The sequence below is a fragment of the Synechococcus sp. H55.7 genome, assembly GCF_047462395.1.
Taxonomy (GTDB): domain Bacteria; phylum Cyanobacteriota; class Cyanobacteriia; order Thermostichales; family Thermostichaceae; genus Thermostichus.
In genome coordinates, this window is sequence record NZ_JANSJD010000019.1 from 1 (window position 1) to 57671 (window position 57671).

Here is a 57671-nt window from a genome sequence, read left to right on the forward strand (position 1 = left end):
TGCCTGATAAGCTGCTACAACTCTTTGCCTTAGATCCAAAGAATGGGTTGGCATTCCCTTCTCTCCTTCCTCTTGAAACCTGTACCCTATTTTAAATTAACAGGCTGTAGCTGCTCCAACAGCAGCCCCTATTGGTCCTCCAATAGCACCACCAGCGATAGCTCCAAGTCCTACAGCAGCTAATTTAGCAAGAAGCTCTCCCTACTCTTTGTTATTCTCACTCATCATTCCCACTCCCTAAGCAAGACAAAGATTGAACAAAACTTTCAATTGCATTCTTCCTATTCTCCAGATCTTCGGCTATAGCTACTGCTTGGTTAAAGTTCTCTTCAATCCGCCTTCTTTGCTCATCTAGCTCACCCATAGAAAGGTCAAGTGCTTTTCTAACCAATTTTTGAGTAGCCTCTCTTAGTTCTTCCATGTAACCTATGATCCATTCTTTCAGAACTTGCCACAATTTTCGCTTACCAGCATCTGCTCCGCTTGACCACTCCTCAGCCATCTTATCGAAGCTGGGTACAATTAGCTGTTGATAGAACTCCGTCCCAACTTTAGCTATCTTGTACTCCTTGCCTCCAAAGCAAGATCTAGGCTCCTCGACTATTGTAGTTTTGTCCTTCTTTGTAGTCTCTATCTTTGCTCTTTTATTAAAGAGAAAGACATCTTGCGTAAGGCGCAAGGGCTCGCTTCTCAGCTTAACGCCAGTTTGAATCAATTCCTGGATCCCTAGCTTATCTTCCTCAGAGACTGTGAGGATTTCTTCAACGGCTCCAATAAGGTTTGCAATAAGCTGAGAGATCAATGAGTTCGCAAATCTCTCAAAAGTTTGAGCCTTCGCCTGTAACAGAAACTCGGCCCTATGTTCGAGAGCGTCCCTAACCGATTGGTAGAGAGCTAAAACAGCGCGCTCAGCTCTTTCTATCTTCTCATGAGGCTTTTTGGTTTTCTCCTCAACAGGTACTCTCAGAATCAGGCTGTCTCCCTGACACTCACAATCCCTCAACGTTCTGAGTGTCATGTCGCAAGATCTAGCAACGAGGTTGGCAATGTGAGCAGGGATCACTTCTTTCAGAGAATCTTCTAGCGGATAAACACCAATTTCTTGCTTGAGTGCATCTCGAACTGGAGCAATGATTTTATTAATCAAATCTTTAACTTGCTCGTCCACAAAGTCAATAAAATCGGGAAACCCCTGCCAGCCCTTCTTTCTGGCTTCCTCCTCAAGCTTTGATAGGGACTCAGGAGTGCCACTAGCACTGGCAACTTGGTTGAGTAAGTCTGTAATGTCATCGATAAACGATTGGGCAACTTGATTGATTGCTTCCTTGCATTGCTCTTGTTTCTCTTGAATATATTTTCTTTGCCTATCTACTTCCTCTAGCGTCTGAATTTGTCTTGTATTGATTATGACATCTAGGGCACTGCTAATCTCTCTAGCTGAGTTGATCACTTGTAGCACTGCCGGGAGAATAACAACTCTTGCAGTGTCTGCTTGAATCCTTTCTCGCAATGCTCTCCATAGCAAGTTGCCGCCGCTCCACTCTCGGATGTAGCCAAGCAAGAGCCTAGTGTCATTGTCAGATATTGCCTGCCCTTCCTCGACTTTGTTTTCAAGGTCTGCTATCCAAGACTTCAGCTCCCTATCACCTCTTGTAGAAGCCTTGATGAGATTAGCACAGTCTTCAAAAAGAGCGCTGAGCATCCATTGTTTAGTACTGGGATCCACATCCGATCCTTCGGAAGAGTTGGCTCCCCAGGCACATTGGGCATAGAAGAGCGCCTTAGCAGAGAGCGGAATGATAAAAGGCAGCTCTGGAAGATCCAGAATCTCCTTAATTTCCTCTCTCAGCTCCTCGACCTTTTGCTCTAGAGGGTTGTCGGTTTGATTTCGCATGTCAACCCTATTGAGCAAGAAAATCATCAAGCTGGTTTGACCTCGGAGAAACTCCACAACATCTTTTAGCTCTCTCAAGAGGGCTTCTCGTCTTTGCCAATCTGTCTGAGAGTAATCCAGTGCAACAAGGCTAAAACACTTGCTGACATGCTCTTGGATGATCCTGAGGCTTGTTCTATCTTGGATTGAGTTCAGGCCAGGCAAGTCATAAATCTCAACCTGTAAGCCCTCAGGCAGGTTTAATAGAGATGACTACCTCGGTTTTATCTTCCTTCTTCCTCTTCTTTCGCCGCTCTTGGTGGTAAGCCTCCATTGTCAGCTTGAGCCTGCTGTAGATCTCTTCGTCCCTCAGGTCTTCCCACGTGCCGCATTCCCAGGTGGCTCCTTCTGTATTGTGGATAACTAACTTGCTCCGCTCGCCGTGCCTAATCCGCAGGATCCCGGCGCTCATCTCCTGCGCCTCGATAGGCGCGATTTTCCGACCAATGAGAGCGTTGACAATGGTGGACTTACCTGAAGAGGTGGTGCCAATGGTGGCAATCCGGAAGGAGGGCTTCCGTAGGCGGGCAACGGCCTCTTCGTAGACAACCCGAAAGTCCTCCAGCTTCTCCAGCAGCACGGAGTTGCTGACTACCTCGTGGTATTCGTTAACGATCCCAGCGGTGAGGTTGCCGAGGTCAAATAGTGAGTCTCTCGCGGTCTGCAAAGCTACCGAGGGATCCATAGAATCAAGCCGGTGATGCGCTCCATCAGATAGGGTTGAAGATGACATGCCAACAGTTCTCAAGCCGCTTCGCTGGCATTATATCCATCTTGCTGATACCGTCGTTCGTTTCCTTCGCATTGTTTTCAGCGTTCTTCTTGCCAGCAATGCTCATTCAGTAGCATAAAAAACAGTTCTAAAAGGCACAGAGCTGCCGGCACTTCTGGGATCAGCGAGAGCTGGTTTGGCAGATGGAGTCGCAAGCCTATCTCCTCCCGGCTAGAGCCAGCAAGCAGTTGAGAGGATTGCCAGATTGCTTAAGATGAGACTGCTGAGTCCGAACTCCTTCTCCCTGTAAATGATGGATGGATCCTTGCAATCTTTCTTCGCCTCTGCCACCCAGGTGGGGCTGGGGGTGGCGGGTCTGCTGGCTCTGCTTACCCTGCTGGCCTGGATCCGCAACTGGCCTTGGAAGTTTTCGCTGGTGGGCTACACGGCCTTCACCCTGGTTTTGACGGCGGGCTGTTTTGCCCTCAGTTTAGGGCCGATCTTTCGCTCCCGCATTCCCGGCGCTGCCCCCTACACCACGGTCTATGACCAAGGGGCAGAGCGGGCGGTCATCGCCGTCAGCCCGGACATTACCCCAGAGCACCTGATCCTCACGCTGAAGCAGGCGGCCAGCGATTTGGCGTCCTCCGGTCGCTTCTCCACCGGCTCGCCGGTATTTACCCTGCAGGCCCGCACCGTCATCCACCCTGAACCGGGGGTCTCCGAGCCCTTACTTTTGGGCACGCTGCAACAGCCGCTGGGAAAACGCCTGCGCACCCCGGAAGAACAGCAGCAGCAGCAGATCCGGCTGGAGGAAGAAGCCTTTGCCCGGCTGCGCAAGTTGGTCCAGGTTCAGGCTGCGGCTTCTTCCGCTGAGGGTGGGTTGGAAGAGTCCCCCTCGGCCCACTCTTGAACTCTGAGCCAGCAACGCAGATCCCGTCCTACCTGTTCAGGGATCTCCCACGGGAAGAGGTGGGCCACATCGGGATAGACAATGCAGGTGCACTGGGGTAGAAGGCGGGCGGTGGCCAAGCTGCTAGCGGCGGTGATGTGGCGATCCCGCTCGCCGGCCAGGAGCAACACAGGTAGGCGCAGGTGCTGCAGCTCCCCCTCACGGTTGTAGCCCTGTTGCAGGGCGGTGCGCAAAGCGCGGCGGGCTTGGTGAGAGGTGTGCAGATAGGCAGGCAAAGCTGCCTGGGCCAGATAGCGATAGGCGGTTGGGGTGTGTTGCTGGATGAGGTAGCGGTAGAGAGAGCGGCGGCCAAAGGTGTCGATGTTCCAACTCCAGCCGGGCCAAAGCCAGTTGAGCAGCGAAGCAATGCCGGTGTTAAGCTGATCCCAAACGGTGATGGGGGGATGGTTGCTACGAGGACAGGCGGCGCTGGCTACCAAAACCAAGCCCTTGACCCGCTGCGGCAGGCGCAAGGCCAACTCCAGGGCCAGGATCCCACCCAACGACCAGCCCAACACCAGACACTCCTGCCAGCCCAGGCAATCCAGCAGCTCCTGCAAGTCCTCTAGGTGAGTTGCCATCTCAAAGGGATCCCGTAGCTGCGAACGCCCATAGCCGCGCAGATTCGGCGCCACACAGGGGTGCATCCCCGCCACCGCCTCAGCAAAAACTTCCATGCAGTCAGCATTGCCCGGATGGCCGTGGAGCAGCAGGATGGGCAGGGAAGGGATCCCTTTGCCCCAGGCACGGTAGTAGAGCTGCAGGCCCATAGCTTAGGCGCTAGCCGCCTTTTTGGGCACGGACTGCAGCTTCACCCCGTTGGGAAGGCAAATTAAGTTTTGATCCAGCACCTGCACAAACCCTTTCGAGCGCAGGGATCCCAGCAGGCGAGTGACCGTTACGCGCGTAGCCCCAATGGCGTCCCCAATCTGGGCGTGGGTCAGAGTCCAGGGAAGGTACATCCCCTGCTCACAGGGCTGCCCGTACTCTTCAATCAACAGCGTTAGGAACCCCTTGAGGCGGTCAATGGCACGCCGTTGGCCCAAGTTGCCTAGCCAGAGCAGCTTGCGTTGCAGTTGCTGGCGGAAGCTTTCTTGAATTTTCTGGTGCAAGTAGGGCCACTGCTCCAGATCCTGCCAGTAAAACCACATTACCGTGGTGCGATCGACATGGGTGCAAGCTTTTAGCTCAAAGCGCTCCGGGTTGCTCAGCTCAAAGGGCACGCCGGGTGTGATAAACCCGACAAAAACCTCCCGCCGCTCCGGCGTTTGGCTAACTAGGCGCACCACGCCTTCTTGGGGGATGTAGACCAGGCCCGGACGGGTGGGGATGCGCACATCCTTGGGAAAAGTGCGACAGCGGTAGTGCTCCTCGGCCCACTGGCAGAGCTCCCGCCATTCCTGAGCCTCCGCTGCCGATGTGATGGAAACTAGGGACATGGGATAGGCTTCCTGTCAATTGAGTAACTAGGTGAACTTTGCCGCCTCTTCCGCTCCATCGAGCCATCAAAAGAGTTTGTAAAGAAAAGGCCAGACCCTAACGGAAGGATAAACCAAGAGGAAGGGAGCTTCGGTAGTAGCTTTACCTTAGCTTCATAATGACACTCAAGATTTATGGAGCAACACCGTGGTTATACGGATGTTGTTTATAAGGCTACGTCTAATGGTAACATACAGAAGCCGCACTCTTCGTTTTTTCCTGGCTCCTGGCCGGCTGTGGGCCCAGCAGCAGATAGCATAGTAGGGGCAGCCGGGTTGCTTGGACGCGGTGAGGAGTGGCACCGATGAACATTCTCGTTAGCAACGATGACGGCATCCAGGCGGCAGGGGTGCGGTGTTTAGCGGCAGCGCTGGCTCAGATGGGCGGACACCAGGTGACAGTAGTCTGTCCGGATCGGGAGCGCTCGGCCACCGGCCACGCCTTGACGTTGCACAAACCGCTGCGGGTGGATCCGGTGCGGGAGGGGTTTCCGCCAGAGGTGCAAGCCTGGGCCTGTTCGGGCACACCTTCCGACTGTGTCAAGCTGGGTCTGGACGGGCTATTGGATTATCCTCCCGATTGGGTGATTTCCGGCATCAATCAGGGAGCCAATCTGGGCACCGATGTGCTCTACTCCGGCACCGTCTCAGCGGCCATGGAAGGGCTATTGGAAGGGATCCCCAGCCTGGCGGTGAGCCTGGCCAGCTTTACCCACCAGGATTTTCAGCCGGCGGCCCAGGTGGTGCTGACGCTGCTGGAGAAGCTGAGCCTGAAGCCCCTAGAGAAGCCGCTGCTGTTGAACATCAATGTCCCACCGGTGGCGCTGACGGAGATACGCGGCATGGTCTTGGCCCGCCTGGCCTGGCGCAAGTACACCGATATCTACGAAAAGCGGCTGGATCCGCGCGGCAAGGCCTACTACTGGCTGGCGGGGGAAGTGGTGGAAGAGGGAGTGGATCCCTGTTCCGACGTGCAGGCGGTTGCCCAAGGGTATGTGTCGATTACGCCCCTGCAGCCGGATCTGACGGCCTACACCGCCTTCGACAGCTTGCAGCGGTGGGGAATCTCGGCCTTTGGCTCCTGAGTTGCAAGCTGGTGAGCCGCATACAGCTTCTTCCAGCGTTGTCTACTTCTCTACTGTAATAGTCGTTTCAAACAAGATTAAGACACTTTGCTGCCAGCCCCTCACCCCCAACCCCTCTCCCTGAGGGAGAGGGGAGTTAGAGCGGCGCGTTCGCGACAGCGTTGCGTAGCAATAATGACATAGAGAAACGTTTCATTGCTGTTTGAAAGGACTATCTCTTGCGTAGGTAGGATCCCGCTTGGCTACAGAACTCCCATGCAAGGGTTGCGATAGTCAGCGGGAGTGTCAAAGCTGAGCTGCGTGTTTTGCCTATGCAGGAGTGCTCATGGAAGGCTGGAGTGTTTGTCAACCATCTCGGCTAGAACAGCAGCGTGCAGAAGCTGGTCAACAGCAACGTCACCGCCGTCAAGAGCAGGCTGAAGCTCCACAGCCACAAGGCAGCAGCCAGCAAAATCCCGATGACCCAGATGAGCAGGGCATTCCAGTAGGGTCGGTTGGGGGCTTTGGAGACGTTGATTTTTTGGAAGAAGGGCAGCAGGATAAACGCCACATCCAACAGCAGCCGCGGCAGCCGCAAGTCCTGGGGCAGGGGCAGATCCCGCACCGCCAGATAGAGCAGCCCCCAGCTCAACAGAAGGGGGATCAACAACAGGTAATTGGATTCGGCCAGCAGCGGTCGCTCCACCACCAGCGGAAACAGAGGGCTGATCCCCCAGCCCAGATAGAGGTAAAAGTCGAACTTCAACAGCGGCTGCAACAGAGGGGGCAGGCTGAGGCGCTGCAGGTGTTGTTGAATCCTATTCCCCTGAGCTCTGACTCTCTGGCCCCCAGATCCACCTTTTCCGGCTGAGGCCGCCCGCCAGCCGCAGTGGTCGCAGTAGGGGGACTTATATCGATAGGCCGGGATCGGCTTGCCACAGGCGGGGCAACGCTGGATCGGACGCGGTTGAGAACTCATGACCATCCGCACTCCTTCTGCTCTAGCATGCCCCAATTGTCGTCAGTTGACTCCCAGGGCAAACGACAAGGTGATACACGCTGCTCCCAAAGCAGCACCGGCAATAACCTGAACAGGCGTGTGGCCCAGCAACTCCTTCAGGTAAGGTTCTTGGAAACGATCGGCGCCCTTCTCTTCAAACCATTCTTCCAGGAGACGGTTCAGCACCCGCGCCTGCTTGCCGGCGGCCTGGCGGATCCCAGCAGCATCGTACATCACCACCAAAGCAAAAACCACCGTCGCCGCAAACAGCAGGCTGTCCCAGCCTTCCTGGATCCCCACCCCCACCGACAAAGCCGTCACCAGCGCCGCGTGGGAGCTGGGCATCCCCCCCGTCTCCACCAAGACCCGCAGGTCGAGCTTGCCCGACCGCACATAGGCCAGGATCAGCTTCATGGCCTGGGCCAAACCACTGGCCAGCAGAGCAACCCAGAGGACGTGGTTGGCCATCAACTGTTGCAGCATAGAGCTCTCCGGCACCAGAACGCGACCAGGGTCTTTAACAGGGGGACAGGGATCCCATCTGAATCTTGTCCTTTTGTCCTGTCCTAATGCTGACGGCGAGTGATGAAATCTGCCAGGGCCAACAGTGGCTCGGCCCGGGATCCGTAGGGGCGCAACGCCTCCTTGGCCGATTGGATCAGCTCCTCGGCTTTTTGCCGGGAAGCCTCTAGGCCCAACAAGCTGGGGTAGGTGGCTTTGGCGGCAGCTTGATCCTTGCCTGCCGTTTTGCCCAGTTGCTCGCTGGTGGCAGTGATATCCAAAATGTCGTCCACGATCTGAAAAGCCAAGCCAATGTCGCGGGCGTAGTGGCCCAGGCGGGCCAGCAGCTCTTCATCAGCCCCTGCCAGGATCCCGCCTGAGACCACCGAGGCTTCCAGCAGAGCGCCCGTCTTGTGGCTGTGGATGTACTCCAAAGTTTCCAGGGAAATGGCTTTGCCCTCCGACTCCAAATCCACCACCTGGCCCCCCACCAAGCCGGTTGCCGCCGCTGCGTGGCCAATGCGGGCAATGACTTGCAGCACCAACTGTGGCGGTACCCCCTGAGTTTGGCTGGCAATATGCTCAAAGGCAAAAGCCAGCAGCGCATCTCCCGCCAAGATGGCAATGTCTTCGCCGAACATCTTATGGTTGGTGGGTTTGCCGCGGCGAAAATCGTCGTTGTCCATGGCCGGCAGGTCGTCATGGATCAGCGACATGGTGTGGATCATCTCTAGGGCGCAGGCAGTGGGCAGGGCCTGCTCCACGGAGCCGCCGGCCAACTCACAGGCCGCCAGACAGAGGATCGGCCTCAGGCGTTTTCCCCCCGCCAGCAGGCTGTAGCGCATCGCCTCGTAAATGCGCTCCGGATAGGCGGGAACCAGAGCTGCAGAAAGCGCCTCTTCCACCTGTTGCTGACGCCGGCTCAGATAGACTTTCAGGTCAAAGGTTTGGGCAACCAAGCGGGGTTTCCTCTCAACTCGGCAATGGGGGGATCCCTGTCGAGTAGTTCTACAACAGGCTTGCAAGCCGACATTATCTCATGTCCACTCCAGGTCGGGATCCCTGCTTGAGCCGCTAAAACTCTATCTTGATACCCTGCACGCGGCGGCATAGGGGATCCGCAAGCTTGCGCTAGCCGTCCCCCCAATGTCAGGATGCATTAAGGATCTTCAGCCGGCTTGGTCTTCTTATGTCCCACTCATCTGCTCAGCTTGGCGATGGCGACCGTCTGCTGCGGGCGGCCCGTGGGGAGGTGCTGGATCGTCCTCCGGTTTGGATGATGCGCCAGGCGGGGCGCTACATGGCAGTCTACCGTGAGCTGCAGAGCAAATACACCTTCAAGCAGCGCTGCGAGATCCCGGAGCTGGCGATTGAGATCTCGTTGCAGCCGTTTCGCGCCTTTGCCCCCGACGGCGTCATTATGTTCAGCGACATCCTCACCCCCCTTGAGGGCATGGGGATCCCCTTTGAGCTGGTGGAGCAGCAGGGGCCGATCATCGACCCGCCAATCCGCTCCCAGGCCCAAATCGACCAAATCCGTCTCTTAGAGCCGGAAGAAAGCCTGCCCTTTATCAAGACCATACTCAGCACCTTGCGCCGCGAGGTGGAAGGGAAGGCAACGCTGCTGGGCTTTGTCGGCTCCCCTTGGACCTTGGCCTGCTACGCCGTAGAGGGCCGCAGCTCCAAAGACTATGCCCATATCAAGAGCCTGGCCTTCACTCAGCCGCAGATGTTGCATCAGTTGCTGAGCAAGCTGGCGGATAGCATTGCCCGCTACGTGATCTACCAGATCGAGTGCGGTGCCCAGGTGGTGCAGTTGTTCGACACCTGGGCCGGCCAGCTCAGCCCCGGCGATTACGAAGCTTGGGCCTTGCCCTACCAAAAGCAAATTGTGGATCAGGTGAAAGCTCGGTATCCGCAGGTGCCGCTCATTCTCTACATCAACGGCAGCGCCGCTTTGTTGGAGCGGGTGGGCAAAGCTGGCATCGATGTCTTCAGCCTCGATTGGATGAGCGACATGGCCGAGGCCAGGGCCCGCCTGGGATCCCTGGCGGTGCAGGGCAATCTCGACCCGATGGTGTTGCTGGGATCCCCGGAATTCATCCGGCAGCGCACCCTGGAGGTGATTCAAAAGGCGGGACCCCGCGGCCACATCATGAACCTGGGCCACGGCGTGCACCACACCACTCCGGAGGCCAATGTCCATCACTTTTTCGAGACGGTGCGCCAATCGGCAGAGCTGCTCAAAGCTCTCTAGCCGTATAGAAAAACCCCTTGACTCTAGGAGTAGGGTTTGCCTTACGAGCCAGGGATCCCCGGTGTACATCAGCGTCATCATCCCCACCTACAACCGCCGTCCCATCTTGCAGAAATGTCTGCAGGCTTTGGCCCAGCAGCAGCCTGGCCCCTACGACGGCTACGAGGTGGTGGTGGTGGACGACGGCTCCACCGACGGCACGGTGGAATGGCTGCAGAGCCAGCCGCCAGATTTGCCGCCGATAAAGCTTTTGTGCCAAGAACACCGCGGCCCTGCTGCCGCCCGCAACCTGGGGTTTCGCCATGCCCAGGGATCCATCATTGTTTTTATCGACAGCGACCTGGTGGTGGTGGATCATTTCTTGGCCGCTCATGCCCAGATGCTGCGGCGACACGGCGTCAAGGGGGATCCCAGTTCGCTCCAGGAAGCCAAGGTCTTCACTTATGGGCGGGTGATCAACACCTGCAATTTCCAGGATCCCTGCTCCGAGCCCTTCAAGCCCACCGATTTTTCGGCAGCCTTCTTTGCCACCGGCAATGTGGCCATCGCCCGCCATTGGCTGGAGCGGGCTTGTGAAACCCCTGCCGGCCCCTTTGACGAGCGGTTTCACCTCTACGGCTGGGAAGACCTGGAGCTGGGGGTGCGGCTGAAGCACCTGGGCCTGCGCCTGGTCAAGTGCCCCCAGGCCACCGGCTACCACTGGCATCCGCCCTTCGAGCTAGCGCAAATCCCAGCCCTCATCGAGCGGGAGCGGCAGCGGGGCCGCATGGGCATCCTCTTTTACCAAAAGCACCCCACTTGGGCCGTGCGCCTGATGATCCAACTGACGCCTCTGCATCAATGCCTATGGGGCCTGCTGTCGCTGGGGGGCTGGCTGAACGAGAAGCGGCTAGAGCCGCTGCTGCGCTGGTTGATCCGGCAAGGCCGCTCGCAGTTGGCCTTGGAGCTGTGTCGGGTTTGCTTCCTCAACTGGTACAACGTCCAGGCGGTTTACGAGAGCTACAGAGCAATGAAAGCCCGAAATAGCGGGATCCACCTGTCCTGAGCGCTCACCAGCGTCGGATAGGTCAGCCGGCCATAGTCCTTGCCGGGGATCAACGGCCTTCCGGGATCCGGGTCAGCAAGGCCAAGGGGCTCCCAAACGGCGCCGGCCCCCTTGACGATGGCCCACACCGCCGCCACATCCCAGATCTTGGGTGAGCGTTCTACCGCTCCCAAAAGGCTGCCGCTGGCCACCGCCAGCAGGTTGTAGGTAGCGCCCCCCAACATCCGCGCTTTGCAGGGAAATTGCGGGCTAATCCAGTGGCTGCTGCGGGAGCAAAAATTAAACAGTTGGTTGGGGCCGGGTGGGGCGGTGCTGGGGTGGATGGGCTGAGGAAGAACGGGATCCCGGTCGTGGCGGATGAGAAAAGCTCCTGCCGGCGCATCGCCCGCAAACTGAGGCCAGTAGCCGTAAAAAGTCTGGCGGATGGGCGGCAGATGCACACAGCCAAACACGGGCACGCCCCAGTGCAACAGCGCCAGCGAGCTGCCCCAGATGGGGATCCCGCGGGCAAAATTGGTGGTGCCATCCAAGGGATCCACCACCCAGCACCACTCTTCCTCCGGGAAAATGTGGTTGGACTCCTCGCTCAGGTAGCCGTGAGCCGGATAGGCCGCGGCAATTGCCTTTTGAAAGGTGTCATCTGCCCATTTGTCAGAAGCGGTTACCAAGCTGCCGTCCGCTTTTTCCGTAGAGGAGGCCTGGCCAAAGTCTGCCAAGAGCTGCGATCCGACCCTTGCCGTGGCCTGCAGGGCAAACTCGGTAACCTCCAGCCAGAAGGGGGAGGGAGAGGCGGTTTCACAAAGAGCACCCATGCCCCAATCCTAGCGGGATCCCCAGCTTTTGGGGCGAAAAAGGTTGGCAATGGCAGCGGATCCCTCACAAACAGGTCTTGCGCCCTCAAGCTGACTAGAATCATTTAGGTAAGTCCTCTCCTCGGCTGGCCGTCCTCCTCCATGAACCAGCGCCTCATTGGACAACTGATCGGCAACCGCTACCGACTGACCCACCACATCAGCGAGGGTGGCTACGGCAATGTGTTCGAGGCGGTGGATACCCAGTTGAATGACGAGCCGGTGGCCGTCAAGTTGTTGCGCCCGCCGCCGCCAGACATGGAGCCGGAGTATTACCAGCAACTGCAGCAGCGCTTCCTGGACGAGGCCAGGGTCAGCGCTCTGTTGGGCGAGCACCCCAACATTGTGCAGGTGCGCTCCTATGGCCTCTACCAAAACCAGCCCTACCTGGTGATGGAGTACCTGAATGCCCAACCCTACACCGGCCAGGGGTTGGACTATGTGTTGGCACGGGAAGGCCCCTTGCGCCCAGAGCGGGTGGTGAACTTGGCATTGCAAATTTGCTCGGCCCTGCACCACGCCCACAACTTTCACATGGATCTGGGCAAACACTCGATTCGAGGAGTCATCCACCGCGATATCAAGCCCAGCAACATCTTTGTGCAAAAAGGGCCCGACGGCAAGGAACGGGTCAAGATCCTCGACTTCGGCATTTCCAAGCTCATGGGGGAGACCTCCCGTGGCCTGACGCAAACCGGGTATTTTTTGGGCACGATGGTCTATGCTTCCCCGGAGCAGATGCGGGGAGAGAAGCTGGATGCCCGCTCCGACATCTATTCGCTGGGGGTGGTGCTGTACGAGCTGTTAACCGGTGCCCTGCCCTTCGAGCCAGAGACCGACACCCTGCAGGGCTGGTACCACGTCCACAACTTCCAACAGCCCCGCCCCTTTCAAGACCATCCGCTGCCCCACCCCATCCCTGAGGCCCTGGCAAGGGTGGTGCTGCGCTGCTTGGAGAAAGACCCTGCCCTTCGCCCGGCCACCATGGAGGAGCTGGCCCAGCAGCTCCGAGCCGTCTATGGGGATCAGATCCCGCCTCCCGCCTCCTCGGCTCCTCCTCAACAGGTTTCTCTTCAGCGGATCCCTGCGGGGTTTGGCCAGCAGGCGGCTGCGTCGGAAGCTGAGGCGGAAAAGCTCCAGCGGGCGGTGCATTTGATCGAGGCAGGCGAATACAAAATGGCCGTCCACCTGCTCAACGAGCTGATCCAGAGCGCCCCCAACGAAGCCCGCTACTATCTGTACCGCGGCCTGGCCCACCAGCGGCAGGGCCATTGGGGCCTTGCCCAGATGGACTATCAAGGAGTGCTGCGGCTGGAGCCGGGCAACCCCTCGGCAGAACAGGGCCTGCGCGAGGTTGAACAGCAGGTCGGCCAGGAACAGGTTAGCCCCCACCCGAAGCCCACCCTCCCCACCTCAGGCAAGCCCCGCCAGAGCAAAGGATTGGCCCTGGTCTGGCTCCTGGCCAATTGGGCGGCGGCTGGGATTGGCTATCTGGGGCTGGGGGCGGCAGCTCCCCTCCTAGCTGCTTTGGGTTCGCTCCAAGGAGCGGTGGCTGGGGCCAGCCTTGGCTTGGGAATGGGGCTACTCCAGTGGGCGGTATTGCGACGGCAGGTTTCTTGGCGGTGGGTGGCGGCTACGCTACTGGCCACGGCTTTGGGCTGGGTGGCAGCAGATACCCTGGCCCCTCAGGTGGGGGTGGCAACCTTCGCTTTCGATCCCAGGGATCCCTGGCCACAGAACGCCTTGCAGGCGATGGCCAGCCCGCTGCGTGGCTTGCTGGTGGGGCTTGGCGTCGGTGGATTGCAAGGGATCCTCCTGTCCCGGCACGGGAAAGTCGCCTGGGCCTGGGTCTTGGCGGCAGGGGTAGAAGGGGGAGGGGCAGCCCTGTTGATGGCTTGGCTGCTGGCCGGCACCACCTTGAACCGTTGGCTGCTGCTGAGCGTGGGGCTACTGGCCAACACCCGCCCCCTCAGCGCAAGGGTGCTGTTGAACTTGCGCCGCGTCCCGCCTGTGCAAAACTAACAACAAGCCTCTTAGGGGATCCCGTCCCGAAAGACAACCCCAGTTGGATGGTCATTTGCATGGCTCCCTCACCCCCAGCCCCTCTCCCAGAGGGAGTCAGCCCTCACCCCCAGCCCCTCTCCCAGAGGGAGAGGGGAGTTAGGGATAGGACAGCCTTGCCTGGCAATAACGACGTAGAGAAACGTTTCATTGCCATTTGAAATGGCTCTACAAACTTAACTGCAACCTTCAAGCAGCAAAAAGATCCCCTTTCGAGGATCTTCTTGAGAATACTGTTGCGCCGTTTTACCGTGGTTTTCGACCTGGAAAATCCAGTGTAGGATATCGGGGATGATTGTCGATAGTTTCCAAATCAAGTTTGGCCTACTGCTCTCACATCCACTTCCCATCCTAATTGTCGAAGGGTATCGATCGCAAAAACATAACGGCAGTCACCAACGCCGCAGAATTCTTCGTCGATCATACCGCATTTTTGGGGTGTGCCTGTCAAGTGCTCAGCAAGGGCTTAAGATGAAAGGCAGCTTGACTTTTTGCCGGCCATGCTCAATTCCTGGTTAGACAACATCTACGGCGCCTGGTTTCTGCCGGAGCGCACGTTTCGGGCGTTACGGGAACGGCCTGTTCTCTGGCAAGCCTTTGGGGTGGTGGGGCTGCTTAACATCCTGGAGGTCATTCGCCGCTCCGGAGCAAGCCTGCCGAGCATGGTACTGGCGGTACTGATGGGATCCCTGGGCTGGGTGGGTTTGGCGGCTTTGTTGCAGTTGCTGGCCTTTTGCTTGGGGCGGGCCGCCCCTTCCTTTGCGGCGCTGCTGTGCTTGACGGGGTTTGCCGGTTTGCCGTGGCTGCTACTGGGGCCTGCCCAATCCTTGGGCGGCGTGGCGGGATCCCTGCTGGGCTTTGCAGCACTGCTGTGGTTTGTGGTTTGGCAGGTGCGGGCGGCGGCGGTGGCGCTGGATCTGGAGTGGTGGCGCCTGGTGGGCCTGATCCCCTTGGCTTTCCTAGGAGGGATCCTGGCCCTGAGCTGGCTGACCAGCGGCATTGTGGCCTTGGCTTCTCTGGGCTAGAGGGCCATCAAAGCTTAGCAAGCAGAATGAAGCAGCCCACCAGCCTAGCGGGGCACTCGCTGCAGATGCGGCTTTTCCTCCGGCAAAATCGCGCCTTCTACCGGGCAAACCTGCAAGCAAATGCCACAGTCGATGCAGGCGGCAAAGTCGATCCAGAAGTAGTCGGTGCCTTTGGCATTTTTGCTGTCGCCAGGGTGAATGCAGGCGACGGGGCAGGCCTCCACACAGTCGGCAATGCCTTCGCAAACGTCGGTGACGATGGTATGGGGCATGGATCCCTCCCACTGAATTTGAATCCATCCAATCTCAATGCGGCCAGTTGGCTCAAGATTGCCGGCGGGCCGCAGATGGCTTTGTCATTTTAGGCGAAAACGGGGGTCGGAGCTGAAGCTAGCTCTCTCTTAGGTCTCGCTCTTGAAATTGCCACCAACGGCTGAGGGGCCAATAGAGGGCAGGTGCCCACAGGCTACTTAAAATGGCAGATGTGAGGGCATTGCGTTGATGGTTCCACCAGATGCTCTCCAGAGAACGCGGGCCATCGCCGCCGGTGCTGCTGAGAGACTGCAATCCATCCAGCCAAGTTTGCATTCCTGCTGGATCCAGATTCTCGGATCCCTGCGAGGCCACGAGCCACATCCATTGCAGCGCCATCAGGGTTTCGGCGATCACCACCATACCGAAGACGATCAAGGCCACCGAAATGAAGTCTTCCTGCATGTAGCGTTGTTTTTGCAACTTGGCGGTGAGGATCCCGACTACGGCCAGCCCCAGCGCATGGGTAGGACAAGGGCTGGTCAGCGCATCTTGCAGAAAACCCAGCGTGATCCCGGCAACAGCCCCCTGCCAAGCCTTGCGCCGCACGCTCCAGCACACCACCCAGATCAAGGGCCAATCGGGGGTTAGGCCCGCCAGCTCCAAGCCCGGCCCTCGCCACCAAGGGGCCACCGCTGCCAGCACCCCTGAGAGGGCAGTCACCACCCAATTGAGGCAAGACCCAAGCTTAAGAAGCAGAAGGTTGCGCATAGCGGTAGATCAAGGCCCATTGCAAGAGGCCCAGCGGCGCCGACAGTTCGACAGTGGCTTGAGGAGCAGGGCTGGCGTCCAAGTTGACCGCTCGAACCGTTCCTACCACAACCCCGGCTGGATAAAAGCTGCTGAGGCCCGAGGTCACCACCACATCCCCCACCTCGACTTTGGGAGCCTTGTCGAAAAAGTCCAAAACAGCGCTTTGGGTGCCCGTACCTCGCAAGATGCCCATGTATCGGCTGCGACTCAACATCACACCGACACGGCTGGTGGGATCGCTGATCAGGAGCACCCGGCTGGTATTGGGAGTAACCGACTCGACTCGCCCGATCAACCCGCCCGGCGCCATGACCACATCTCCCACCCTGACTCCGTGCCGGCTGCCACGGTTGAGGGTGAGCTGTTGCCACCAGTGATCGGCGCTGCGGCCCACCACGGCTGCCGGGATCCCCGCTTGGGGCATTTGCTCGGTAAATTGCAGCAGCCGCTTCAGCTCGCGATTTTGGTACTGCAACTCGGCTACCAGGGCTTGCAGCTCACGGGTGGCAGCCTGGCTGAGCACCGCGGCGGGATCCACAGGCGGACGGGCCGGGGCAGTGATCCAAGTGTACAACTCCACCAACAGGGATCCTTGGGTTTGGCGCAGTCCTAATGCAGCCCCCATCGCTAGAGCAGACAGGAGCAGCCCCAAACCATGGCGCCTCCACCATTGGCGTAGCCGATTCAAGCGATTCCTCTCTGACCCACTCGACTCACACCTCAAATCAGGGATGGGAAAAACTCCTCTAGCCCTTGAAGCTGCCGCTCAACACTCGACCCAAGGTTTTAAAATCCTCCAAAACCCGCCCAGTACCCAGCACCACACAACTGAGGGGATCGGGGGCGATGTGAACTAGGATGCCGGTTTCATGGCTGATCAGAGCATCCAGGCCCTTGAGCAACGCTCCCCCTCCGGCCAACATGATGCCGCGGTCGATGATGTCGGCGGCCAACTCCGGCGGCGTGCGCTCCAGGGTGCGCTTAATGGCTTCCACGATCACCGAGAGGGGCTCGGCCATGCTCTCGCGAATCTCGGTGCTTTTCACCGTGACGGTCCGGGGCAGGCCGGAGAGCAGGTGTAACCCGCGCACTTCCATGCTCAGCTCCTCTTGAATCGGGTAAGCAGAGCCGATCTGAATCTTGATCTCTTCAGCGGTGCGCTCCCCAATGGTGAGGTTGTGAACTTTTTTCATGTACTGGATGATGGCTTCGCTCAGCTCATCTCCCGCCACTCGCACCGACTCGCTCAGCACGATCCCCTGTAAACTCAGGACAGCCACCTCGGTGGTGCCGCCGCCGATGTCGATGATCATGTTCCCGGTGGGCTCTTGCACCGGCAGGCCGGCCCCGATCGCTGCTGCCACCGGCTCGTCCACCAAATACACCTCCCGCGAGCCGGCTTGCAGGGCCGCTTCCATTACCGCCCGTCGCTCCACACCGGTTACGCCGCTGGGGATCCCGATCACAATGCGCGGAGCAATCAGGTAGCGGCCCTCGTGCACGCGATGGATGAAGTGTTTGAGCATCATCTCCGCCGTGTCAAAGTCGGCGATCACCCCATCTCGCAGAGGGCGCACCGCCACAATGTTGCCCGGAGTACGGCCCAACATTTTTTTGGCATCTTCCCCCACGGCCAGGGGTTGCTTGGTGTTTTGGTCGATGGCGACCACAGAGGGCTCTTGTAGGACAATGCCTCGCCCAGCCACGTAGACCAGCGTGTTGGCAGTGCCCAAATCAATGCCCATGTCACGGGAAAATCGGCTGAATAGCCCCACGGTCAGTTGCTCCAGTCTTTATTGGGAAGAACCAGCAAGCTCTGGTACCTACTATAGTTCAGTTCCGTAGGAGAATCTCCCTGACACCCACTCTTCTAAGGGGCGGGGGGCCGCGCTTCCTGCCGTTTAAGCTATAAAGTGCTTCACACCGCCGACGCGAACGAGAACGTATGACCGAAGCCCTGCCATGGCTGCTGGCTTGTTTCCGGAAATGGCTGCCTTTTCCTGAGAAGTGGCTGCCGCCGGAGAGCTATTGGGTAGGGGGATCCCTGCGGGATGCTTACCTGGCTTGGCTGCGGGGCAGGGCCGAGGATGCGGAAGCGCCGGCGGATTTGGATCTGATGTGCGCTGCGGATCCCGTGGGGTGGGCGGCGGGGGTGGCGCGGCGGCTGCGGGCGGGCTTTGTGGTGTTGGATGCCGAGCGGCAGATTGCCCGTATGGTGTTGGCAAAGTTAACTGTGGATGTGGGGCTGCAGGCAGGTCCCACCCCAGAGGCGGATCTGGAGCAGCGGGATTTCACCTGTAATGCCCTGGCCTTGGATCTGCAAAGGGAGCAACTGCTGGATCCCACCGGCGGACGAGCCGATATTCGCCAGGGCCGGATGCGCATGGTACACCCCGACAACCTGAGCGCCGACCCGGTGCGGCTGCTGCGGGCCTACCGCCAGGCGGCCCAACTGGGGTTTGCGCTGGATCCGGCCACCGAGGAGGCGATCCGAGAGCGGGCCCCCCTTTTGGCCCAGGTAGCGGCAGAACGGGTGCGAGCAGAGGTGGTGGCCCTGCTGGCAACAGGGATGGCGGGGCTGGCCCACCTGCAGGCGGCGGTGGCGGCGGGGTTGCTGCAGGCTTGGCTGCCCCGCTTGCAAGCGGAGAGTCCGGGCTTCCTTCAAGCTCAAGCGGTGTGGTGGTGGGCCGAGACCTGGCAACGGCAGTATCCCCGCACCCTGGCAGAGCTGGCCCAACCTTTGACGGAAGGTGCCCCGCACCGCTCACGCGAAGGGAGCAGCAGGCTGCTGGCGGCGGTGCTGGCGGCCTTGCTGTGGGATCCGGCGGGAACCCCGGCAGCAGTGGTGGAAACCGAACTGGAACGGCTGCGCTTCAGCCGCGCAGAAATGCGGGCCATCCAAAAGCTGCACCACCTCTTGCCTCAGCTCCAGTCTCTTCTGGCCGACTCCCCCACCCCTGCGCAACAGTGGCGGCTCTATCACCAGGCGGGATCCCTGTTCGGCGGCCTGGCGCTGTTGGCAGCAGCCACGGGCGGCGACCCCCAAAAGCTGGAGTCTTGGCTTCAGCGCTACGAAGATCCCCAGGATCCCTTGGCCCATCTGGTGCCCCTGCTGGATGGCCAGGATCTGGTGGACAGCTTGGGGGCCAAACCCGGCCCCTGGGTAGGTCAGTTGTTGCAAGCCCTGCAAGAGGCGCAGGCTTGGGGGCAGATCCAAACCCGTGCCGAGGCACTCTCCTTTGCCCGCCAGTGGCGTGGGAGAGGCTCTCAAAACACCCCAGAACACTAGCCGAAGCGATAGCCGAAACCGCGCACCGTTACCAAATACTCGGGGTTGCTGGGATCCAGCTCCAACTTTTCCCGCAGCCAGCGGATGTGCACATCCACGGTTTTGCTGTCGCCCATAAAGTCGGATCCCCAGATGCGCTCCAGAAGCTGCTCCCGCGTCCAGACGCGGCGGGGGTTGGACATAAACAGCTCCAACAGACGAAACTCCTTGGGGGAGAAACTGACCTCAACACCCCGCACCAACACGCGACACTCCTGAGTAAACATGCACACATCCCCGTAGCGGAGCACCGTGGCATCGCTGGGGTGGGACTGCTGCTGCCGGCGCAACACCGAGCGACAGCGGGCGATCAGCTCCCGCATGCCGAAGGGCTTGGTCAGGTAGTCGTCGGCGCCAAGCTCCAGGCCCACCACCCGGTCGGTCTCGCTGCTTTTGGCCGTCAGCATCAAAATGGGAAGCGTGTTGCCCTCCCTGCGCAACAGCCGGCAGAGATCCAGGCCGTTCAAGCTGGGCAACATCAGATCCAGGATCATCAAATCCAGCCGCTCCGCCGTATACACCAACTCCAGCGCTTGCCGGCCATCGGCGGCCTGTAAAACTTGATACCCCTGTTCTTCCAAAGCCAGGGCAACTGTCTCCCGAATGGCATCCTCGTCATCCACCACCAACAGGGTCTCCAGAAGGGGAGAGGCTTCCCTAGTTTGAGGGAGTGAACCGGTCATGGAGAGGGTTGCTTGCATACAGAACTCCGTCGCGCCTGCGCGAACGGCATCACAGGGGAAGAAGGGCAAGTGCCGCTACCTTCAACAGCAGCCCCCCGATAGGATATCAAACTTCTAGGCCAGCCAATGGGGTGAAAGGCTGGGAAGAGAACGGGGGCAGAACGCTTGCCCAGACTCATGAGACGACGAAGGGGGCTACAAGAGTTCCAAAGCCCCGCAATTCAGGATAATTTAAGGTCAAGGTGAAGCCGTTCGTTCTTCACCACCAGCCGGTGAGTCTAAGCCTTTCTTTTCTCCCCCCGTAAGTTGCGCAGGGGGGTTCGCGTTTGCTGGTGGGTCAGAGCCCGGAAGCAGCGTGGAGCGCCGGGGAAAAGTCTCAAACTGAGGAGCTATCTCTGTGTTAAGCGAGCGTGAACTTTTTTAACGATCCGAGTATGGGTTGCCGAGAGCGTAACTTAAGCCTCGTAGAATGAGTCGCAAAATTCCAGGCAGGACCTTCGGACATGGATTACATTCGCACCTTTAACGACGATCCCTGCGAGGGGCATCTTTCGACGCCTATTAGCGATTCTCCTGTCACCCGTCTGTTTATCAACAATCTCCCCATCAACCGTCCTGGCCTATCGCCGCTGTTGCGGGGGCTGGAGATTGGGTTGGCGCATGGCTATTTCTTGGTGGGGCCGGAAATCGTGGTGGGCCCGCTGCGCGACTATCCTGAGGCGGCCAATTTGGGTGGGCTGGTCACGGCCATGGTGATTGTGTTGCTGGGAACCGCCTGCATGTCTGCGTATGGCAGTGTTACCTTTGGAAACAAGCCGGAAACGCCGGGAGCCAATCCTCTATCTACGGCGCGTGGCTGGGGGGATCTGACGGCAGGATTTTTCTTGGGAGGCATGGGTGGCGTCTTTGCTGCCTACTTCCTGTTGGAGAACTTTGCCGGGATCGACGCCATCTTTCGAGGGTTGGTGAATTAGTTGTCAAGCTTGTCAAGACACTGGAGAGGAGCAAAACCATGACCGGTTCTTACGCTGCTGCTTATCTTCCTTGGATTTTCGTCCCCATTGTCGGTTGGCTGCTTCCGGCAGTAACCATGGCCGTGCTCTTTTTGTACATTGAGCGCGACTAATTTGTTCTAGTCTCAATTGGTCTTAGAAGAGGGATCCCTTCTCTAGGGATCCCTTGCTTTTTGGGCAGACCTTGGCGCAACGGCTGTTTCTATCCCCCCTGCTGTCTTCCCAAAAGCTGGGGCAGCACCCGACCGAGGTTGAGTCTTCTTGCTTTTGGGAAAGGAGAACTTCCAAAGCGTCTCGGCTCCCCTACCACCGCCCTTGATGCTGCCTATGCAATCTAAAAGCAGGAGCTCAAAAAGTTCCGCGAAGACATTGACTACGTCAAAGGAGCAACTGGCCTAGCCATTGCTTATAGATGGTCTTGACACTCCTCCGACTAAAGTCGGCTCTCCCAGGGGGATCCGCCCTCACCCCCAGCCCCTCTCCCAGAGGGAGAGGGGAGATGGAGAAAGGGCTCCGCATCCCTACCACAGGCAACTGTGCCAGCCAGGCCTATTGCTGCTTCAAGAGATCATGCGCTCGAGAGCAAGTTGCAAATCTTGAGTTAGCTCGGCTACTGCCTGTCTGGCTTCCTGGCGGCCTTGGCGGTACTGGCGTTCCCACCGCTGGCTCACCCAGATGGGATCCCCCACCGTAACTTGAACTTCTCGCCAACCCAGGCGAGGCCGGGCCGGGTAGGGATCGCCGCGCAGGCGGGCCAAGACATCAAACAGGATCAGGGCACTTTCTGCCAGCCGCTCAAAAGAAGGCCTGCTCAGCAAGTACTCTTCTTGCACGGCCACGCAGCTTTCCACCAGGCGCATGTGCTGCAGGTAGAGGGTGGCCTGCTGGGCTTTCCAGTTGAGCAACCCCCGCTGCAGCGGGGCCAGGGATCCGGGATGCCGCAATTCTTCTCGGTAGATCTGGGTCCAGGCGGCTTCTTCGATGCGGCGGCAACGGCTGTTCCAGTCCCCTTGGGGAGACAGACCAAAGTAGGTCTCGGCTGTCTGCAGCGCCGTGTGGAGCAGCCGTTCCAGGCGGGCGTTGAAAGGCGCCCCAGAAGGAAGAGGGGGAAGGCCGTAAAACGTTTCCATCTGGGCCAGCAGGTGGTGGGCCAGGCCACAGATCCGCTGAGCCCAGTGGCGGTTTGCGGAAGGCTTGGGATCCGCCGGCGGCGTCAGGCCACTGAGGCGCTCGAGGTGGCTTAGCAGGCGCTCCAGCTTTTTCCAAGAGGGCTTTAGGTAGCGATATTGGATCCCGATGGGCACCACAACCACCTTTTCCGAACGACCGGCTTTGGCCAGGTCTTCGGCGCACCAAAAGGCCAGTTGCGCCGTTCCCGGCTCCAGAGGATTGACCCGCTCGCTGTGGCCATTGGTGGCCCCTTCCGGGGCGATCCCAAAAGGAAATGGGCCGTCCAGCAGTAGGCGCCGCGCCGCCGCCAGCGCCAGCCGATCCACCCGCCGTCCCCGATGCACAGGGATCCCGCCCAGGCGAGACAGTAGCCACCCCAGCCACCTGCCACCCCAAAGAGGCATGCCCCGGTCGTAGAGAAAATGGGCGTGAATGGGTTTGCGGAGGGGGATCCCTTGGTGACGGGCAGCCTGCGGCACCAGGCGAGAGAGCACGTAGAGGCCCACCAGGGGATCATCCACCTCCACATGGCGGAAAGCGAGGATCAGCCGGATCTGGCCCGCCTGAAACTGGTGGTAGAGCTGCGCCAGGGTCTGCACGCCCCTAGCCTCGATTTTGGCAATGCCGGAAGGAAGCCAGGGCCGCACCCTCAGCCGCAACAGCAGCGGCAGGATCCCGTGGACAAGCCGCAGCACCCAGGGCTTGTAGGCCAGCGGGATAAAGTCTAGGGGGGGACGGGCAAAAGAGGGAGGTGGTGGCGAAAACAAGGCTTTTTCTCAAATACTGAATTGCTCAAGCTAGGCCCAATCAAATCCCCATCCAATCGATCGGGTTATGGTCGTTTCAAATTTACCCTCACCCCCAGCCCCTCTCCCTGAGGCATCCCTCACCCCCGGCCCCTCTCCCTGAGGGAGAGGGGAGGAGGGCCAGATAGCGCTGTTTGGGTTTCGGTGCGACAAGAGGCTGAGTGCCTTTCTCTCTCTAACTCAGGGTGGCTACGGGCTGGGCCTCTACCAAAAGTTGCTGGGTTTGCAAGTCGAAGATAGTGGCCAGCAGCCGCCGCGAGGCATCGACGGCAAATTCCACCTTGAGGCGATCTTCTCCTGCTCGGCCTGGGGGTTGCAGGCGGGCCAGACAAGCCGGCTCGGCGCCAGGGGCCAGGGATCGAAAATCGGTTTGTCGAGTGAGTTGGCGGCTGCTCATGCGCCCCAGCTCGTCGTAAACCACCTCGGCCTGGGCCACCTGGGCCACTTCTCCCACATCGAGGCGAATTTCGGTTTGCCCGTCGTTGGCCACCTGCAAGATCAAGGGCTCGGAGCGTCGGCAGGGGTAGGGGCTGCCCCGCTCAAACAGAGGGTAGTAGATATAGCTTTTTTGCAAGGGATCCCAGAGGCGGATGGCGTAGCTGTGGTGCAGGCGATCCTCCAGCTTAACTTGGCGGCCCACCTGCAGGGCGCCCAAGGCCACAGCGTCGAAGGGGCGTTCGCAGCGGACTTTCTTTTTGCCAAAGTAGGAGCGGAGCAGCTCTTGGACTGCCGGCAGTTGGGAGCTGCCTCCCACCAGGAGCACCTGCTCAATTTGGCCTTTGCCCACTCCCCTGGCCTGGGCAGTGAGAAGCACATCGTCTAGGCACTGGCGGATTTGATCCAAGAGCTGGTGGGTTTCTAAAATCTCCTCCAGCACCTGCCGATCCAACTGCAGCTCATAGGCAGTTAGGGCCTCGTCGTCAAACCAACTGCCCACCGCCTTGGGCTGGGCAGAAAGGGCGATCTTGAGCTGTTCTGCCTGCTCCAAAAGGGTGATCCAGCTCAGGGCCCCCAGCTGCTGCCGGCTCAGCCCCAGTTGCCCCAGCAGGTATTCGGCAATCCAGATGTCGATGTCCAATCCGCCCACGTAGGCGTCGGCCTTGGCAATCACCTCCGCCTTGAGGACAGGGTCGCCCGGCTGAGGGGGAAGGGTGCGCACCAGGCTGAGATCCAAGGTGCCGCCACCGAAATCCACCACCAGCACAAGGGATCCCGGCTGGCCAACCGCATAGCCCAGGGCAGCAGCAGTGGCCTCGTCCACAATCTGAATGGGATCCCCGGCCACCCTCCGCAGCCAGTTTAAGTAGCGCTCAAAAGAGCCGACGGGAGCTGTAAACACCACCTGTTGCGGCTGCGGGTACTCTTGTTGGATGGCTTCCATCACCGCCTGCAAAAAAGCCTGGGCCACCCTCTCGGCATCGTAGCGCTCCCCATCCAGAACTCGCGGCGGGGGCACAAACTCCGCCACCAGATCCCGCTTGAAGCCCTGAAACAAGCGCTGCGGATCCACTGCCCCCCACCGCCCGGCGCGCACGGTTTCCCCCACCAAGAGCTGGCCTTTTCCCTTGACGTAGACCAGGCTGGGAATGGCCGCGTAACCGGGGCGGGAGAGGCCGGGAAGGCTGAGCAGGCGGGGCGCTTCTTGTCCAAGATCCCAAACCGCCACAACCGTATTGCTGGTGCCAAAATCAATAGCCAGCGTCGCTTTGGGGACGGGTGCCATCAGCTCAATCCTCCGGGCAGGGAGCGACTAACTTTGGCCGGGCAAAGAATGCGTTGGCCGCAGCGGTAGCCGACAAAGCGGATATAGACAGGATCCCCAGGCCGAATGTCCGGCTGATCCGGCTGGTGCAGTTGCGGGTCGAAGGGGACAGATTCAAGAGGGCTGCCGATGGCTTCATACCCCCACTGCTGCAGCAGGGCATCCAGCGACCGGAACAGAGCCGTCACGTTCTGGGCCGGCCAATCCGGCTTGCGCCGGGCAATCTCGCGGACGGTGGGGTAGCTGGTCAGCAGCGGCTGCAGCAGGGAGAAGATTGCCTCTGCATTGTCAGAGCCCCTTCCGCCGCCAAGCAGGGATCCCACATCCCACCGGAGAGCGGCAGCCAACTTTTGCAGTTGCTCCAGGCGCAGGGATCCCCACCGCCCTTGACGCACCTGATCGAGGGCGCGGCGGCTGATCCCTGCTTGAGCTTGCAAGGCCTGCCATGAGGAAAGGCCAACGGCTTGCATCCGTTCCCGCAGCCAACTGTCCAGCGGTCTCTCGGCCATTGGGTTTTGCCAGGGATCCCTATGATCATGCCCCAACTGGGGCCTGGGTCAGGGATCCCCAAAGCGCAGGGAGCGGGCTATGGCTTCCACATCCCGGTCGTAGCGCTCGCGCCGGCTAGCCGGATAGACCAATTCAAAGCCAGCCTCTAGAGAGGGGCGGACAAGCTTTTTGAGATAGAAAATCCGCAAGCTGCCTGGCTCGTAGCCGGAGACCACGAAAAAATCCCGACCGGCAACTTGATAGGTAACCCGGCGTCCGCTTTCTCGGCTGCGCTGCAACTCCTCTTGCAGGGCGCTGGCGGGCGTTGCTTGAAAAATATTGTACCCACCCCAAACGCGGAGCTCAGCCCCCTCTTCGCCGACAAACACCTGACCGTCGCCGCTATCGGATTCCCCTTGGGGGACAAAATCGGCCGGATAGTCGAGGCGATAGCCAAAGCGGGCATTGATGTAGGGCTGAAAACTTGACTGGGCCAGTACCAAAAGAGCGGGTGAGGCCAGAGCCGGGATCCCTTTTCCCACAAAGAGAGCGGCGAGCAGACAGGCTAAGCAAGCAGCAGATCTCATGGTTTCGAGTTTTTCGGATCTGCGGCTATTCTAGGCTCCTTTTTTCTAAACTGCTGCTGGCAAAGGGATCCCTCACCCCCAACCCCTCTCCCACAGGGAGAGGGGAGAAGGATAGGGTTTCCAGCTTGTTGATTTGATGTCGATTAACTCCGCCGGTCGCTATCGAGGTTTTGCCCGGAGCGCAGCAGTTCAATTTTTTCTCTAGCTCGCTGGATAGCGGCGCAGTTGTCCACTGCTGCCCAGGTGGAGGCCAGAAAAAGTCCAGGGAGAGAAACTTCTCCTTCTTCGTCGCCAAACAACACGCCGTTCGCGTCAGCGGGACGGAGTCCTTACAAAAATGCACCACCCCAAAAAGACCATCAGCGCTTTCCATCGCCGCGTATAAATGTAGGCTGCAAAAGCCAGCAATAACGACAAAAAGATTGCCACTCCCTGAGACTTTTGAGAAAGGGCATAGGTGCGGCGTAGTTCTTCGTCTATGCGCTTTTGATCTTCTTGCTGGAGCAACTCTTGCAGATGCTTGTCCATAAAGGCCGCTCCCCAAAATCAGACGGCCTCATCCTAAAGATCCCTGGAAGTCCCCTATTCAAAGCCGGTTTTGGCGGGATCCCACCCTCTAGGGCGGCAAATAGTCGCCTTCCCGCGTTTCCGACTTTTGTAAAATAGGGAGGACTGTCTCCTATTGCCGGCTGCCCAGCCCGCACCAACAGATTTGCCATGACCTCAACTCCTCTTGCTGCTGCCCACGCTGTTGCTTGGGATCCCCTTGACCCGCAGGTGCGCCCGGATCCCCAGGGCCGGTTTGGGCCGTTTGGGGGCCGCTTTGTACCGGAAACCCTGATGAGCGCCCTGACGGAGCTGGAGGAAGCCTTTGAGCGGCACTGGCAGGATCCCGAGTTTCGCGCCGAGTTGCACAGCTTGTTGCGGGATTTTGTCGGGCGGCCCAGCCCGCTTTACTTTGCCCAGCGGCTTACCGAACACTACGGCGGCCCCCAGATCTACCTCAAACGGGAAGACCTCAACCACACCGGCGCCCACAAGATCAACAACGCCCTCGGCCAAGTGCTGCTGGCGGTGCGCATGGGCAAGCGGCGGATCATCGCCGAGACCGGCGCCGGCCAACATGGGGTGGCCACGGCAACGGTGTGCGCCCGCTTCGGCCTGGAATGCGTCATCTACATGGGGGCGCTGGACATGGAGCGGCAGGCCCCCAACGTGCAGCGGATGCGCCTGTTGGGCGCTGAGGTGCGCGGGGTGGAAGCCGGCACAGCCACCCTCAAAGATGCCCTCTCCGAGGCCATCCGCGACTGGGTAACCCATGTGGAGACCACCCACTACGTCATTGGCACGGTGGCCGGGCCCCACCCCTACCCGAAGCTGGTGCGGGCCTTTCACGATGTCATTGGCCAGGAGACGCGGCAGCAGTGTCAGGAGAAATGGGGAGGGTTGCCGGACGTGTTGCTGGCCTGTGTGGGCGGCGGCTCCAATGCCCTGGGCCTGTTCAACGAGTTTATCCGCGATCCTCAGGTGCGGCTCATCGGTATTGAGGCTGCCGGGGAGGGTTTGCACACATCCCGCCACGCCGCCACCCTCAACCGCGGTCGCATTGGGGTCTTGCACGGGGCCATGAGCTACCTGTTGCAAGATGAAGAAGGCCAGGTGCAGGAGGCCCATTCCATCAGCGCCGGCCTGGATTACCCTGGCGTAGGGCCGGAGCACAGCTACCTAAAAGAGATTGGGCGGGCCGAGTACTACGCGGTTACCGACGACGAGGCGGTGGAGGCGCTGCTGCTGCTGTCGCGCCTGGAGGGGATCATCCCCGCCCTGGAGACAGCCCATGCCCTGGCCTACCTGAAGACTTTGGCGCCGCAGCTTGGCCCCCAGCAGCGGGTGGTGGTCAATTGCTCCGGGCGAGGCGACAAGGACTTGAACACCGTTTTCCAGTACCTGCAGCAGCGGGGGCGTAGCCTAGCCTAGAGTTGGGTTGCCAACCCTCTCTCCCTTGCCAAGGGGATCCCTGCCCATGTCCACCTTTGCCGTTCGCCTGCTCGGCCTACTGACCTTGTTTCTGGGGGCGGGGCTAGTGCTGCTGGTTGGATCCCAGCCAGAGGTTTCCGGGCGCGTTGGCGGGATCCCGTCCCCGGCCACGACTTTCTGGGCAGGCGCCTTGGTCGACCCCAGGGAGGAAGAGGCGAAGGGGACAGGGATCCCCGCTCCCGGCCAGCCGCCACCCCTTCCTGAGACGCTGCCGGCCCTGGCGCGGCAGGCCATCGCCCACTACTTCGCCACTGGCCAGGTGCTGCCCGCCCCAGAAGAGATCCCGCCCCACTGGCGGCGCCCGGCGGGAGTTTTTGTTACGGTGACCAGGGAGGGGCGGCCCCGCGGCTGTTGGGGCAGCTTGGATCCCGGCGGCGAGGATCTGGCCAGGGCCACCATCCGGGCAGCGGTGGGGGCTGTTACCCGCGACTGGCGCTATCCGCCCCTGCGACCTGGGGAGCTGGAGTCGGCGTCCATCCAGGTGGCCATCGTGCGACGGGTGGTGCCCATCCCCTCGCTGGAGCAGGTGGATCCCACACGCATGGGCCTGTTCATTCGCACGGGCACGCGGGGGGCGGTGTTGCTGCCCGGAGAAGCCCTGACAACGGAATGGCAGCTTTCCACCGCCAAAAGGTTGGCCGGGATCCCTGCGGATCAGCCAGTGGAGCTGTTTCGCGTGGAGGCGGAGCTGCTGCATGAGTTTTGAGGCCCAACCCGACCGGTGGCTGGCGGCGGTGCTGGGCAACACCCACGTGCGCTGGGGCTGGTTTGTGGGGGAGACCTTGGTCAAGGTGGAACAGTTCCCTGCCCACCGGCCCTTGTCCTGGCCGGAAGAGACGGAGCTGTGGCTGGCTGCCGTTGGCTCTGCCCCTTTGCCGCCGGGATCCCCGTGGGTGCATTGCCTTGGACTCTCCCAGGTGCCGCTGCGGGATCCCTACCCCGGCCTGGGGCTGGATCGGGCGCTGGCCGTCTGGGCTGCCGGCATCCACTACGGCTGGCCCTGTCTGGTCATCGACGCCGGCACCGCCCTAACCCTGACGGGGGCTGACCCGGAGGGATCCCTGCTGGGAGGGGCGATCCTGCCCGGCCTAGGGCTGCAGGCACAGGCACTGGCCGACCACACCGCCCGCCTGCCCAAAGTGGAGTGGGAGGCAGCGGATCCCTTGCCCCCCCGCTGGGCCAGGGACACTGGGGCTGCCATCCGCAGCGGCATTCTCCACACCCTGCTGGCCGGCTTGCAGGACTTCATCGTCGACTGGCGGCGCCGCTTTCCCCAGGGGCCCCTGCTAGTAACCGGCGGCGATGGCGAGCTGCTCTACGCCCACCTGCGCCCCCTGGACAGGGAACTGCACTGGGATCCCCACCTGGTGTTGCGGGGGATCGCCGGCTGCCGTCAGTTGCACCGCGCTGCTCGGCAGTTCCCTGGTGCAGAATAGAAAACAGTCGCTTGGGGGCTTTTTATCCCCAACCCTAGAGCTCGCTCAGGCCTCGAAGGACTCTGTCCTGCTAGCGCAAACGGAGCGGGCAGCTTCTCTACCTCTTGGCAACCCAGGGATCCCATGGCCAACGGCAACTCCTTCGGCGTCTTGTTTTGCGTCACCACCTACGGTGAGTCCCACGGGGGGGCGGTGGGGGTGGTGGTGGACGGCTGCCCACCGCGGCTGCCCTTGAGCGAGGCCGACATCCAGGCGGAGCTGGATCGGCGCCGCCCCGGCCAGAGCTCCATCACCACGCCGCGCCAGGAGGCGGATCGCTGCGAGATCCTCTCCGGGGTTTTCCAGGGCTTTACGCTGGGCACGCCCATCCACATCCTGGTGCGCAACCAGGACGCCCGCCCCCAGGACTACCGCGAAATGGCCACCACCTTTCGCCCTTCCCATGCTGATGCCACCTACCAGGCCAAGTACGGCATCCGCAACTGGCAGGGGGGAGGACGGGCCTCGGCGCGGGAGACCATTGGCCGGGTGGCCGCCGGGGCCATTGCCAAGAAGATCCTGCGTCTGGCGGCAGGGGTGGAGATCCTGGCCTATGTGCAGCGGGTCAAAGACGTGGAGGCGCAGGTGGATCCCAGCTCAGTAACAGCCGAGCAGGTGGAAGCCAACATTGTCCGCTGCCCCGACCCAGAAGCGGCGGCGGCAATGATTGAGAAAATCGAAGCAGCGGCGCGGGAAGGGGATTCTCTCGGGGGAGTGGTGGAGTGCGTGGCCCGCAATGTGCCCCGCGGGCTGGGCTGCCCCGTGTTTGACAAACTAGAAGCCGACCTGGCCAAGGCGGTGATGTCGCTGCCGGCCAGCAAGGGGTTTGAGATTGGGTCGGGGTTTGCCGGCACCTACCTGACGGGCAAGCAGCACAACGATGAGTTTTACATGACCCCCAGCGGCTGGCGCACCCGCAGCAACCGCTCCGGCGGCATCCAGGGGGGCATCAGCAACGGGGAAGATATCGTCCTGCGGGTGGCCTTCAAGCCCACCGCCACCATTCGCCAGCCCCAAAGCACGGTCACCCTCGACGGGCAGGAGACGGTCTTGGCGGCGCGGGGGCGCCACGATCCCTGTGTGCTGCCGCGGGCGGTGCCGATGGTGGAGGCGATGGTGGCTTTGGTGCTCTGTGACCATCTGCTGCGCCACCACGGCCAGTGCGGATCCCTAGTCTTGCCGGAGGTGCCCATTCCTGCCGTTCCTGTGCCCCACAGTTAGCGGCAGCCGGTCGGAGCCCTTGCGGAGATCCTGATTGCGCCAGCGGGATCGAGTCTTTGTATCCTGAGAAAGAGGCGGGATCCCTGCTCATGGCCAAGGCCAAAACCGTCTGGGAGTGTAGCCAGTGCGGCGAGCGCTATCCCAAGTTTTTGGGCCGCTGCGACAACTGTGGCGCCTGGAATACCCTGACGGAGGTGGTTCTCACCCCCTCTCCCAAGTCTGGGTCACCCCAGCGTCTTGTCCCCCCGCGCAGCCGCGGCAGCGGGATCCCCCAGGCAGCCCTTCCTCTCGCTCAGGTGCACTCGGATCGCCACCCCCGCCTTTCCTCGGGCTTTGGCGAGTTCGACCGCGTGTTGGGGGGCGGCATTGTACCGGGATCCCTGGTGTTGATCGGCGGCGATCCGGGCATTGGCAAAAGCACTCTGCTGCTGCAGACTGCCGCTCATCTGGCCAAGGGCGGGCCTGTCTTGTACGTGTCGGGGGAGGAATCGGCCCAACAGATTAAGCTGCGTGCAGATCGCCTCGGCGGGACGGAGGGGCTGGGGATAGAAAGCGAGCAGCTCTACCTATTGGCCGAGACCGAGCTGGAGGCCATTCTGGCCGAGATCCAGGCTCTGCAGCCGCAGGTGACCATCATTGACAGCATTCAGGCCATCTTCTGGGGGCAGCTTAGCTCAGCGCCGGGATCCGTCTCCCAGGTGCGGGAATGTGCCGGCCTCTTGATGCGGGTGGCCAAAAAACTGGGGGTGGCCCTGCTCATCGTTGGCCATGTCACCAAAGATGGATCCCTGGCCGGGCCCAAGGTGCTGGAGCACTTAGTGGACACCGTCTTGTACTTCGAGGGGGATCGCTTTCAGAGCCACCGCCTGCTGCGCGCCGTCAAGAACCGCTTTGGGGCGGCTCAGGAAATCGGCGTTTTCGAGATGACTGCCTCTGGCTTGGTGGAAGTAGACAACCCCTCGCAGCTTTTTTTGAGCAGCCGGGATCAGGCCACGCCAGGAACAGCCACCATCGTCGCCTGTGAGGGCACCCGCCCTTTGGTGGTCGAGGTGCAGGCCCTGGTCAGCCCCACCAGCTACAGCTCCCCCCGCCGCACCGCCACCGGCATCGAGCCCAACCGCTTTCTGCAGATCTTGGCGGTGCTGGAAAAACGGGTGGGGATCCCGCTTTCCAAATACGACGCCTACATCGCCTCCGCCGGCGGCATCCAGGTGGCCGAGCCGGCTGCCGACTTGGGGGTGGCGGTGGCCGTGGCCGCCAGCTTCCGGGATCGCCAGGTGGATCCCTTTACGGTCTTGATTGGCGAGGTGGGCCTGGGGGGACAGGTGCGCCCGGTGCCGCAGTTGGAGCAGCGCCTCAAGGAAGCCGCCAAGCTGGGGTTCCGCCACGCCATCATCCCCAACAGCCCTGTTTTGTCCGACGCTGGCCTGCGCCTCAGCCGGGTGCAGCGGCTGCTGGAGGCCCTGCTGGTGGCTCTGCCCAGCTCCGAGCCTAGCCAGTGAGAGGGGATCCCCAACTGGCCCAGCTCGGCAGTCGATCTTCCGCCGAGAACCAATCTGCGGGCAAATGTCATTTATATCTATAGCGTTATATAGTAAAGTTTAATGCAAGGACAGCGACTCGATCCCTGCTCGGGTGGGCACCCTATCCTACAGACACTGGCGAAAGATACTGACCAAGGATCGACCTATGGCGTTGGTGGCCCTGTTTATCTTCGTGGTGTACCTGATCGTCTCCCGCTTGAACGCCCAAGCAGAGCGCTAGCTGCTCTCCAAAAGGGATCCGGCCAAAGCTGAGGAGGTCTGGCAGGATTTTTTGTCTCTTGCCCTGCTCAAGGAGGCAAGCCCAGGGTTGGGCTTCTGTCTCTGGCGTGGGATTGGAGAAGCTCTCTGGTCACCCTTTTCCCAGCAGCCTTTGCTACCCTCGAGATGGTTTCATATCGGCTGATCGACAAACAACCGAGCAGCCCCTAGCAACCCTGCAAGGGATCCCGGCATCATGGTTTCTGCACCTTCCAGTCCCCCCAAGCCCTCGACACCAGCAGCGGAGTTTCCACCGCCGCCGCCACCGGATGTCAGCAACCTGACAATCGAGGACGACCAGCCTGTGGATAGCATCTACTCAGAGAAGCTGCAGCGCCTGCTCACCAGCGCCCTCTACGCTTCCTTTCAACCCAGGGCCAAAGACAGCGGCGAGCCGATCCCCTTCTTGGCCACGGCCAACGTCGGCCTGTTCTACGCCCTCAAGCTGCCGCCGCTGGTGCCCGATGTCATGCTCAGCCTGGAGGTGGCTCCCCCCGCCAGCTTCGAGCGCAAGGAAGATCGCACCTACTTCGTCTGGGAGATGGGCAAGCCCCCCGACGTGGTCATTGAGATTGTCTCCAACCGCGAGGGGGAAGAGCTGGGCCGCAAACTCAGGGACTATGCCCGCGCTGGGGTGGCCTACTACGGGGTGTACGATCCTTTGCGGCAACTGCGGGAGTTACAGGGATCCCCGCTGGTTCTTTTTCAGCGGCGGGGGGGAGAGCTGGTTCCCTTCGATTCCACTTGGCTGGAGGAGATTGGCCTGGGCTTGACCCTCTGGCAGGGATCCTTCGAGGGCGTCAACACGGAATGGCTGCGCTGGTGTGACCGAGAGGGCCAAGTTTTGCCCACCGGCGAGGAAAAGGCCGCCCTAGAGCAGCAGCGGGCCGAAAGAGAACGCCAACGGGCCGAAAGACTTTTGGAGCTGCTGCGTTCCCACGGGATCGCGCCGCCGGAAGAGTAAAAAAAGGATCCCGTCCGTTCCTGAAATCCTCTATTCCCTTTACTCCTATGTCCACTCTCCCCAGCAGCAGTGAAGCCGCCCAACGGGCCGCCCGTCTCGAGAAAGCCCGCCACCTGCAGGAGCAAGGGATCCTGCCCTATGCCTATTCTTTCCCGGTTACCCACCTGGCCGCCGAGTTGCAGGCCCAATTTGCCGATCTCGAGCCCGGCGCCGAGCGGGAGGATGTGCAGGTGGCCGTGGCCGGACGGATCCGGGCGCGGCGGGTCATGGGCAAACTGGCCTTTTTTACCCTTCAGGATCGCTCCGGCACCATCCAGCTCTACCTAGAAAAGCAACGGCTGACGGAGCACATGGGAGAGCTGGCTTTCAAGAACCTGGACAAGCTCCTCGACGTGGGCGACTGGCTGGGAGCCAAGGGCTGTCTCAAGCGCACCGAAAAAGGCGAGTTGTCGGTGCGGGTGGACGAGTACCAGGTGCTGACCAAGGCGCTGCTGCCCCTGCCCGACAAGTGGCACGGCCTACGGGATGTGGAGAAACGCTACCGCCAGCGCTACGTCGATCTCATCGTCAACCCCGAGGTGAAGCAAACCTTGCTCGACCGGGCCAAGATCGTCCGCTCCCTGCGGCAGACCCTGGAGGAGCAGGGCTTTGTGGAGATCGAGACGCCGGTGTTGCAGGTGATCCCCGGCGGGGCGGAGGCGCGGCCTTTCATCACCCACCACAACGCCCTGGATCTGGATCTCTACCTGCGCATCGCCACCGAGCTACACCTGAAGCGGCTGGTGGTGGGCGGGATCGAGCGGGTGTACGAAATTGGGCGGGTCTTTCGCAACGAAGGCATCTCCACCCGCCACAACCCGGAGTTCACCTCGCTAGAGGCCTATCAAGCCTTTGCCGACTACCACACCATGATGGAGCTGACCGAAACCCTGGTCTGCAACGCCGCCCTGGCGGTACGGGGATCCCTGCAAATTACTTACCAAGGGGAAGCCATCGACCTCACCCCACCCTGGCGGCGGGTGACGATACAGGAGTTGGTGGAAGAGGCCACCGGCATCTTCATCGACGTGGAAAAGGGATCCACCGCCGAGCTCTTGCCCGCCCTGGCCGAGCAGGGGATCCCCGATCTCTCCCCCCAGGACTCCCCTGGCAAGCTGCTGGTCAAAGCCTTCGAGCACTGCTGCGAAAGCCGTCTGCGCCAGCCGACTTTTGTTCTGGACTATCCCCTGGAGGTATGTCCGCTCACCAAGCCCCACCGCAGCAAGCCGGGGTTGGCGGAGCGCTTTGAGCTGTTTATCGTCGGGCGAGAGACGGCCAACGCCTACTCGGAGCTGACCGACCCGGTAGACCAACGGCAGCGGCTGGAGGCCCAGGCGGCCCTGAAGGCAGCCGGAGACGAAGAGGCCCACTTTCTCGACGAGGACTTCCTCACCGCCCTGGAGTACGGCCTTCCTCCCACCGGTGGCCTGGGCATCGGCATCGACCGTCTGGCGATGCTGCTGTGCGACGCCCCTAGCATCCGTGATGTCATAGCCTTCCCGCTGCTGCGACCGGGGACAGGAGAAGGTGCGGAGGAGGCTTGAGTGGATCCCTAGAAAGGGAGACTGGCCTCTTCCAAAAGCCGACCTTGGTACTCCTGGATCTGGAGGGCAGCCTGGAAATCCTGGCAGGCCCCCTGCCAATCCCCAGAGGCAGCCCGGGCCAGGGCGCGGTTGTAGTGAGCGTTGAGGTGGCAGGGGTCGATCTCGATGGCTTGGGTGTAGTCGCGGATGGCCGCCGAGAAATCCCCCTGTTGGGCGCAAGCCCAGCCGCGGTTGTTCAAGACCCAGACGCGCTCTTGGGGATCCAGCTCCAGTTGCAGCAGTTGAGTGTAGTCTGCCAGAGCTTTGTCCGTCTGCCCTGCGCGATCCCACAAGAGAGCTCGGCAGAGCAAAGCAGTGCGCTCCTGTGGGTTCAAGGCCAGGGCCTGCGTGTAGTCGGCAATGGCCAGCTCAGGGCGATTGGCCTGCCGATGCAGATCCCCCCGTTGACGGTAGGTCAGGGCCGCATCGGCCACTCCCCAGTCCCGGTTGAGACCCAGGGCTTGGTCGAGATCCGCCAACGCCCCCTGTTTGTCTCCCAAAGCCAGATGCACCCTTGCCCGCAGGGCAAATCCTTGAGAAGACTGCGGCTGCTGCTGGATCAGCGCCGTGAAATCCGCCAGCGCCCCGGCCAGATCCCCCCTCTCTTGGTGACACAAGCCCCGGTACAGCAGGGCGGCCGTGACCAGCGCTTCCGGAGCCCCGGGGCCGGCCAGCTCCAAGGCCCGATCCAAATCGGCCACCGCCCCCTCCAAGTTGTGGCGCAGGCGGCGAACCTGGGCCCGCTGCAGGTGGGCTTCCAGAGAGAGCTTCTGTTCCCCCTCTTGGGCCTTTTCCTGGATGAGCTGGTCAAAGTCGGATTCGGCCTGCGCAGGGTGCCCCAGCTCCTTCAAGAGGGAGCCGCGGGCCAGGCGGGCCATCCCGTGGTGGGGATCCCTTTGCAGCAGGCGGTCGAGATCGGACAGGGCCGCTTCCTTCTGGCCCAACTGCAGCAGAGTTTGTCCCCGCTGCCACAGCGCTTCCCTATGGTCGGGATCCTGCTGCAAAACCCGGCTGAGATCCTGAATGGCAGAAGCCAAGTTGCCCATCTGCCGATGGGCCATGCCCCGTCCTAACCAAGCCGTCCAGTCTTGGGGATCCTGCCGCAACACCTCATCGTAGTCGGCAATTGCTTCCTGCCACCGGCCCAATTGCCGATGGAGCTCGGCTCGCTCTTGGCGCAGATCCCGCCGCTGCGGCTGCAGGCGCACCGCCTCGTTCAACTGCTCTAGGGCCGCCTGCAGATCCCCCGTCTGAGCGTGCACCCGCGCCAGATCTCGGCGAATGTCCGCTTCGGCCACGGTTGCCCCCAGCGCCAAAGCCTGGTGGTAGTCTTGGATGGCCCCCGGCCCATCTCCCAGGGCAGCCCGCACCTGGCCACGATGGAAATAAGCCAAGCCTGATTGAGGATCTCCTTGCAGAGCTTGGTCGAAATCGGCCAGCGCCCCCTGCCAGTCCCCCAGCCGCTGTCGCACCATGCCGCGGCCCAGATGGGCATTCACCAAGAGCTCCGACCCGCGCGGGATCCCAGGCCGGGCCGCCCATTGCAACACCTGCGAGAAGTCCTCACAGGCTGCCGACCAATCTTCCCGCTCCGCATGGAGTTGGCCGCGGTTGAAGTAGAGCTGGGGGTTTTGCGGATCCCGCTCCAGAGCAGCCGTGTAATCCTGTAGGGCCGCCAGCAGATCCCCCAGCAGCCGATGAACCCGCCCGCGGCTGCTGTAGGCACCGGCATCTTGGGGATCCAAAGCGATGGCCTGGCTCAAGTCCGCCAGAGCCGCGGCGACGTTGCCCAAATCGAGCTGGGCAATGCCCCGATTGAGGTAGGCTTTGGCCATCTGGGGATCCAGCTCCAGGGCACGGTTGAAGTCTGCCAGGGCGCCGCCGGGATCCCCCAGCCCCTGACGGGCCAAGCCCCGGCAGAGATAGGCCCGCGACAGCTTGGGATCCAGGCCGAGAGCCTGTTCACAATCGGCCAGCGCCGGCTCCAGAGCGTTGTTGCTCAGGTGGGCCATGGCCCGCTGCAAGTAGAGATCTGCTTGGGCAGCCGCCTCTGTCCCAGAAAGTTCGCCCGTTTCCGCAGCCCGCAGCGCTATGGCCTGAGAAAAATCTTCAACAGCCCCCTGGGGATCCCCCAACACTTGTCGGGCCAGGCCCCGCCGGTAATAGGCTTTGCCCTGGCCAGGATCCAACTGCAACGCTTGGGTGTAGTCCTCGACAGCCCCCTGCAGATCCAGCAACTGGGCCCGCGCCACCCCCCGGTTGAAATAAGCCTCTCCATCCTGTGGATCCCGTTTGATCACCTCGGAAAAATCTGCTGCTGCCCCCTGTGCATCTCCCAGATGGCCGCGCACCACGCCGCGGTTGAAATAGGCCCGCACATCCTCTGGGTTGAGCTCAATGGCCCGCGAATAATCCTCAATGGCCTGCTGCTGCTGATTCAGTTGCCGGTAAGCATTGCCGCGGTTGTAGTAGGCCACCGCCCATTGCGGGTTGAGGCGGAGAGCCTGTGTATAGTCGGCAACAGCCCCCTCGTAGTCCTCCAGCCGGTAGCGGGCGATGCCCCGGTTGAAATAGGCGCGGGCATCCCCTGCCAATTGAATAACTTGGGTGTAGTCTGCGATAGCCCCTGCCAAGTCTCCACTTTTGTAGCGGGCGCTGCCCCGCTGGCTGTAGGCGCGGCTGTTGCGGGGATCCAATTGAATGGCCAGGGTATAGTCGGCAATTGCCCCCTGGAAATCCCCTTGGCGGGCTTTCTCCTGTCCACGGGTCAAGAGGCGCGCTGCCAGAACTTGATCCACCGCCAGAACAGCTTCGTCAGGACTGGGCAGCAGGGGCCGCAGCGCCTCCAGCACCTCAGCCGCCGACTGAAAGCGCTCTTGCCAGCGGGGACAGATCATGCGATCCAAAATCTCCGCCAGCTCCTCGCTGACCTGAACCAGATCCCGCCAGATAAGCTGGCCGGTGCGGGGATCATCCCGGATCTTCTGAGGGGGACGACCGGTGAGGGCTTGGATAGCCAGAACTCCCACGGCGTAAAGGTCGCTGCAGGGCTGGGGCTTGCCGTTGAGCTGTTCCGGCGCTATGTAGCCCACCGAGCCGATCACCGTCGCCAACTGGGTCTGGCCGGGGGCAGGGCTGACCAGCCGTCCCACCTCTTTCACCGCCCCAAAGTCGATCAACACCAACTTGCCATCAGCATCGCGGCGCATCAGGTTGGCCGGCTTGATATCCCGATGGATGATCTGGTGGGCATGCACATGGCGCAGGATCTCCAAAATATCCCGCAACAGTTGCAAAACCTCGGCCTCGCCCAGCGGCTTGCCCGGGATCAGCTCCTGGCTGAGATCATGGCCGGCAACAAACTCTTGCACCAAGTAAAAATCCTGATCCTGCTCGAAGTGGGCCAGCAGGCGGGGCACTTGGTCGAAGTGATTGAGCTGGTTGAGAACCTTGGCTTCCCGCTCAAAAAGCTTGCGAGCCGTGGCCAGCGTGTAGGGATCCGTAGAGAGGGGGCGAAGGCGCTTGACGACGCAGGGGCTATCGAAGGTGTCTTGATCCACCGCCTTGTAGGTCACACCAAATCCCCCTTCCCCGAGGGGATGGAGAATGCGGTAGCGCCCCCTGAGCACAGTTCCCGCCCTGATTTTGTCTTCCATAGCCAAGCCGGTCACCTGAGCAGCGCAGCCTTTTGCTGTTTTGCAGGCTGGCTCGATTCTGCCACAGGCTGGCCCCCTTGAGCGGAGAGCCCCTGGCTCGGCGGTTGGCGGGTGTCTTAGTCTGGCTGGAGAGAAACCGCGATCTGGCCTCGCCGTTCTTCAAAATCGCCGACCAACAGTCTCACCTCGATCTGCCATTCCCCCGCCAGGGCCAGGGGCACATTCTCCACCCCAAATTGGCCGGGCCCAGCCGGCGCCACAGTGCGGCGTAAAGGGGGGATCCCCTGTTCCGGCAGAGAGAACCCAAGGGTCAGCTCCTGGGCCGGGATCCCTTTCACTTCAACCCGAATTTCATTCTCCCCAAGACGACAGGGCAGAATCCTCAGGTGCAAGTTGCCTTCCGGCCAGCTCAATTTCTCCTGGCAGGACGAGACTACCCCAGGGCCAGGGGGAGCCTGGGCCACGAGGAAGCTGGTCAAGGCCAGCACCAGAACGAGCCCCACCAGCTCTAGGCGGACGATCCGGCGCAGGGATCGAGCCGCCGCCCAGACCCCCGACCGCAGCGCCGGCAGCAGCCGCAACTTGTTGTGGGCGGCCAACCCTAGGATCATCAGCACCAGCAGCAGCTTGGCCCAGAGGTACTGACCGTAGGGATGATCCCAGTCCCAGCCGCGGTGGATCCCCCCCATTCCCACCCCTGCCAGCACCAGCCCCGGCACGGCCCAGGTGGCCACGTCGGAAAACCGCTGGATGAGGCCTACTGCGGGGGGAGTCAACTCAAAGACTCCGTCCCGCTGGCGCGAATGGCTTAGCAGGCGCTCCAGCCCCCACAACCCCCCCAACCAAAAAGCCGAGCCGGCCAGGTGCAGCCCCAAGAGGGCCATTGTTGCTACTGGATACTTGCTGGTGAGGGCATGGCCGATGGGCAAAAACGAGCCAATCACCGCCATCGACCCCAATCCGCTGGCCCAGCCAGGGCCGCCCTCGCAGGCCCAGATCAGGATCCCCAGCCCCACGAGCCGTAGCCCTGTGCCCCATCCGTAGGGAGAGGCCAGCACGCTCAGCAGCTCCGACCCGGCAAAGTGGGGGTAGAGCTGGGCCAGGTGCAAACTCAAAGCCACCAGCGTCAAGCTGAGGGTGAGCCAGGCAGCCGCAAAAGCCCAGGCCTCGGCGGAGAGCTCTATCTCACCTGCAGCGCCCGACCGCCCCCGCACCAGCCGCCACCAGCCCAGCACGCCCACCACAAACAGGCTGCCCAGGTAGATCCCCCAGCGCACTCCCACCAGCGGCCAATAGAAGGGATCCCCCGCTTGGGCTGCCCTTGGCGCTGGCAACAGCCCCGGATCCGCCGTCCCCACCTGAAAGGCAAACGAACCACTCACCGGATGAGAATCGGCAGAGATGGCCCGCCAACTGACGATGTAAACCCCTTCCGGGATCTCCGCCGGCAAATCCCCCTGCGGTGCGTTGCCCGTGCCGACCAAGTTTTCCAGGGGCAGCACCTGGCCGTTGCCGTCCAGAACCTGGAGCTGCGTGAGCTGCACAGGTTCATTGAAGACCAGCCGCACCTGCGCCGGCGCTTCCTGCAGCATCGCTCCATCTTCGGGAAAGGTGGAGAGCAAGCTGGCATGGGCAAAAACGGGCTGGATCCCGCCCACCCACAGCAGGGTGCCCAGGAGACCAACCCGAATCCAGAAGAGGATCCCCTTTTGCAAAAAAGACATGATTCCAGCGGCAACCCGGCTAGCGAGCGCCATGGCCGTGGCCGTGGGTCTCTCCTTTGTCCGTCAGCTTCAGCAGCGGCGCCGGCTCTGGCAGGTTTTTGGGATCCTCCCCCGGCTGCGCCACCTGGATCCAGCGGTACATGCCTTGTTCACACTCCTGGATGACCGGGATGGGGATAGTCTCGCCGGGGCGATCCGGCAGCCTGAGGCTGAGGCTGAACTCATCCATGAACTCATCCGGCAGGGATCCGCCGCTCCAGATCACCTCGGCCACTGTTTCGGTGATCATCTTCCCGTGGGACTCGTAGGGCTTATCCAGCGGCTTTTTCACCGTCTCAATTTTCCAGAGGGGGTGCACCATCGGCTTCACCGAGGTGGCCCCTTCCGGGATCTGCACCCGCAGGCGAATGGTCGGGGAGCCATCGCAGCCATGGGGCACGCGGAAGGTGAGCTTGGCAACGCTGCCCGCCGGGGCCTCTTTGGGATGGACGGTCACATGGGCCCAAGCAGAAGAAAGGGGCACAACGCTCATTCCCAGGGCCAGCAGAGATTTCTTGGCCAAGGCCAGGTAACTGTGCCAACTGAACATTGTAAATACTCCTTAACAACGCTAGGTGGAAAGAGAACCGGTCAGGATCCGGCCAACAAAACCTAAGGATGGTGATGGGATCCGTGGGATTCGGTCACGCTCATGCTGTGCTGACCCCAACTGGAAAGGCCCATGGACACCAGGCCGGCGCTGGCCAAGCCCATCGACACCAGCCCAAAGGAGAGGGCGCCCATGGCCACAAGGCCAATCGAGAGAATGCCGTGGGTCACCACGCCAATGGCCACCACTCCATGGGCGGAGATGCCGACGGCCACCAGCCCATGGGCCCCTATGCCAACTGACAGGAGCCGGCGGCGGGATCCCTGTGCTCCACAGCTCTGCTCCTGCGGCATCTGAGGTGCCAGGGTCAGATCTTGAGTCCTCTCCTGGGCCATTAGCCTTTGCTCCAGTTGTGCTCAGCCCGGTCTAGAACGTAGGCGGCCACGGCTTCGATTTCTTCTGGCTTGAGCAGCTTGCCAAAAGCGGGCATGGCCCCTTTGCCGTTGCGCACCTGGGCCTGGATGAGCTCAGGGGTATCCACGTGGTACTCATGAAGAGCCGCCAGAGAGAGGTTTTTCGCTGCCACCAAACTGTTGCGCCCGTTCAAGTGACAGCCCACACACTTGGCTTGAAAGACCTTGGCTCCCAAAGCCAAATCCGGCTCCGCAGAAGCCACTTGTGGGCCCCAAAAGACAGCAGCACCGACCAGCAAAAGCAGCAAGAAGAGTTTGACGATCCGCATTTTCCTCTCAACAATCTGCAAAAGACCGTTCATAGAAAAATCCAGCTTTTGAAGCCAGACCATTATCTCCGGCAGGTCAGGTCAGGTCAAAAGACAGCCTGTCAAGTCCCCCGCAGGTACCATGGGGTGTAGGATCCCCAAGGCCATGAGCGGTCTGCCCCCCGAGTTCATTCAACTGGTGCGCCAGAAGGCCGACCTCGTCGAGGTGGTGGCGGAAAAGGTGGTGCTGCGCAAGCAGGGCAAGAATTTCGTCGGCCTCTGTCCTTTCCACAATGACCGCAAGCCCAGCTTTCAGGTCAGCCCCAGCAAGCAGATCTACAAGTGCTTCGCCTGCGGGGCGGGCGGAGATGTCATCCGCTTTGTCAGCCAGATGGAGCGCCTCTCCTTTGCCGAGGCGGTGCGCCACTTGGCCCGCCGCTACCATGTGCCGGAGCCCAGGGGATCCCTCTCCCAGGACTACGAGCGCCAACTCTCCCGCCAGGAAAAGCTGCTGGAGATCTTGGCCCTGGCCGCCGATTTCTACCAGCACGCCCTCCGCTCCCAGGTGGGATCGGCAGCCCGCGAGTATTTGCACAGCCGGCGCCTGAGCGAAGAGACTTGGCAAAAGTTTCAAATCGGCTTTGCTCCCCCCGGCTGGCACTCGCTCTACGAATACCTGGTCAACCAAAAGCGCCAACCGGTCCAACTTCTAGAAGAAGCCGGCTTGCTGGTTCCCCGCCAACAGGGATCCGGACATTACGACCGCTTCCGCAACCGCATCATGCTGCCCATCTTCGACCTGCAGGGGCGGGTGATCGGCTTTGCCGGCAGAGCCTTGGGAGAGGAGCAGCCCAAGTACCTGAACTCTCCAGAAACCGAGCTGTTCAACAAAAGCCAGGTGGTCTACGGCCTTAACTTTGCCCGCGACGCCATTGCCAAGGCCGACCAAGCCTTGGTGGTGGAAGGGTACTTTGACGTCATCGCCCTGCATCAGGCGGGAGTTGCCCACGCTGTAGCCGCTATGGGCACGGCTTTGACGCCCCACCAGGTGAAAGTCCTGCTGCGCTATACCCAATCGAAGCGGCTGATTCTCAACTTTGATGCGGATCGGGCCGGGTTGAACGCGGCCAACCGGGCCATTGAAGCCATTGAAGACCAAGCGCGGCGCGGAGAAATCGAGCTGCGCATTCTCACCCTTCCCGAGGGCAAAGATGCCGACGAGTTTTTGCAAGAGCATCCTGTTTCTGAGTTTCAAACCTTGCTCAGTCAAGCTCCCCTGTGGCTGGATTGGCGAATTGAACAGGTGCTGGCCGGTCGGGATCTGAGCCGAGCCGCGGATTTTCAGCAGGCCCAGCAAGCCCTTGTGCAACTGCTGGCCGGTTTGGGTGGACAATGGCGCTCTTTATACTTGCATAAAGTGGCAGAATTGCTCAGCCGCGGCAACGGTCGCCTCAGCCGGGACTTGGAAGAAGACCTGCGCCGTGCCGTGCGCGGCTACCGCTGGGCCAAACCCCGCCAACCTCCTGCCAACAAGGGATCCAAGCTCTTACAATCGGAGTCCCATCTTTTGCAGATTTTCTTGCATTTTGCCGAGTACCGCCGCGAAATTCGTGAGACCTTGTTGGAGCGAGAGCTGCAGTTTAGTTTTCGCCCTCACCGAGAGCTGTGGCAGCGGACTTTGGAGTTGCTGGCGGCGCAGCCGGAGCTGGAAGACCAAGAAGAGCCTTTGCTGACGGCTTTGCGCACCCTCTGCGCCCATGAGGAACAGCTCAACGAGCGCCTCAGCCATCTGCTCTGGCTGGACGAGAACACCCGTGTAGCCTTGATGCGTCCACGGATGGTGGTGCGGGCCGCCATTGCCAATATGGAGCTGGAAATTCGCCAGAAACGCTACCGCTACTGGACCCAACTGTGGGATCAAGCCTTTTCCGAGGGCAACACCGTCCTTGCCGCCCAGTACCAGGCCAGCATCCAGCAGGAGTACCAAGCCATTCAAGCGCTGCAGCGGCAGGTGCAATTGAGCCTAGAAGACCTGTCGGAAGCCCCACTGGCCGAAGATTTGTGAGTCATTTCCAATAGCAATGAAACGGCTCGTTACCTTGAACCCTAACTCCCCCTTTCCAAAGAGAGAGGAGCTGGGGGTAGGGCTGTCACCGCGCCCCCTTACACTGTTTAAGATAGCCCGCTCTGCCAGTGGGATCCCCATCCGGTAGGATAGAAACAAAAGCAATTTCCAAGCCATGGAGGTTTCCGGGAGGGATCCACAATGTCTGTTGCTGGGCAGGCTTCGGTTCGGGTGAAGCTGTCTCGGCTCCTGCGGGGGATGGTGTTTTGGGGGCTGCTACTATACCTGGGGGTCATTCTCCTGGGGCTCCCAGCCTGGGCAGAAGACTACACCAAACGAGATCTGCAGGGCATGAGCTTTGCCGGGCAAGACCTGAGCGGCTGGAAATTTCTCAAGGCCAACCTGCGCCAAAGCGATCTCAGCCATGTCAAAGCGGCAGGGGCGAATTTGTTTGGGGCCAACCTCAGCAAGGCCAACCTGCGCGGGGCCGATCTGCGCGGCGCCACCTTGGACATGGCTAACTTACAGGGCGCGGATCTGCGAGAGGCACAACTGCAGGACAGCATGATGTGGTTGGCTCGAGTAGAGGACATCCAGATCGAGGGGGCGGATTTCACCAATGCCTTGATACGGCAAGATGCCCTTGCCATCCTCTGCGAGCGGGCCAGGGGCGTTAACCCCGTCACCGGTCGCGCCACCCGCGATACCCTCGAATGCGACTAGTCCTCACCCCCAGCCCCTCTCCCTCAGGGAGAGGGGGGATTGGCGGCCCAGCAAAGATTCTCTGGGATTGGGAATAGCTGTGGCTAGGAACTGGGAGCAGCCGCCTCAGAGCGGGCGGGCTTGCGCTGAAACTGGGCGAGGAGAGAGTTCCAGGCCAGGCGGGCCATCGACAACAGCCAATTGCCCTCCAACTCCCTAAACAAGTCCATGTTCAGCTTGAAGGCGTAGTTGGCTTCCGCCACAATGCGCTCGATGGTGGCCTGATCCAGTCCCAGGGCGTCCATCTGAGCGCGGTAGCGCTGCTTGAACTTGCCCTCATGAGGGATCTGCTCGAAATCGTAAAAGGCCGTTCCCTCTCCTGGCGGCAGGCCCATGGCCCGGCGGGCAATATTTTTCAGGATCTGGCCACCCGACAGGTCGCCGATGTAGCGGGTGTAGGCATGGGCAATCAGCAGAACCGGGTCTGTTTCCACCACTTCTCGAATGCGGTTGACGTAGACCTGGCAAGCGGGGGAGGGCTTGACCACAGCGCGCCAATTGGGGCCGACAAAATAATTTAAATCCTTCTCCAAGCTGGCCTTGCGCCACAGCTCCGGGTAGTAGAGCCGGCCCACCAGCGGGTGCTCTCGCAACTGCGCGAACCCCTCTTCCAGAGCGCTATAGACAAAGTAAAAATTGCCCACATAGCGGCTGTAAGCTTTTTTATCCACCACCCCCTTGAGGAAGCACTTGATGAAGGCCATATTCTCGGCCATGGTGTGGGACTGCTTGGTGCCCTCCCGCAACTGGGCCGATAGGCTGGTGTTCTGATTCTCTTGATGGTGCAGACTCACAAAACCCTCCTCGTCAAAGACGGCTGCTTGTGTCCAGTTGTTTTCAAAAACATCAATAAAGATCGCCCTGGCCTGAGAAGCTGTGTAAACCCATTTCAACCCCTTCTCATCTGGATGAAGGTAGATCCTGCCGGGGAACCCCTCTGGTCACCGCGACGCAGACCAGACCCCCCTAACAGGCTGAGCGCGCCCTCATAACGACTCGACTCAGCCTCTAGGCCTACCCCACTTTTCCGATCCCTGTTGACGACCGGCAAGCGGAGTCGGAGCAGCGGCTGACTTCCCAACGGTCAACGATTAGAATAATCTGCCTGAGTGTGAATGGATGTGAACAATCCTTAAGTTGGGGATCGCCCTAAGGTTGGCAGCTTGGGTGGGATCCAGGTGCCATTGCCCAAACTTTCCGGATGCCCCCTCGGCCCTTGTAACGTTCGTTGACGATCGTTGGTGGGGTTTCTATAATGAAAGGCCTGACTGCAGCGCGACCCCTCCCGAGCAACGCATGACACAATTAGCAGTGCCATCCCCTGCCGCTCCTACCTTTCCTGACCTGGTAGAGATTCAGCGGGAGAGTTTCTTATGGTTTTTGCGAGAAGGGTTTGAAGAGGAGCTTCTCAGCTTTTCCCCCATCGTCGATTACACGGGCAAGCTGGAGCTGCACTTTTTGCCCGAATATCGCCCTGGGGATCCTTCCAAAGGATACAAGATCAACAAACCGCGCTACGACCCTGAGGAAGCTAAGCGACGGGATGCTACCTACCAAGCGCAAATCCGGGTGCCCACTCGCCTGATCAACAAGGAGACCGGCGAGATCAAGGACATGGACGTCTTCATCGGCGAACTGCCCTTGATGACGGATCGCGGCACCTTTATCATCAACGGCGCCGAGCGGGTGATCGTCAACCAAATTGTGCGCAGCCCCGGCGTCTACTACAAGTCGGAACTGGACAAAAACGGCCGCCGCACCTACAGCGCCAGCCTCATCCCCAACCGGGGCGCCTGGCTGAAGTTCGAGACCGACAAAAACGGCCTGGTGTGGGTGCGCATCGACAAAACCCGCAAGCTCTCGGCGGCGGTGCTGCTGAAAGCCTTGGGCCTGAGCGACTCGGAGATCTACGACAGCCTGCGTCACCCCGAATTTTTCCAAAAAACCATGGAAAAAGAGGGGCACTACAGCGAAGAAGAGGCCCTGATGGAGCTGTACCGCAAGTTGCGGCCCGGCGAGCCTCCCACCGTCTCCGGCGGCCAGCAGTTGCTGGAGTCCCGCTTCTTCGATCCCAAGCGCTACGACCTGGGCCGGGTAGGGCGTTACAAGCTCAACAAAAAGCTCAATCTCAACGTGGCGGAAAACGTGCGGGTGCTCACCGTCCCGGACATCTTGGCCGTCATCGACTACCTGATTAACTTGGAGTACGACATCGGCCATGTGGACGACATCGACCACCTGGGCAACCGCCGTGTGCGCTCGGTGGGCGAGCTCTTGCAAAACCAGGTGCGGGTGGGTCTGAATCGCCTGGAGCGGATCATCCGCGAACGCATGACAGTTTCGGAGTCGGAAAACCTCACCCCGGCCTCTTTGGTCAACCCCAAGCCCTTGGTAGCGGCCATCAAGGAGTTTTTCGGCTCCAGCCAGCTCTCCCAGTTCATGGATCAGACCAACCCGCTGGCGGAGCTGACCCACAAGCGGCGGCTGTCGGCTCTGGGACCGGGCGGCCTGAGTCGGGAACGGGCTGGCTTTGCCGTGCGGGACATCCACCCCAGCCACTACGGACGCATCTGCCCCATCGAAACTCCCGAAGGCCCCAACGCCGGGCTGATTGGATCCCTGGCCACCCACGCCCGCGTCAACCAGTACGGCTTCATCGAAAGCCCCTACTACCGTGTCGAAAACGGCGTGGTGCGCAAAGACCTGGGCATGGTCTACCTCACCGCCGACGAGGAGGACGAGTATCGCGTGGCGCCGGGGGATGTGCCGGTGGATGCCGAAGGCCGCATTACCGCCGACTTGGTGCCGGTGCGCTACCGTCAAGAGTTCACCACCGCCCACCCCACGGAAGTGCACTATGTGCAGGTGGCGCCGGTGCAAGTGATCTCGGTGGCCACCTCCTTGATTCCCTTTCTGGAGCATGACGACGCCAACCGCGCCCTCATGGGGGCGAACATGCAGCGGCAGGCGGTGCCTCTGCTGAAGCCGGATCGGCCTTATGTGGGCACGGGTTTGGAAGCCCAGGCGGCGCGGGACTCCGGCATGGTGGTGGTGTCGCGCACCCACGGCGTGGTGACCTACGTTTCTGCCGATGAAATTGTGGTGCGGCCCGAAGATGGCGGGGATCCCATCGTCTATCGTCTGCAGAAGTACCAGCGCTCCAACCAAGATACCTGCCTCAACCAACGTCCTCTTGTCTACGCGGGGGATCGGGTGGTAGCCGGGCAGGTGCTGGCGGACGGTCCGGCTACCGAGGGGGGCGAGCTGGCTTTGGGTCAAAACGTGCTGGTGGCCTACATGCCCTGGGAGGGCTACAACTACGAAGACGCCATCTTGATCAGCGAGCGGCTGGTCTACGACGACGTCTTCACCTCGGTTCACATCGAGAAGCACGAGATCGAGGCCCGGCAAACCAAGCTAGGCCCTGAAGAGATCACCCGCGAGATCCCCAACGTGGGGGAAGATGCCCTGCGCGACCTAGACGAAAACGGCATTGTGCGCATTGGGGCCTGGGTGGAGGCTGGCGATATTTTGGTGGGCAAAGTCACTCCCAAAGGGGAGTCGGATCAGCCACCAGAGGAGCGACTCTTGCGGGCCATCTTCGGGGAAAAAGCCCGCGACGTGCGGGACAATTCCCTGCGTGTGCCCAACGGCGAGCGCGGTCGGGTGGTGGATGTGCGCATCTTCACCCGTGAGCAGGGGGACGAGCTGCCTCCGGGCGCCAACATGGTGGTGCGGGTTTACATCGCCCTCAAGCGCAAAATTCAAGTGGGGGACAAGATCGCGGGCCGCCACGGCAACAAGGGCATCATCTCCCGCATCTTGCCGATCGAGGACATGCCCTACCTGGCGGATGGCACACCGGTGGACGTGGTGCTCAACCCCTTGGGGGTTCCCTCCCGCATGAATGTGGGCCAAGTGTATGAGTGCCTCCTGGGTTGGGCAGCAGAACATTTGGGAGTGCGCTTCAAGTTGATGCCCTTCGACGAGATGCATGGTTTGGAGGCCTCGCGTTTGACGGTGGAGGCCAAGTTGCGGGAGGCCCGAGAAAAGACCGGCAAAGATTGGATCTTCAACCCAGAAGGTAAGTACTGCGGCAAGATCCAGGTGTTTGACGGTCGCACCGGGGAGCTTTTCGACCAGCCCGTTACGGTGGGCCGCGCCTACATGTTGAAGCTGGTGCATTTGGTGGACGACAAGATCCACGCCCGCTCCACCGGCCCCTACTCTTTGGTGACCCAGCAACCTTTGGGGGGCAAGGCGCAGCAGGGTGGCCAGCGCTTTGGCGAGATGGAGGTGTGGGCTCTAGAAGCGTTTGGGGCGGCCTACATCTTGCAGGAGCTGCTCACCGTCAAGTCCGACGACATGGTGGGTCGCAACGAGGCTCTCAACGCCATCGTCAAGGGCAAGCCCATCCCTCGGCCTGGCACGCCGGAGTCCTTCAAGGTGCTGGTACGGGAGCTGCAGTCCCTCTGTCTGGATGTTTCGGTCCACAAAGTGGAGACGGACAACGAGGGCCAAACCCGCAATGTGGAGGTGGATCTGATGGCCGATACTTCCAACCGTCACACTCCCTCTCGACCCACGTATGAGTCGGTTACGCCTGAGGATCTTTCCCTATCGCCTGGGGCGGCCTTTACCTTCGCCAGCCGCAGCCAAGATGAGGACGGAGAAGAGGAAGAGGAGTTTTGATTGTCGATCGGGATCCCATTCGACCTGTGAAGGAGGGTGGTGTTTACCTCTCCCTTGGGTTTAGGTAGCAGGGCAACAAGTCAGGAGAACAACGGCGATGGCCAAAACAGAGCAACGCTTTGACTATGTCAAAATCGGCTTGGCTTCTCCAGAGCGGATCATGGAGTGGGGCCAGCGCACCCTGCCCAACGGCCAAGTGGTGGGGGAAGTCACCAAGCCAGAGACCATCAACTATCGCACCCTCAAGCCGGAGATGGATGGTCTTTTTTGCGAGCGCATCTTTGGGCCAGCCAAAGACTGGGAGTGCCACTGCGGCAAGTACAAGCGCGTGCGGCATCGGGGGATCGTCTGCGAGCGCTGTGGGGTGGAGGTGACCGAGTCGCGGGTGCGCCGTCACCGCATGGGTTACATCAAGTTGGCTGCCCCCGTCACCCATGTCTGGTATTTGAAAGGGATCCCCAGCCACATCGCCACGCTGTTGGATATGCCGCTGCGGGATGTGGAGCAAGTGGTCTACTTCAACGCCTACGTGGTGGTGGATCCCGGCAACGCCCCCAATCTTTCCTACAAGCAGTTGCTGACCGAGGATCAATACCTCGAGATCGAGGATCAGATGTACGAGGAGGGCTCGGAGCTGCAACTGCCGGAGAACTGGGCCATGATCGGGGCAGAGGCCATCGAACGCCTGCTCAAGGATATCGACCTGGAAAAAGAGGCGGAGCAGTTGCGGGAGGACATCGCCGGTGCTCGCGGCCAGAAGCGGGCGCGCCTGATCAAGCGGCTGCGGGTGATCGATAACTTTATCGCAACCGGATCCCGTCCGGAGTGGATGGTATTGCGGGTGCTGCCGGTGATCCCGCCCGATCTGCGCCCGATGGTTCAGTTAGATGGGGGCCGCTTTGCCACCAGCGACCTCAACGATCTCTACCGCCGGGTGATCAACCGCAACAACCGCCTGGCCCGGCTGCAGGAGATCATGGCGCCGGAGATTATTGTGCGCAACGAAAAGCGCATGCTGCAGGAGGCGGTGGACGCGCTGATCGACAACGGTCGGCGGGGGCGCGTGGTGGCGGGGGCCAACAACCGTCCCCTCAAGTCCCTATCGGACATCATCGAGGGCAAACAGGGGCGCTTCCGGCAAAATCTGTTGGGCAAACGGGTGGACTACTCCGGGCGTTCGGTAATCGTGGTGGGGCCCAACCTGCGCATGCACCAGTGTGGGCTGCCCAAAGAGATGGCCATCGAGCTGTTCCAGCCGTTCGTCATTCACAAGTTGATCAAGCGGAACATCGTCAACAACATCAAAGCCGCCAAAAAGCTGATCCTGAGCAACGACCCGCAGGTTTGGGATGTGCTAGAGGAGGTGATCGACGGCCACCCCGTCTTGCTCAACCGCGCCCCGACATTGCACCGTCTGGGGATCCAAGCTTTTGAGCCGATCCTGGTGGAAGGGAGGGCGATTCAGCTCCACCCCTTGGTCTGCCCGGCTTTCAATGCCGACTTCGACGGCGACCAGATGGCGGTGCATGTGCCCCTGTCGTTGGAAGCCCAGGCGGAGGCACGCTTGCTGATGTTGGCCACCAACAACATCCTCTCCCCGGCCACCGGCGCTCCCATCATCACCCCCAGCCAAGATATGGTGTTGGGATGTTACTACCTGACCGCAGATAACCCCCACGCGCCCGCGGTTGAAGATCGCTACTTTGCCAGCCTCGAGGATGCTCTCATCGCCTACGACCGCGGTGTCATCGGCCTGCACAGCAAAATCTGGGTGCGCTACAACGGCCCGATGGAGCTGGGCAAGGGCGAAAAAGAGTCCGAGCCCCAGATTATCGAAGAAGCGGGCGGCACCCGCCTCAAGATCACCAACTACCGTCGCATCCGTGAGGATCAAGACGGCAACGTGATCAGCCAGTACATGCGCACCACGGCAGGCCGGATCATTTTTAACAAGGCGGTGCAAGATATTTTGTCTGCCTAGACCCACTCCCGAGCTGTCCTCTTCTTTGAAGGATGGATTGTCGGGATCCCCTCACCCAGCCGTTGTCGAGAATCTGCTGAAAATATCAGCGAGGCATCATGAGTGAAAAAGGACGCCTTTCCGCCGGCCTGTCGCGTAACAACGCCGAGGCCCCTCTGCCCCCTGTGCCCTTTCGCAACTATCAAATCGGCAAAAAAGAGCTGCGCAATCTGATCGCGTGGTCGTTTGCCCGCTACGGCACCGCCCGCACCGCTCAGATGGCGGATGCCCTCAAGACCCTGGGCTTCAAATACGCCACCCAGGCCGCCGTCTCCATCAGCGTCGAGGATCTGCGCGTCCCGCCCAGCAAGCGGCAGTTGTTGGCCCAGGCGGAAGCGGAGATCGAGGCAGCTACGGAGCGCTACACCCGTGGAGAAATCACAGAGGTGGAGCGCTACCAAAAGGTGATCGACACCTGGAACCAGACCAACGACCAGATTAAGGAGGAGATGCTCAGCAACTTCCGCCAAAACGATCCCCTCAACTCCGTGTACATGATGGCCAACTCGGGAGCGAGGGGGAACGTCTCGCAGGTGCGGCAGTTGGTGGGCATGCGCGGCCTGATGGCCAACCCGCAGGGGGAGATCATCGACTTGCCGATTAAAACCAATTTCCGCGAGGGCCTGACGGTTACCGAGTACATCATCTCCTCCTATGGGGCCCGCAAGGGGTTGGTGGATACAGCCCTGCGCACCGCCGACTCCGGCTACCTGACCCGCCGTTTGGTGGACGTCTCTCAGGATGTGATCGTGCGCGAATCCGACTGCGGCACCGAGCAGGGCATTCTCCTGGAATACCTGATGGACGGGGACAAAGTGGTGGTGTCCTTGGAGGAGCGCCTGGTGGGCCGGGTGCTGGCGCGGGATGTGGTGCATCCGCAAACCCAGGAGATCATTGCCCGTCGCAACCAAGAGGTGGATCACGACCTGGCCAAAACCATCGTGGAGGCCGGCATCCGGCAGGTGATGGTGCGTTCTCCCCTCACCTGTGAGGCTAACCGCTCCGTGTGCCGCATGTGCTATGGCTGGAGCCTGGCCCACTCCCGCCTGGTGGATTTGGGAGAGGCCGTCGGGATCATCGCCGCCCAATCGATTGGGGAGCCGGGCACCCAGTTGACCATGCGCACCTTCCACACGGGGGGTGTGTTCACCGGGGAGGTGGCCCGCCAAATTCGCGCCCCCTTTGCCGGCGTGGTGCGGTTCCCGAAAAACCTGCGCACCCGCCCCTTCCGCACCCGCCACGGCGATGACGCTCTCCAGGTGGAGGTGAACAACCAAATCGTCTTGGAAGGCCCAGACGGCCAGCGGGAAGTCTTCGACATGACCCAGGGATCCACCCTGCTGGTGCGGGACGGAACCCAGGTGCAGCGGGATCAGTTAATTGCGGAGGTGTCGCTGGCCAAGGCCAGCCGCAAGAGCACCGAAAAAGCCCAGAAAGAGGTGGTGGCCGACCTGGCCGGCGAAATTCGCTTTGCCGATCTGCCCATCGAGGAGAAGACCGACCGCCAGGGGAACACCACCTACACCGCCCAGCGGCAGGGGTTGATCTGGGTGATGTCTGGCCAGGTGTACAATCTCCCGCCGGGGGCCGAGCCGGTGGTGAAAAACGGGGATCGGGTGCAGGCGGGGGATGTAATCGCCGAAACCTCGCTGGTGACGGAGCACGGCGGCATTGTGCGGCTGCCGGAGCGCAGCGACACCAAAAGTGGGCGCGAGGTGGAGATCATCAACGCTTCTGTGGTGCTGCACGAGGCGCGGGTGCGGGTGGAATCCCACCAGGGCCGGGAGCAATTTTTGCTGGATACCGCCAGCGGCCAGACCTTCGTGCTCAAGACCACGCCGGGCACCAAAGTGGGCAACGACGAAGTGGTGGCAGAGCTGATCGACAACCACTTCCGCAGCCAGACGGGGGGCTTGGTGAAGTTTGCTGGCATTGAGGTGGCACGGCGTGGCAAGGCCAAGCAAGGTTACGAAGTCATCCAGGGTGGCACCCTGCTGTGGATCCCGGAAGAGACCCATGAGGTGAACAAAGACATCTCCCTATTGAACGTGGAGGATGGCCAGTACGTAGAAGCCGGCACCGAGGTGGTGAAGGACATCTTCTGCCAAAATGCCGGCGTTGTCGAGGTCATCCAGAAAAACGACATTTTGCGGGAGATCGTCATCAAGCCGGGATCCCTGCATCTGGTGGACAACCCCGCCGATTTGGAGGTGAAAAGCGGCACCCTCATCCAGCCAGGGCAACAGGTGCTCAGCAGCATCGTTCCCGACCAACTGGTCTATCTGGAGCATGTGGAAACCCCCGAAGGCCCAGGCTTGCTGCTGCGCCCGGTGCAGGAGTACGAAATCCCCGACCGGCCCTCGGTGCCCAGCCAGGAGTCCACCAGCGAGTCCGGCCGCTCCATTCGCCTGCGGGCGGTGCAGCGGGTTCCCTTCAAAGATGGAGAGCGCGTGAAGTCGGTGGGGCCGGTGGAGCTCCTGCGCACGCAACTGGTGCTGGAGATCGATACCGACGCCCCGCAACTGAAGGCCGATATTGAGCTGATCCAAGATGAGAAGGATCCCAGTATCCGCCGCCTGCAACTGGTCATTCTGGAAACCCTGCTGCTGCGCCGCGATGTGGAAGCAGATCTGACGCAGGGGAGTACCCACACGCGGCTGTTGGTGAGCGAGGGAGACAACATCGCCAGAGGAGATGTGATCGCCCGCACCGAGATTCAGGCCAAAAAAGCCGGGATCGTGCAAGGGATCCGCCAGGGCGCAGAAGTGGTGCGGCGGGTTCTGGTGGTTACTGACGACGACCTGCTGACGGTGCCCCTGGCGGGCCCGGCCAGCGTCGAGGTGGGAGCGCTGGTGCGGGCCAGAGACGAGCTGGCTCCGGGGATCCCTGCTCCCGAGTCGGGGCAAGTGATGCAGGTAACCGATGGCCAAGTGGTGTTGCGGGCGGCACGGCCCTACTTGGTGTCGGCGGGCGCCATTTTGCAGGTGCGGGATGGGGATCTGGTGCAGCGGGGGGATTCTTTGGCCCTCCTGGTGTTTGAGCGGGCCAAGACGGGGGATATCATTCAAGGTCTGCCGCGGATCGAGGAGCTGCTGGAGGCCCGCAAGCCCAAGGAAATGTGCGTTTTGGCCAGGCGGCCCGGCACGGTGCAACTGAGCTGGCGAGGAGAAGAGCCGGATCTGCGGGTCATTGAAGCCGATGGCACGGTTACCGAGTATTCGGTGATGCCGGGGCAAAATCTGATCGTGGTCGATGGCCAACCGGTGCAAGCAGGGGATCCCCTTACCGATGGCCCCGCCAATCCCCACGACCTCTTGGAGATCTACTACGAGTACCATCGCCAAACCTTGGGAGATGACCAAGCAGCGCAGTTGGCTTTGCGGGAGGTGCAGCGCTTTTTCGTGAACGAAGTGCAGAATGTCTACCGCTCGCAAGGGGTGGAGATTGCCGACAAACACATCGAGATCGTGGTGCGCCAGATGACCTCGAAGGTGCGGGTGGATGACGGCGGCGATACCATCCTGTTGCCGGGCGAGCTGGTGGAGCTGCGGGAAATCCAGCAAACCAATGCCAACATGGCCTTTACCGGGGGAGCGCCGGCCAAGTACACGCCCGTCTTGCTGGGGATCACCAAGGCCAGCTTAAACACCGACAGCTTCATCTCGGCGGCTAGCTTCCAGGAGACCACGCGGGTGCTGACGGAGGCGGCCATCGAGGGCAAGTCGGACTGGCTGCGGGGGCTGAAGGAGAACGTGATCATCGGGCGTTTGATCCCCGCGGGCACCGGCTTCAGCACCTACGAGGAGATGGCGCCAGAACCGGAGCCGGAGGAAGAGGAGGAGCCTGTCGTGCTGCCGGAGCTGCCGCCCCGTTTGATCTTGGAAGACGACCAGCTCATCGACGACTCCACCCCTGCTTTTGACGAGCTGGAGGAGGATGAGGAAGAGGAGTGAGGCGCTGGAGCTCTCGGATTGGGCCACTTTGCAAGCTGAAATCGTCCGTTGCCGTCGCTGTCCCCGCCTGGTGGCTTGGCGAGAAGGGGTTGCCCAGCAAAAGGTGGCCCGTTTTTGCGACCAACTCTACTGGGGCCGACCGGTGCCGGGGTTTGGGGATGTGCAGGCGCGGCTGTGGATGATCGGCTTGGCGCCAGCCGCCCATGGGGGCAACCGCACAGGCCGGGTGTTTACTGGGGATCCCAGCGGGGATTGGCTATTTCGCGCCCTGTACCGGGCCGGGTTTGCCAATCAACCCACCTCAATCCACCGGGAGGATGGCCTGCAATTGCGGGATTGCTACATCTCAGCCGTGGTGCGCTGTGCGCCGCCGCAGAACCGTCCCACCGCCGCAGAAGCCGAAGCTTGCCTGGGCTATCTGAGACAAGAGCTGGAGCTGTTGACCCAGGTGCGGGTGATCTTGGCGTTGGGCCATTTTGCCTTTCGCTACACCTTGGCGCTCTTGCCGCCTCTCAGGCCCCGCCCCCGCTTTGGCCACAACTGCGTCATTCCTTTGGGAGAGGGTCGCTATTTGCTGACGTCTTACCACCCCAGCCGCCGCAACACGGCCACCAAGCGGTTGACAGAGGCGATGCTGGACGCCGTCTTTGAGCGGGCGCAGCAGTTGTTGTCCCCATCTCCGCCATCCACCCCCCTGATCGAGTTTTGAGCCGAAGATTCTGCAGTGGCCGGACGTTTGGCCAAAGGCTGGAGTCGTTGCCGCCCCTCACCCCCAACCCCTCTGCCCCAAGGGGAGAGGGGAGCTGGAGATCGGCGGAGGAGCTGTTTCATATTGCAATGGCAGCGACTACCTTGCTGAGCCGCCGGGCCCGGCAGGGATCAAGCCGGCTGCCAGGTTTCCAGGCGGTAGGCGCTGTCCCAAAACAGCCATTCCAGGCGGGAGGCGGCTACGAAGGCGGCGGTCATCTTTTCCCGCATCGCCGCTGTGGTCTGCGCAGCCAAGGAGTCGGTGAGGTCGAGGGCCTGTTGCACCACCTGGGCAAATTCTTCCCCCGCGTAGGTGTCGATCCATTGTTGGTAAGGATTGTTGGGCTGGGCGGTGCGGTAGATGGCGGATCCCACCTCGCGATAGATCCAAAAACAGGGCAGCACGGCGGCCATGGCCACCTCGTAGGGATCCAAGGCAGCCGCAGCCAATAGAAAACGGGTGTAGGCGAAGCAGGCAGGAGCGTAGGTTGTCTCCGGCTGGATGTCGTAGAGGCGAAAGTAACTCTCGTGCAGGCTGCGTTCGGCCACAATGGCCCCCAGGGCAAAGTTCAAGAAACTCACCACCCGCTCAGCCCCTTCAGAACGAGCCCCGATCAAGGCGAGGGCGCGGGCAAAATCGGTGAGATAAAGAGCATCTTGCTGCAAATAAAACTGGAAGCGCTGCCGCGAGAGGCTGCCTGCCGCCAACTCACGGTTAAAGGGGTGATCCAAGATCTGTTGGTAGATAGGCTCGATCGTCTGCCAGAGGTGGGTGGTAAAGGATTGGGACATGGTGGCTCTCTCGCGGCGTTGTCTATTTTTCTACCGCTTTTCAGAGGGTCGGCCTAGCTGGAGCTAGGCTTCCGGCATGAGGGGGCGGAAGCCATGCTTGCGAGACAGTTGCCCGATTAAATCCAGTTTTTCCAGGGTGATCAAGTTGCGGCCCCAACTGAAATTGGTGTACAGGCCCTCAAACTCCAGCAGCATCGACTCGGCGAAGCAGGCAAAGAGCTGACGGGCCGGGTTGGCCACATTCAAAAACTGCATGATGTTCCATTCAATATCCAAAGAGTGCTCCACCATCCCCCCGTCAATGACGTAAAGTCCCTTTCGTTGCAAGTTAGAGGCAATGTTTTTCGGGTAGCCGCCGTCAATGATCACGCAGGGATCCGGCAACACCTGCGGATCGAGGGTCATGCCTTGGCTCATGCTGGCCACCCAAACGATAAAGTCGGCGCGCGGCAGGGCCTCTTCCAGCGAACAGATCTCCCCCTGCTTGAGCTTGGCCTGCAACTCTTCTAGGCGCCGCCGCTCCCGGGCGATGAGCAACAATTTGCCCAGGTGGGTGTGGGCTATCAACCACCGACAGATGGCGCTGCCGATATCTCCGGTCGCCCCCACCACCGCAACCGTAGCGGCTGCCAAGTCCATGGCGTAGCGCTGGGCCGCCAACTGTAGCTGCTGACAGATGATGTAGGCGGTGTGGGTGTTGCCGGTGGTAAAGCGTTGGATCTCCAAGTCGATGTTGCGGACTCGCCTGAGACTGTCAAGGCGGAAATTCTCGAAAATAATGCTGCTAAACCCCCCCAGAGCGGTGATGTTCAGGCCGCGCCGCTGGGCCAGAGCCATCGCGTTCAAAACTTTCCGACAGGCCGCCTTCACCCGTCCCCCCGCCAACATTTCCGGCAAGAAACAGGATTCGACGTACTGCCCATAAATCTTTTGGCCGGTAATGCTGGTTACCGTAATCTCGTCCACCACCTGCGGGGGAGCCATGCACCAGAACTCTAGGTCGCTCTCTGCATATTCGGAATAGCCCAGCTTGTCTGCCACCCGCTT

Annotated in this window: 49 protein-coding genes (1 of these 49 running past the window's edge); 23 read left to right on the forward strand and 26 right to left on the reverse strand. The window is 60.9% G+C overall.

Annotated elements, in window-relative coordinates:
* Positions 1-217: 217 nt before the first annotated feature.
* Together NW851_RS10010 and NW851_RS10015 are read right to left on the reverse strand one after the other, a co-directional pair.
* A complete protein-coding gene (locus NW851_RS10010) occupies positions 218-2098 on the reverse strand; it encodes a hypothetical protein (RefSeq protein WP_414338188.1) in 1881 nt (626 codons plus the stop codon).
* A gap of 25 nt (positions 2099-2123) precedes the next feature.
* Entirely contained in the window at positions 2124-2618 is a 495-nt protein-coding gene (locus NW851_RS10015; protein WP_414338191.1) for a dynamin family protein, read from the reverse strand.
* A gap of 337 nt (positions 2619-2955) precedes the next feature.
* Between NW851_RS10015 and NW851_RS10020 the strand changes: the two genes are divergently transcribed.
* Positions 2956-3558, forward strand: a complete 603-nt coding sequence (locus tag NW851_RS10020; RefSeq protein ID WP_414338194.1) for a DUF2518 family protein — start codon at positions 2956-2958, stop codon at positions 3556-3558.
* On the opposite strand, the gene NW851_RS10025 is transcribed toward NW851_RS10020, so the two are convergent.
* Positions 3498-4367: an alpha/beta fold hydrolase gene (locus NW851_RS10025; RefSeq protein ID WP_414338197.1), complete on the reverse strand. Its 870-nt coding sequence runs from the start codon at positions 4365-4367 to the stop codon at positions 3498-3500. The two genes, NW851_RS10020 and NW851_RS10025, sit on opposite strands and share 61 nt — an antisense overlap.
* 3 nt (positions 4368-4370) lie before the next feature.
* Positions 4371-5036 (reverse strand): Crp/Fnr family transcriptional regulator, encoded by a 666-nt coding sequence (locus tag NW851_RS10030; protein WP_414335883.1) that lies wholly within the window; start codon positions 5034-5036, stop codon positions 4371-4373.
* 344 nt (positions 5037-5380) lie between these two features.
* Between NW851_RS10030 and surE the strand changes: the two genes are divergently transcribed.
* The gene (surE, locus tag NW851_RS10035) at positions 5381-6160 is read left to right on the forward strand and encodes a 5'/3'-nucleotidase SurE (protein ID WP_414335882.1); all 780 of its coding nucleotides are present in this window, start codon (positions 5381-5383) and stop codon (positions 6158-6160) included.
* Positions 6161-6518: 358 nt separating this feature from the next.
* On the opposite strand, the gene NW851_RS10040 is transcribed toward surE, so the two are convergent.
* From NW851_RS10040 to crtE, 3 genes are all read right to left on the reverse strand, one after another.
* Positions 6519-7118, reverse strand: coding sequence for a hypothetical protein (locus NW851_RS10040; protein ID WP_414335757.1), 600 nt, complete (start codon positions 7116-7118; stop codon positions 6519-6521).
* Between the two features lie 42 nt (positions 7119-7160).
* The gene (locus NW851_RS10045) at positions 7161-7622 is read right to left on the reverse strand and encodes a divergent PAP2 family protein (RefSeq protein ID WP_414335755.1); all 462 of its coding nucleotides are present in this window, start codon (positions 7620-7622) and stop codon (positions 7161-7163) included.
* 83 nt (positions 7623-7705) lie between these two features.
* Positions 7706-8599 carry a geranylgeranyl diphosphate synthase CrtE gene (gene crtE, locus NW851_RS10050; protein WP_414338201.1) on the reverse strand — a complete coding sequence of 298 codons (894 nt, stop codon included), beginning with the start codon at positions 8597-8599 and terminating at the stop codon, positions 7706-7708.
* A gap of 230 nt (positions 8600-8829) precedes the next feature.
* Between crtE and hemE the strand changes: the two genes are divergently transcribed.
* Both hemE and NW851_RS10060 read left to right on the forward strand, forming a co-directional pair.
* A complete protein-coding gene (gene hemE / locus NW851_RS10055; protein ID WP_414335752.1) occupies positions 8830-9897 on the forward strand; it encodes a uroporphyrinogen decarboxylase in 1068 nt (355 codons plus the stop codon).
* Positions 9898-9958: 61 nt separating this feature from the next.
* Positions 9959-10942: a glycosyltransferase family 2 protein gene (locus NW851_RS10060; RefSeq protein WP_414338203.1), complete on the forward strand. Its 984-nt coding sequence runs from the start codon at positions 9959-9961 to the stop codon at positions 10940-10942.
* Here the strand turns inward: NW851_RS10060 and NW851_RS10065 are convergent.
* The gene (locus tag NW851_RS10065; RefSeq protein ID WP_414338206.1) at positions 10897-11754 is read right to left on the reverse strand and encodes an inositol monophosphatase family protein; all 858 of its coding nucleotides are present in this window, start codon (positions 11752-11754) and stop codon (positions 10897-10899) included. The genes NW851_RS10060 and NW851_RS10065 overlap by 46 nt on opposite strands.
* Positions 11755-11895: 141 nt before the next feature.
* Between NW851_RS10065 and NW851_RS10070 the strand changes: the two genes are divergently transcribed.
* Complete coding sequence (locus tag NW851_RS10070) at positions 11896-13815, forward strand: protein kinase domain-containing protein (protein ID WP_414335747.1); 1920 nt, start codon at positions 11896-11898, stop codon at positions 13813-13815.
* 539 nt (positions 13816-14354) lie between these two features.
* Entirely contained in the window at positions 14355-14879 is a 525-nt protein-coding gene (locus NW851_RS10075) for a YIP1 family protein (protein WP_414332949.1), read from the forward strand.
* 44 nt (positions 14880-14923) lie between these two features.
* Here NW851_RS10075 and NW851_RS10080 read toward each other — a convergent pair whose 3' ends face one another.
* From NW851_RS10080 to NW851_RS10095, 4 genes are all read right to left on the reverse strand, one after another.
* A complete protein-coding gene (locus NW851_RS10080) occupies positions 14924-15151 on the reverse strand; it encodes an indolepyruvate ferredoxin oxidoreductase subunit alpha (RefSeq protein WP_414332947.1) in 228 nt (75 codons plus the stop codon).
* 118 nt (positions 15152-15269) lie between these two features.
* Complete coding sequence (gene mreD / locus NW851_RS10085; RefSeq protein WP_414338209.1) at positions 15270-15854, reverse strand: rod shape-determining protein MreD; 585 nt, start codon at positions 15852-15854, stop codon at positions 15270-15272.
* 25 nt (positions 15855-15879) lie between these two features.
* On the reverse strand, positions 15880-16569 hold the full coding sequence (gene mreC, locus NW851_RS10090; protein WP_414338212.1) for a rod shape-determining protein MreC: 690 nt from the start codon (positions 16567-16569) through the stop codon (positions 15880-15882).
* Positions 16570-16690: 121 nt separating this feature from the next.
* The gene (locus tag NW851_RS10095) at positions 16691-17719 is read right to left on the reverse strand and encodes a rod shape-determining protein (protein WP_414332942.1); all 1029 of its coding nucleotides are present in this window, start codon (positions 17717-17719) and stop codon (positions 16691-16693) included.
* A 170-nt stretch (positions 17720-17889) separates the two neighbouring features.
* Here NW851_RS10095 and NW851_RS10100 point away from each other — a divergent pair, with 170 nt between their 5' ends.
* Positions 17890-19233, forward strand: a complete 1344-nt coding sequence (locus tag NW851_RS10100; RefSeq protein WP_414338215.1) for a CCA tRNA nucleotidyltransferase — start codon at positions 17890-17892, stop codon at positions 19231-19233.
* Here NW851_RS10100 and NW851_RS10105 read toward each other — a convergent pair.
* On the reverse strand, positions 19230-19955 hold the full coding sequence (locus NW851_RS10105; protein ID WP_414332939.1) for a response regulator: 726 nt from the start codon (positions 19953-19955) through the stop codon (positions 19230-19232). The two genes, NW851_RS10100 and NW851_RS10105, sit on opposite strands and share 4 nt — an antisense overlap.
* A 503-nt stretch (positions 19956-20458) precedes the next feature.
* On the opposite strand from NW851_RS10105, the gene NW851_RS10110 reads away from it, so the two are divergent.
* Positions 20459-20929 (forward strand): photosystem I reaction center protein subunit XI, encoded by a 471-nt coding sequence (locus NW851_RS10110; protein ID WP_414332937.1) that lies wholly within the window; start codon positions 20459-20461, stop codon positions 20927-20929.
* Positions 20930-20967: 38 nt separating this feature from the next.
* Positions 20968-21081: a photosystem I reaction center subunit VIII gene (locus NW851_RS10115; protein ID WP_011428960.1), complete on the forward strand. Its 114-nt coding sequence runs from the start codon at positions 20968-20970 to the stop codon at positions 21079-21081.
* A gap of 447 nt (positions 21082-21528) precedes the next feature.
* Here the strand turns inward: NW851_RS10115 and NW851_RS10120 are convergent, their stop codons facing one another.
* The 5 genes from NW851_RS10120 to NW851_RS10140 form a co-directional block, all read right to left on the reverse strand.
* A complete protein-coding gene (locus NW851_RS10120) occupies positions 21529-22905 on the reverse strand; it encodes a 1-acyl-sn-glycerol-3-phosphate acyltransferase (protein ID WP_414338220.1) in 1377 nt (458 codons plus the stop codon).
* Between the two features lie 214 nt (positions 22906-23119).
* Positions 23120-24667 (reverse strand): Hsp70 family protein, encoded by a 1548-nt coding sequence (locus tag NW851_RS10125; protein WP_414338223.1) that lies wholly within the window; start codon positions 24665-24667, stop codon positions 23120-23122.
* Positions 24667-25215 carry a hypothetical protein gene (locus NW851_RS10130; RefSeq protein WP_414332932.1) on the reverse strand — a complete coding sequence of 183 codons (549 nt, stop codon included), beginning with the start codon at positions 25213-25215 and terminating at the stop codon, positions 24667-24669. The genes NW851_RS10125 and NW851_RS10130 overlap by 1 nt, the downstream gene beginning before the upstream one ends.
* 48 nt (positions 25216-25263) lie before the next feature.
* Positions 25264-25782, reverse strand: a complete 519-nt coding sequence (locus NW851_RS10135) for a hypothetical protein (protein ID WP_414332930.1) — start codon at positions 25780-25782, stop codon at positions 25264-25266.
* A gap of 312 nt (positions 25783-26094) precedes the next feature.
* Positions 26095-26310, reverse strand: a complete 216-nt coding sequence (locus NW851_RS10140; RefSeq protein ID WP_414332928.1) for a hypothetical protein — start codon at positions 26308-26310, stop codon at positions 26095-26097.
* 189 nt (positions 26311-26499) lie between these two features.
* Between NW851_RS10140 and trpB the strand changes: the two genes are divergently transcribed.
* The 8 genes from trpB to lysS all read left to right on the forward strand — a co-directional run bounded on the left by trpB (position 26500) and on the right by lysS (position 34864).
* Entirely contained in the window at positions 26500-27759 is a 1260-nt protein-coding gene (gene trpB, locus NW851_RS10145) for a tryptophan synthase subunit beta (protein ID WP_414338227.1), read from the forward strand.
* 7 nt (positions 27760-27766) lie between these two features.
* A complete protein-coding gene (locus NW851_RS10150) occupies positions 27767-28525 on the forward strand; it encodes an AMMECR1 domain-containing protein (RefSeq protein WP_414332924.1) in 759 nt (252 codons plus the stop codon).
* Positions 28515-29255, forward strand: coding sequence for a pantothenate kinase (locus NW851_RS10155; protein ID WP_414338230.1), 741 nt, complete (start codon positions 28515-28517; stop codon positions 29253-29255). Before NW851_RS10150 ends, NW851_RS10155 begins: the two co-directional genes overlap by 11 nt.
* A 123-nt stretch (positions 29256-29378) precedes the next feature.
* Positions 29379-30515: a chorismate synthase gene (gene aroC, locus NW851_RS10160; RefSeq protein WP_414332920.1), complete on the forward strand. Its 1137-nt coding sequence runs from the start codon at positions 29379-29381 to the stop codon at positions 30513-30515.
* Positions 30516-30604: 89 nt separating this feature from the next.
* On the forward strand, positions 30605-32017 hold the full coding sequence (radA, locus tag NW851_RS10165; protein WP_414338268.1) for a DNA repair protein RadA: 1413 nt from the start codon (positions 30605-30607) through the stop codon (positions 32015-32017).
* A gap of 133 nt (positions 32018-32150) precedes the next feature.
* Positions 32151-32279: a hypothetical protein gene (locus NW851_RS10170; RefSeq protein WP_414338233.1), complete on the forward strand. Its 129-nt coding sequence runs from the start codon at positions 32151-32153 to the stop codon at positions 32277-32279.
* 234 nt (positions 32280-32513) lie between these two features.
* Complete coding sequence (locus NW851_RS10175; RefSeq protein WP_414338236.1) at positions 32514-33281, forward strand: Uma2 family endonuclease; 768 nt, start codon at positions 32514-32516, stop codon at positions 33279-33281.
* A gap of 47 nt (positions 33282-33328) precedes the next feature.
* Positions 33329-34864 carry a lysine--tRNA ligase gene (gene lysS, locus NW851_RS10180; protein ID WP_414338239.1) on the forward strand — a complete coding sequence of 512 codons (1536 nt, stop codon included), beginning with the start codon at positions 33329-33331 and terminating at the stop codon, positions 34862-34864.
* 8 nt (positions 34865-34872) lie between these two features.
* On the opposite strand, the gene NW851_RS10185 is transcribed toward lysS, so the two are convergent.
* The 5 genes from NW851_RS10185 to NW851_RS10205 form a co-directional block, all read right to left on the reverse strand.
* Entirely contained in the window at positions 34873-38559 is a 3687-nt protein-coding gene (locus NW851_RS10185) for a tetratricopeptide repeat protein (protein ID WP_414332916.1), read from the reverse strand.
* 116 nt (positions 38560-38675) lie between these two features.
* Positions 38676-40316: a copper resistance CopC/CopD family protein gene (locus NW851_RS10190; RefSeq protein ID WP_414338242.1), complete on the reverse strand. Its 1641-nt coding sequence runs from the start codon at positions 40314-40316 to the stop codon at positions 38676-38678.
* Positions 40303-40872, reverse strand: a complete 570-nt coding sequence (locus tag NW851_RS10195) for a YcnI family protein (protein ID WP_414338245.1) — start codon at positions 40870-40872, stop codon at positions 40303-40305. The genes NW851_RS10190 and NW851_RS10195 overlap by 14 nt, the downstream gene beginning before the upstream one ends.
* Before the next feature lie 62 nt (positions 40873-40934).
* On the reverse strand, positions 40935-41267 hold the full coding sequence (locus tag NW851_RS10200) for a hypothetical protein (protein ID WP_414332912.1): 333 nt from the start codon (positions 41265-41267) through the stop codon (positions 40935-40937).
* Positions 41267-41647 (reverse strand): c-type cytochrome, encoded by a 381-nt coding sequence (locus NW851_RS10205; RefSeq protein WP_414332911.1) that lies wholly within the window; start codon positions 41645-41647, stop codon positions 41267-41269. The genes NW851_RS10200 and NW851_RS10205 overlap by 1 nt, the downstream gene beginning before the upstream one ends.
* 112 nt (positions 41648-41759) lie before the next feature.
* Here NW851_RS10205 and dnaG point away from each other — a divergent pair, with 112 nt between their 5' ends.
* Positions 41760-43658, forward strand: coding sequence for a DNA primase (dnaG, locus tag NW851_RS10210; protein WP_414338249.1), 1899 nt, complete (start codon positions 41760-41762; stop codon positions 43656-43658).
* Between the two features lie 201 nt (positions 43659-43859).
* Positions 43860-44381 (forward strand): pentapeptide repeat-containing protein, encoded by a 522-nt coding sequence (locus NW851_RS10215; protein WP_414332907.1) that lies wholly within the window; start codon positions 43860-43862, stop codon positions 44379-44381.
* 83 nt (positions 44382-44464) lie between these two features.
* On the opposite strand, the gene NW851_RS10220 is transcribed toward NW851_RS10215, so the two are convergent.
* A complete protein-coding gene (locus NW851_RS10220; RefSeq protein WP_414338252.1) occupies positions 44465-45214 on the reverse strand; it encodes a heme oxygenase (biliverdin-producing) in 750 nt (249 codons plus the stop codon).
* Between the two features lie 502 nt (positions 45215-45716).
* Between NW851_RS10220 and rpoB the strand changes: the two genes are divergently transcribed.
* The 4 genes from rpoB to NW851_RS10240 all read left to right on the forward strand — a co-directional run bounded on the left by rpoB (position 45717) and on the right by NW851_RS10240 (position 55794).
* The gene (gene rpoB / locus NW851_RS10225; protein WP_414332903.1) at positions 45717-49112 is read left to right on the forward strand and encodes a DNA-directed RNA polymerase subunit beta; all 3396 of its coding nucleotides are present in this window, start codon (positions 45717-45719) and stop codon (positions 49110-49112) included.
* Between the two features lie 97 nt (positions 49113-49209).
* A complete protein-coding gene (locus NW851_RS10230; RefSeq protein WP_414332901.1) occupies positions 49210-51093 on the forward strand; it encodes a DNA-directed RNA polymerase subunit gamma in 1884 nt (627 codons plus the stop codon).
* A 98-nt stretch (positions 51094-51191) separates the two neighbouring features.
* On the forward strand, positions 51192-55085 hold the full coding sequence (locus tag NW851_RS10235; protein WP_414338256.1) for a DNA-directed RNA polymerase subunit beta': 3894 nt from the start codon (positions 51192-51194) through the stop codon (positions 55083-55085).
* Positions 55069-55794 carry a uracil-DNA glycosylase gene (locus NW851_RS10240; RefSeq protein ID WP_414338258.1) on the forward strand — a complete coding sequence of 242 codons (726 nt, stop codon included), beginning with the start codon at positions 55069-55071 and terminating at the stop codon, positions 55792-55794. The genes NW851_RS10235 and NW851_RS10240 overlap by 17 nt, the downstream gene beginning before the upstream one ends.
* Positions 55795-55964: 170 nt before the next feature.
* Here NW851_RS10240 and tenA read toward each other — a convergent pair whose 3' ends face one another.
* Positions 55965-56624, reverse strand: coding sequence for a thiaminase II (gene tenA / locus NW851_RS10245; protein WP_414338261.1), 660 nt, complete (start codon positions 56622-56624; stop codon positions 55965-55967).
* Positions 56625-56687: 63 nt separating this feature from the next.
* Positions 56688-57671, reverse strand: the 3' portion of a protein-coding gene (locus tag NW851_RS10250; protein WP_414332893.1) for a long-chain acyl-[acyl-carrier-protein] reductase. The gene runs 42 nt beyond the window's last position; 984 of the gene's 1026 nt are visible here — the last part of the coding sequence; its start codon lies beyond the right edge, outside the window; its stop codon occupies positions 56688-56690.

Coding starts and splice junctions, on each gene's coding strand:
- NW851_RS10015 (WP_414338191.1), bottom strand. CDS start 2,618: ATGGATCCCTCGGTAGCTTTGCAGACCGCGAGAGACTCACTATTTGAC.
- NW851_RS10020 (WP_414338194.1), top strand. CDS start 2,956: ATGATGGATGGATCCTTGCAATCTTTCTTCGCCTCTGCCACCCAGGTG.
- NW851_RS10025 (WP_414338197.1), bottom strand. CDS start 4,367: ATGGGCCTGCAGCTCTACTACCGTGCCTGGGGCAAAGGGATCCCTTCC.
- NW851_RS10030 (WP_414335883.1), bottom strand. CDS start 5,036: ATGTCCCTAGTTTCCATCACATCGGCAGCGGAGGCTCAGGAATGGCGG.
- surE (WP_414335882.1), top strand. CDS start 5,381: ATGAACATTCTCGTTAGCAACGATGACGGCATCCAGGCGGCAGGGGTG.
- NW851_RS10040 (WP_414335757.1), bottom strand. CDS start 7,118: ATGAGTTCTCAACCGCGTCCGATCCAGCGTTGCCCCGCCTGTGGCAAG.
- NW851_RS10045 (WP_414335755.1), bottom strand. CDS start 7,622: ATGCTGCAACAGTTGATGGCCAACCACGTCCTCTGGGTTGCTCTGCTG.
- hemE (WP_414335752.1), top strand. CDS start 8,830: ATGTCCCACTCATCTGCTCAGCTTGGCGATGGCGACCGTCTGCTGCGG.
- NW851_RS10065 (WP_414338206.1), bottom strand. CDS start 11,754: ATGGGTGCTCTTTGTGAAACCGCCTCTCCCTCCCCCTTCTGGCTGGAG.
- NW851_RS10070 (WP_414335747.1), top strand. CDS start 11,896: ATGAACCAGCGCCTCATTGGACAACTGATCGGCAACCGCTACCGACTG.
- NW851_RS10075 (WP_414332949.1), top strand. CDS start 14,355: ATGCTCAATTCCTGGTTAGACAACATCTACGGCGCCTGGTTTCTGCCG.
- NW851_RS10080 (WP_414332947.1), bottom strand. CDS start 15,151: ATGCCCCATACCATCGTCACCGACGTTTGCGAAGGCATTGCCGACTGT.
- mreC (WP_414338212.1), bottom strand. CDS start 16,569: ATGGGGGCTGCATTAGGACTGCGCCAAACCCAAGGATCCCTGTTGGTG.
- NW851_RS10100 (WP_414338215.1), top strand. CDS start 17,890: ATGACCGAAGCCCTGCCATGGCTGCTGGCTTGTTTCCGGAAATGGCTG.
- NW851_RS10105 (WP_414332939.1), bottom strand. CDS start 19,955: ATGACCGGTTCACTCCCTCAAACTAGGGAAGCCTCTCCCCTTCTGGAG.
- NW851_RS10110 (WP_414332937.1), top strand. CDS start 20,459: ATGGATTACATTCGCACCTTTAACGACGATCCCTGCGAGGGGCATCTT.
- NW851_RS10115 (WP_011428960.1), top strand. CDS start 20,968: ATGACCGGTTCTTACGCTGCTGCTTATCTTCCTTGGATTTTCGTCCCC.
- NW851_RS10125 (WP_414338223.1), bottom strand. CDS start 24,667: ATGGCACCCGTCCCCAAAGCGACGCTGGCTATTGATTTTGGCACCAGC.
- NW851_RS10130 (WP_414332932.1), bottom strand. CDS start 25,215: ATGGCCGAGAGACCGCTGGACAGTTGGCTGCGGGAACGGATGCAAGCC.
- NW851_RS10135 (WP_414332930.1), bottom strand. CDS start 25,782: ATGAGATCTGCTGCTTGCTTAGCCTGTCTGCTCGCCGCTCTCTTTGTG.
- NW851_RS10140 (WP_414332928.1), bottom strand. CDS start 26,310: ATGGACAAGCATCTGCAAGAGTTGCTCCAGCAAGAAGATCAAAAGCGC.
- trpB (WP_414338227.1), top strand. CDS start 26,500: ATGACCTCAACTCCTCTTGCTGCTGCCCACGCTGTTGCTTGGGATCCC.
- NW851_RS10155 (WP_414338230.1), top strand. CDS start 28,515: ATGAGTTTTGAGGCCCAACCCGACCGGTGGCTGGCGGCGGTGCTGGGC.
- aroC (WP_414332920.1), top strand. CDS start 29,379: ATGGCCAACGGCAACTCCTTCGGCGTCTTGTTTTGCGTCACCACCTAC.
- radA (WP_414338268.1), top strand. CDS start 30,605: ATGGCCAAGGCCAAAACCGTCTGGGAGTGTAGCCAGTGCGGCGAGCGC.
- NW851_RS10175 (WP_414338236.1), top strand. CDS start 32,514: ATGGTTTCTGCACCTTCCAGTCCCCCCAAGCCCTCGACACCAGCAGCG.
- lysS (WP_414338239.1), top strand. CDS start 33,329: ATGTCCACTCTCCCCAGCAGCAGTGAAGCCGCCCAACGGGCCGCCCGT.
- NW851_RS10185 (WP_414332916.1), bottom strand. CDS start 38,559: ATGGAAGACAAAATCAGGGCGGGAACTGTGCTCAGGGGGCGCTACCGC.
- NW851_RS10190 (WP_414338242.1), bottom strand. CDS start 40,316: ATGGCGCTCGCTAGCCGGGTTGCCGCTGGAATCATGTCTTTTTTGCAA.
- NW851_RS10195 (WP_414338245.1), bottom strand. CDS start 40,872: ATGTTCAGTTGGCACAGTTACCTGGCCTTGGCCAAGAAATCTCTGCTG.
- NW851_RS10200 (WP_414332912.1), bottom strand. CDS start 41,267: ATGGCCCAGGAGAGGACTCAAGATCTGACCCTGGCACCTCAGATGCCG.
- NW851_RS10205 (WP_414332911.1), bottom strand. CDS start 41,647: ATGAACGGTCTTTTGCAGATTGTTGAGAGGAAAATGCGGATCGTCAAA.
- dnaG (WP_414338249.1), top strand. CDS start 41,760: ATGAGCGGTCTGCCCCCCGAGTTCATTCAACTGGTGCGCCAGAAGGCC.
- NW851_RS10215 (WP_414332907.1), top strand. CDS start 43,860: ATGTCTGTTGCTGGGCAGGCTTCGGTTCGGGTGAAGCTGTCTCGGCTC.
- rpoB (WP_414332903.1), top strand. CDS start 45,717: ATGACACAATTAGCAGTGCCATCCCCTGCCGCTCCTACCTTTCCTGAC.
- NW851_RS10230 (WP_414332901.1), top strand. CDS start 49,210: ATGGCCAAAACAGAGCAACGCTTTGACTATGTCAAAATCGGCTTGGCT.
- NW851_RS10235 (WP_414338256.1), top strand. CDS start 51,192: ATGAGTGAAAAAGGACGCCTTTCCGCCGGCCTGTCGCGTAACAACGCC.
- NW851_RS10240 (WP_414338258.1), top strand. CDS start 55,069: ATGAGGAAGAGGAGTGAGGCGCTGGAGCTCTCGGATTGGGCCACTTTG.
- tenA (WP_414338261.1), bottom strand. CDS start 56,624: ATGTCCCAATCCTTTACCACCCACCTCTGGCAGACGATCGAGCCTATC.